The organism is Bradyrhizobium manausense (assembly GCF_018129685.1).
Taxonomy (GTDB): domain Bacteria; phylum Pseudomonadota; class Alphaproteobacteria; order Rhizobiales; family Xanthobacteraceae; genus Bradyrhizobium; species Bradyrhizobium manausense_D.
The window spans coordinates 1-56,255 of record NZ_JAFCLG010000023.1 but is presented as its reverse complement, the minus strand read 5'-3'; the positions used below and the strand labels follow the sequence as shown (position 1 = coordinate 56,255).

General features: G+C 65.0%; 52 protein-coding genes, 1 tRNA gene and 1 pseudogene (1 of these 54 running past the window's edge). 33 read left to right on the top strand and 21 right to left on the bottom strand.

Annotated features, from left to right (window positions below; genetic code table 11):
• The 5 genes and pseudogenes from JQ621_RS31000 to JQ621_RS30980 all read right to left on the bottom strand — a co-directional run.
• Positions 1-283 carry the 5' portion of a hypothetical protein gene (locus tag JQ621_RS31000; RefSeq protein ID WP_212240652.1) on the bottom strand. The gene continues 221 nt to the left of window position 1, outside the view, so only the first 283 of its 504 coding nucleotides appear in the window; its start codon is at positions 281-283; its stop codon lies beyond the left edge, outside the window.
• 122 nt (positions 284-405) lie between these two features.
• A pseudogene (locus JQ621_RS30995) lies at positions 406-537 on the bottom strand (SRPBCC family protein); the annotation flags it as partial.
• Positions 538-680: 143 nt separating this feature from the next.
• On the bottom strand, positions 681-1,040 hold the full coding sequence (locus JQ621_RS30990) for a VOC family protein (RefSeq protein ID WP_212240651.1): 360 nt from the start codon (positions 1,038-1,040) through the stop codon (positions 681-683).
• Positions 1,041-1,095: 55 nt separating this feature from the next.
• Positions 1,096-1,935: a helix-turn-helix transcriptional regulator gene (locus JQ621_RS30985; protein WP_212240650.1), complete on the bottom strand. Its 840-nt coding sequence runs from the start codon at positions 1,933-1,935 to the stop codon at positions 1,096-1,098.
• Between the two features lie 9 nt (positions 1,936-1,944).
• A complete protein-coding gene (locus tag JQ621_RS30980) occupies positions 1,945-2,523 on the bottom strand; it encodes a methylated-DNA--[protein]-cysteine S-methyltransferase (protein ID WP_212240649.1) in 579 nt (192 codons plus the stop codon).
• Between the two features lie 175 nt (positions 2,524-2,698).
• On the opposite strand from JQ621_RS30980, the gene JQ621_RS30975 reads away from it, so the two are divergent.
• Positions 2,699-2,772 (top strand) — tRNA-Gly (locus tag JQ621_RS30975).
• A gap of 59 nt (positions 2,773-2,831) precedes the next feature.
• On the opposite strand, the gene JQ621_RS30970 is transcribed toward JQ621_RS30975, so the two are convergent.
• Positions 2,832-3,827 (bottom strand): alpha/beta fold hydrolase, encoded by a 996-nt coding sequence (locus JQ621_RS30970; protein WP_212240648.1) that lies wholly within the window; start codon positions 3,825-3,827, stop codon positions 2,832-2,834.
• Positions 3,828-3,998: 171 nt separating this feature from the next.
• Between JQ621_RS30970 and JQ621_RS30965 the strand changes: the two genes are divergently transcribed.
• From JQ621_RS30965 to JQ621_RS30910, 12 genes are all read left to right on the top strand, one after another.
• Positions 3,999-4,580, top strand: a complete 582-nt coding sequence (locus JQ621_RS30965) for a helix-turn-helix domain-containing protein (protein ID WP_212240647.1) — start codon at positions 3,999-4,001, stop codon at positions 4,578-4,580.
• Positions 4,580-5,092: a GNAT family N-acetyltransferase gene (locus tag JQ621_RS30960; RefSeq protein WP_212240646.1), complete on the top strand. Its 513-nt coding sequence runs from the start codon at positions 4,580-4,582 to the stop codon at positions 5,090-5,092. The genes JQ621_RS30965 and JQ621_RS30960 overlap by 1 nt, the downstream gene beginning before the upstream one ends.
• A gap of 2 nt (positions 5,093-5,094) precedes the next feature.
• Positions 5,095-5,553 (top strand): GNAT family N-acetyltransferase, encoded by a 459-nt coding sequence (locus JQ621_RS30955; RefSeq protein ID WP_212240693.1) that lies wholly within the window; start codon positions 5,095-5,097, stop codon positions 5,551-5,553.
• A 134-nt stretch (positions 5,554-5,687) separates the two neighbouring features.
• The gene (locus tag JQ621_RS30950) at positions 5,688-6,191 is read left to right on the top strand and encodes a hypothetical protein (RefSeq protein WP_212240644.1); all 504 of its coding nucleotides are present in this window, start codon (positions 5,688-5,690) and stop codon (positions 6,189-6,191) included.
• A 531-nt stretch (positions 6,192-6,722) separates the two neighbouring features.
• Positions 6,723-7,781, top strand: a complete 1,059-nt coding sequence (locus JQ621_RS30945; protein WP_212240642.1) for a LacI family DNA-binding transcriptional regulator — start codon at positions 6,723-6,725, stop codon at positions 7,779-7,781.
• A gap of 93 nt (positions 7,782-7,874) precedes the next feature.
• Positions 7,875-9,332 (top strand): xylulokinase, encoded by a 1,458-nt coding sequence (xylB, locus tag JQ621_RS30940; protein WP_212240640.1) that lies wholly within the window; start codon positions 7,875-7,877, stop codon positions 9,330-9,332.
• Positions 9,329-10,651: a xylose isomerase gene (gene xylA / locus JQ621_RS30935; RefSeq protein WP_212240637.1), complete on the top strand. Its 1,323-nt coding sequence runs from the start codon at positions 9,329-9,331 to the stop codon at positions 10,649-10,651. Before xylB ends, xylA begins: the two co-directional genes overlap by 4 nt.
• 12 nt (positions 10,652-10,663) lie before the next feature.
• Positions 10,664-11,428: an ATP-binding cassette domain-containing protein gene (locus tag JQ621_RS30930; protein WP_212240636.1), complete on the top strand. Its 765-nt coding sequence runs from the start codon at positions 10,664-10,666 to the stop codon at positions 11,426-11,428.
• Positions 11,428-12,498: an ABC transporter permease gene (locus tag JQ621_RS30925; RefSeq protein ID WP_212240634.1), complete on the top strand. Its 1,071-nt coding sequence runs from the start codon at positions 11,428-11,430 to the stop codon at positions 12,496-12,498. The genes JQ621_RS30930 and JQ621_RS30925 overlap by 1 nt, the downstream gene beginning before the upstream one ends.
• A 194-nt stretch (positions 12,499-12,692) precedes the next feature.
• On the top strand, positions 12,693-13,625 hold the full coding sequence (locus tag JQ621_RS30920) for a sugar-binding protein (RefSeq protein ID WP_212240633.1): 933 nt from the start codon (positions 12,693-12,695) through the stop codon (positions 13,623-13,625).
• 278 nt (positions 13,626-13,903) lie between these two features.
• On the top strand, positions 13,904-14,878 hold the full coding sequence (locus JQ621_RS30915) for an aldo/keto reductase (RefSeq protein WP_212240632.1): 975 nt from the start codon (positions 13,904-13,906) through the stop codon (positions 14,876-14,878).
• 3 nt (positions 14,879-14,881) lie between these two features.
• Positions 14,882-15,730, top strand: coding sequence for an amidohydrolase family protein (locus tag JQ621_RS30910; RefSeq protein WP_212240631.1), 849 nt, complete (start codon positions 14,882-14,884; stop codon positions 15,728-15,730).
• Positions 15,731-15,918: 188 nt separating this feature from the next.
• On the opposite strand, the gene JQ621_RS30905 is transcribed toward JQ621_RS30910, so the two are convergent.
• The 4 genes from JQ621_RS30905 to JQ621_RS30890 all read right to left on the bottom strand — a co-directional run bounded on the left by JQ621_RS30905 (position 15,919) and on the right by JQ621_RS30890 (position 19,497).
• Positions 15,919-16,284, bottom strand: a complete 366-nt coding sequence (locus JQ621_RS30905) for a nuclear transport factor 2 family protein (RefSeq protein WP_212240630.1) — start codon at positions 16,282-16,284, stop codon at positions 15,919-15,921.
• A 153-nt stretch (positions 16,285-16,437) separates the two neighbouring features.
• Positions 16,438-16,788 carry a RidA family protein gene (locus JQ621_RS30900; protein ID WP_212240629.1) on the bottom strand — a complete coding sequence of 117 codons (351 nt, stop codon included), beginning with the start codon at positions 16,786-16,788 and terminating at the stop codon, positions 16,438-16,440.
• A 117-nt stretch (positions 16,789-16,905) separates the two neighbouring features.
• Positions 16,906-17,799, bottom strand: coding sequence for a CE1 family esterase (locus JQ621_RS30895; RefSeq protein ID WP_249125681.1), 894 nt, complete (start codon positions 17,797-17,799; stop codon positions 16,906-16,908).
• A 27-nt stretch (positions 17,800-17,826) separates the two neighbouring features.
• Positions 17,827-19,497 (bottom strand): FAD-binding dehydrogenase, encoded by a 1,671-nt coding sequence (locus JQ621_RS30890; protein ID WP_212240627.1) that lies wholly within the window; start codon positions 19,495-19,497, stop codon positions 17,827-17,829.
• 251 nt (positions 19,498-19,748) lie between these two features.
• Between JQ621_RS30890 and JQ621_RS30885 the strand changes: the two genes are divergently transcribed.
• The 5 genes from JQ621_RS30885 (at position 19,749) to JQ621_RS30865 (ending at position 24,296) form a co-directional block, all read left to right on the top strand.
• Positions 19,749-20,222, top strand: coding sequence for a Clp protease/crotonase-like domain-containing protein (locus tag JQ621_RS30885; protein WP_212240626.1), 474 nt, complete (start codon positions 19,749-19,751; stop codon positions 20,220-20,222).
• 253 nt (positions 20,223-20,475) lie between these two features.
• The gene (locus JQ621_RS30880; protein ID WP_212240624.1) at positions 20,476-20,670 is read left to right on the top strand and encodes a hypothetical protein; all 195 of its coding nucleotides are present in this window, start codon (positions 20,476-20,478) and stop codon (positions 20,668-20,670) included.
• A gap of 24 nt (positions 20,671-20,694) precedes the next feature.
• Entirely contained in the window at positions 20,695-21,285 is a 591-nt protein-coding gene (locus JQ621_RS30875; protein ID WP_212240623.1) for an SCO family protein, read from the top strand.
• A 230-nt stretch (positions 21,286-21,515) separates the two neighbouring features.
• Positions 21,516-22,460 carry a transporter substrate-binding domain-containing protein gene (locus JQ621_RS30870; protein ID WP_212240691.1) on the top strand — a complete coding sequence of 315 codons (945 nt, stop codon included), beginning with the start codon at positions 21,516-21,518 and terminating at the stop codon, positions 22,458-22,460.
• Between the two features lie 192 nt (positions 22,461-22,652).
• Positions 22,653-24,296: a lysine--tRNA ligase gene (locus JQ621_RS30865; protein WP_212240622.1), complete on the top strand. Its 1,644-nt coding sequence runs from the start codon at positions 22,653-22,655 to the stop codon at positions 24,294-24,296.
• Positions 24,297-24,458: 162 nt separating this feature from the next.
• Here the strand turns inward: JQ621_RS30865 and JQ621_RS30860 are convergent, their stop codons facing one another.
• Entirely contained in the window at positions 24,459-25,211 is a 753-nt protein-coding gene (locus JQ621_RS30860; protein WP_212240621.1) for a carbonic anhydrase, read from the bottom strand.
• A 108-nt stretch (positions 25,212-25,319) separates the two neighbouring features.
• Positions 25,320-25,973 (bottom strand): S24 family peptidase, encoded by a 654-nt coding sequence (locus JQ621_RS30855; RefSeq protein WP_212240620.1) that lies wholly within the window; start codon positions 25,971-25,973, stop codon positions 25,320-25,322.
• Positions 25,974-26,175: 202 nt separating this feature from the next.
• Here JQ621_RS30855 and JQ621_RS30850 point away from each other — a divergent pair, with 202 nt between their 5' ends.
• Both JQ621_RS30850 and JQ621_RS30845 read left to right on the top strand, forming a co-directional pair.
• Positions 26,176-26,520 (top strand): DUF952 domain-containing protein, encoded by a 345-nt coding sequence (locus JQ621_RS30850; protein WP_212240619.1) that lies wholly within the window; start codon positions 26,176-26,178, stop codon positions 26,518-26,520.
• On the top strand, positions 26,517-27,614 hold the full coding sequence (locus tag JQ621_RS30845) for a quinone-dependent dihydroorotate dehydrogenase (RefSeq protein WP_212240618.1): 1,098 nt from the start codon (positions 26,517-26,519) through the stop codon (positions 27,612-27,614). Before JQ621_RS30850 ends, JQ621_RS30845 begins: the two co-directional genes overlap by 4 nt.
• Before the next feature lie 85 nt (positions 27,615-27,699).
• On the opposite strand, the gene JQ621_RS30840 is transcribed toward JQ621_RS30845, so the two are convergent.
• The 4 genes from JQ621_RS30840 to JQ621_RS30825 form a co-directional block, all read right to left on the bottom strand.
• On the bottom strand, positions 27,700-29,025 hold the full coding sequence (locus JQ621_RS30840; protein WP_212240616.1) for an MATE family efflux transporter: 1,326 nt from the start codon (positions 29,023-29,025) through the stop codon (positions 27,700-27,702).
• A 77-nt stretch (positions 29,026-29,102) separates the two neighbouring features.
• Positions 29,103-29,405, bottom strand: a complete 303-nt coding sequence (locus tag JQ621_RS30835) for a DUF6460 domain-containing protein (protein ID WP_212240614.1) — start codon at positions 29,403-29,405, stop codon at positions 29,103-29,105.
• Between the two features lie 285 nt (positions 29,406-29,690).
• Positions 29,691-31,352, bottom strand: coding sequence for an ATP-dependent DNA ligase (locus JQ621_RS30830; RefSeq protein ID WP_212240613.1), 1,662 nt, complete (start codon positions 31,350-31,352; stop codon positions 29,691-29,693).
• The gene (locus JQ621_RS30825) at positions 31,349-32,386 is read right to left on the bottom strand and encodes a ligase-associated DNA damage response exonuclease (protein ID WP_212240689.1); all 1,038 of its coding nucleotides are present in this window, start codon (positions 32,384-32,386) and stop codon (positions 31,349-31,351) included. Before JQ621_RS30825 ends, JQ621_RS30830 begins: the two co-directional genes overlap by 4 nt.
• A gap of 54 nt (positions 32,387-32,440) precedes the next feature.
• Here JQ621_RS30825 and JQ621_RS30820 point away from each other — a divergent pair, with 54 nt between their 5' ends.
• The 4 genes from JQ621_RS30820 to pdeM all read left to right on the top strand — a co-directional run bounded on the left by JQ621_RS30820 (position 32,441) and on the right by pdeM (position 38,278).
• Positions 32,441-33,379, top strand: a complete 939-nt coding sequence (locus JQ621_RS30820) for a class I SAM-dependent DNA methyltransferase (protein WP_212240612.1) — start codon at positions 32,441-32,443, stop codon at positions 33,377-33,379.
• Between the two features lie 117 nt (positions 33,380-33,496).
• Positions 33,497-34,726 (top strand): ABC transporter substrate-binding protein, encoded by a 1,230-nt coding sequence (locus tag JQ621_RS30815; RefSeq protein ID WP_212240611.1) that lies wholly within the window; start codon positions 33,497-33,499, stop codon positions 34,724-34,726.
• 165 nt (positions 34,727-34,891) lie between these two features.
• Positions 34,892-37,564, top strand: a complete 2,673-nt coding sequence (locus JQ621_RS30810; protein WP_312015458.1) for a ligase-associated DNA damage response DEXH box helicase — start codon at positions 34,892-34,894, stop codon at positions 37,562-37,564.
• A 42-nt stretch (positions 37,565-37,606) separates the two neighbouring features.
• Complete coding sequence (gene pdeM, locus JQ621_RS30805; protein ID WP_212240610.1) at positions 37,607-38,278, top strand: ligase-associated DNA damage response endonuclease PdeM; 672 nt, start codon at positions 37,607-37,609, stop codon at positions 38,276-38,278.
• Positions 38,279-38,543: 265 nt separating this feature from the next.
• Here the strand turns inward: pdeM and JQ621_RS30800 are convergent, their stop codons facing one another.
• Positions 38,544-39,404, bottom strand: a complete 861-nt coding sequence (locus tag JQ621_RS30800; RefSeq protein ID WP_212240609.1) for a LysR family transcriptional regulator — start codon at positions 39,402-39,404, stop codon at positions 38,544-38,546.
• A gap of 106 nt (positions 39,405-39,510) precedes the next feature.
• On the opposite strand from JQ621_RS30800, the gene JQ621_RS30795 reads away from it, so the two are divergent.
• Positions 39,511-40,416, top strand: coding sequence for a DMT family transporter (locus JQ621_RS30795; protein ID WP_212240608.1), 906 nt, complete (start codon positions 39,511-39,513; stop codon positions 40,414-40,416).
• Between the two features lie 247 nt (positions 40,417-40,663).
• Here the strand turns inward: JQ621_RS30795 and JQ621_RS30790 are convergent, their stop codons facing one another.
• Positions 40,664-44,251 (bottom strand): tetratricopeptide repeat protein, encoded by a 3,588-nt coding sequence (locus JQ621_RS30790; RefSeq protein ID WP_212240606.1) that lies wholly within the window; start codon positions 44,249-44,251, stop codon positions 40,664-40,666.
• Positions 44,252-44,722: 471 nt separating this feature from the next.
• Here JQ621_RS30790 and JQ621_RS30785 point away from each other — a divergent pair, with 471 nt between their 5' ends.
• Positions 44,723-45,484, top strand: coding sequence for an outer membrane protein (locus JQ621_RS30785; protein ID WP_212240604.1), 762 nt, complete (start codon positions 44,723-44,725; stop codon positions 45,482-45,484).
• 9 nt (positions 45,485-45,493) lie between these two features.
• On the opposite strand, the gene JQ621_RS30780 is transcribed toward JQ621_RS30785, so the two are convergent.
• Complete coding sequence (locus tag JQ621_RS30780; RefSeq protein ID WP_212240602.1) at positions 45,494-46,093, bottom strand: PadR family transcriptional regulator; 600 nt, start codon at positions 46,091-46,093, stop codon at positions 45,494-45,496.
• A gap of 197 nt (positions 46,094-46,290) precedes the next feature.
• On the opposite strand from JQ621_RS30780, the gene JQ621_RS30775 reads away from it, so the two are divergent.
• The 4 genes from JQ621_RS30775 (at position 46,291) to JQ621_RS30760 (ending at position 52,162) form a co-directional block, all read left to right on the top strand.
• On the top strand, positions 46,291-46,677 hold the full coding sequence (locus tag JQ621_RS30775; protein ID WP_212240601.1) for a nuclear transport factor 2 family protein: 387 nt from the start codon (positions 46,291-46,293) through the stop codon (positions 46,675-46,677).
• A 53-nt stretch (positions 46,678-46,730) separates the two neighbouring features.
• A complete protein-coding gene (locus tag JQ621_RS30770; RefSeq protein WP_212240600.1) occupies positions 46,731-48,521 on the top strand; it encodes an acyl-CoA dehydrogenase C-terminal domain-containing protein in 1,791 nt (596 codons plus the stop codon).
• A 67-nt stretch (positions 48,522-48,588) separates the two neighbouring features.
• Entirely contained in the window at positions 48,589-49,797 is a 1,209-nt protein-coding gene (locus tag JQ621_RS30765) for an acetyl-CoA C-acetyltransferase (RefSeq protein ID WP_212240599.1), read from the top strand.
• A gap of 154 nt (positions 49,798-49,951) precedes the next feature.
• Entirely contained in the window at positions 49,952-52,162 is a 2,211-nt protein-coding gene (locus JQ621_RS30760) for an FAD-dependent oxidoreductase (RefSeq protein ID WP_212240598.1), read from the top strand.
• 136 nt (positions 52,163-52,298) lie between these two features.
• On the opposite strand, the gene JQ621_RS30755 is transcribed toward JQ621_RS30760, so the two are convergent.
• Positions 52,299-52,637, bottom strand: a complete 339-nt coding sequence (locus JQ621_RS30755) for a hypothetical protein (RefSeq protein WP_212240597.1) — start codon at positions 52,635-52,637, stop codon at positions 52,299-52,301.
• Between the two features lie 112 nt (positions 52,638-52,749).
• Positions 52,750-53,364 carry a glutathione transferase GstA gene (gene gstA, locus JQ621_RS30750; RefSeq protein ID WP_212240596.1) on the bottom strand — a complete coding sequence of 205 codons (615 nt, stop codon included), beginning with the start codon at positions 53,362-53,364 and terminating at the stop codon, positions 52,750-52,752.
• Between the two features lie 126 nt (positions 53,365-53,490).
• Between gstA and JQ621_RS30745 the strand changes: the two genes are divergently transcribed.
• From JQ621_RS30745 to JQ621_RS30735, 3 genes are all read left to right on the top strand, one after another.
• A complete protein-coding gene (locus JQ621_RS30745) occupies positions 53,491-53,988 on the top strand; it encodes a MarR family winged helix-turn-helix transcriptional regulator (RefSeq protein ID WP_212240594.1) in 498 nt (165 codons plus the stop codon).
• A 101-nt stretch (positions 53,989-54,089) separates the two neighbouring features.
• Complete coding sequence (locus JQ621_RS30740; RefSeq protein ID WP_212240593.1) at positions 54,090-55,460, top strand: glutamate--cysteine ligase; 1,371 nt, start codon at positions 54,090-54,092, stop codon at positions 55,458-55,460.
• Positions 55,461-55,573: 113 nt separating this feature from the next.
• The gene (locus tag JQ621_RS30735) at positions 55,574-56,149 is read left to right on the top strand and encodes a PAN domain-containing protein (RefSeq protein ID WP_212240592.1); all 576 of its coding nucleotides are present in this window, start codon (positions 55,574-55,576) and stop codon (positions 56,147-56,149) included.
• The last annotated feature ends 106 nt before the right edge of the window (positions 56,150-56,255 follow it).

The following is a 56,255-nucleotide window of genomic DNA, read 5'->3' as shown; positions in this document are numbered from 1 at the left end:
CTATTCCGCCGATACCACCGCCGCCCATCATGCCGCCGAGACCGCCGCCGCCATTCTCCATCATGCGGCTCATCATCGGGCCCATCGTCTGCATCAGCATGGCGAAGCGGCGCTTGCCCATCTTCGCCTTCATCATCTCCAGCATCGGCGCCATCTGCGTCATCATGTTCTCGCCGCCGGCACCGCCGCCGCCGAGGAACTGCGCCTTCGCCGGCGAGCTCGCGACCGAAAACAGCAGCAGCACGGCGGCTGCCTGGCAGATCACCTTGTCCGCACCTTTCATGGCATGCTCCTCGCGTGCGTGGCCTCGCCGGGAGAGCGAGGCCATCAGGACGCACGCAGCCATGGTTACGGCTGATGAGGGCAGGCCTCTGTGAGAAAGATCACGTTGTCGATCGCGTAGACCAGCCGCTGATGCAGCGCGCCGAAATCGCGCACCGCGTCCCAGACGTCGCGGGCGGAGGCGGGCAGGGGGACGTCGTTGTGGATGGAGGCCATGTTGTTTCCTATTATGTGGAGAGACGAGAATCGGGCCATCATCTCAGGTGTCATCGCCCGACTTGATCGGGCGATCCAGTATTCCAGAGGCCGTTATGATTGAACGGCGAAGCCGCGGCGTACTGGATGCCCCGGTCAAGCCGGGGCATGACAGCGCGTGTGGGGTGAGCGTCGTCCACGGCTCACGTACAAACCGCCTCGACATTGTTGCCGTCGGGATCGATCAGGAACGCCGCGAAATAGGTCGGGCTGTAATCCTTGCGCGGCCCGGCGCCGCCATTGTCGTGGCCGCCGCTCTTCAGCCCCTCGCGGTGAAATGCCTTCACCGCGTCATGATCCTTGGCACGAAATGCGATATGCGCGCCGTCGGCCTTGCGGCCTTTGTTGAGGTGCAGCCAGAGCGCCGGCTCGCCCTTCGGTCCGAAGCCGGCATAGCCGTCGCCGCTCGAGCACAGGACGTAACCCAGCGGCGCGAGTGCCGCGGTGTAGAAGCGCGTGGCGGCGTCGAGGTCGGCAACGCGCAGTCCGATATGGTCATACATGGTCGTCTCCATTGCGAAGCGCGCCGCAACTGGCGCGCGCCGGAGACGACGCTAATCAGTTGAGGGCAAGCTGCTCTTGGAGAATCTTGCGCATCCCCTTTGACGCCTGCCGGAACTTGGTCGGCGACATGCCGGCCGCGCGGTGGAAGGTGCGGACGAAATTGGAGAGGTCGCCGAAGCCGACGTCATAGGCGACATCGGTGACCGCGATGTCGTCGTCGGCGAGCAGGCGCGCCGCGTGCCGCAGCCGCGAGCGCACCAGATATTGATGCGGGGTGACGCCGAGCACGTTGGAAAACAGCCGAAGGAAATGGAAGGGGCTCAGACCTGCGAGGCGCGCGGCCTGTTCGAGATCGATCTCGGCATGCGAATTGTCGTCGATCCACAACGCGGCCTCGACCGCGCGGCGGCGGTCGCGCGCCGTCGGCGAGGCCGGTTTGCGCGGCCTGCCCGAAACGACATCGACGAAGCGGCCGGCGAGGATCTGGCCGATCTCGTCAAGCCCAAGATCGCTATTGCCATCTGCCGCCGTCTGGGCGAGTTCGCCCAGCACCATGAGCTCCGGCAGCGGCGGCGTGGCGCCGACCTGCCACGTCTCGCGCCGCCCGCCGAGCGTCTCGACCAGATCCTCGCTGAGGAAGAACGACAGGCAGACGTCGCCGCAGACATGCTCATGGGTGCAGGTGTATTCCTCGCCGGGCGCGCCGACCAGCAGCGAGCCCGCCACCAGCTCGAAAAAGCCGGCCCGGCAATGGCAACCAAAGCTGCCCGAGCGGACATAGGCGATGGAATGACCGGTGCGGCACTCGGCGAATGGCTTGTCGCCCGGTCCCGCGTCGCAGCGAAACTCGGAGACCGTCATCACATCCGACGTCAGCAGCGTGGTCGCATCCATTCAGATGATTTAGGAAGGCGAACGCGGCGGGGCAACGGGCAGCAACACCTCGAACAGCGTCTTGCTTGCGATCGGGTGAGCGCCTTCGAGCGCCAGCAGCCGCCGCTTGGAGATCACCCCGCCATAAGGCGAAATCCGGTCGGCATAGCCCCCTGCTTCCAGCACCCGGTGGCAAGGCACGATGATCATGTAGGGATTTTTCGAGATCGCCTGCGCCACCGAATGCGAGGCGCCGGAGGCGCCCAGCGCCTTGGCGATCTCGTGATAGGTGCGCGTCTCCCCGCGCGGGATGGTGCAGGTGTATTCGTAGACCCGTCGGCTGAAGGCCGGCACGCCGCCGGCGTCCAGGCTGACATCGGAAAAATCGGGATCGCTGCCTTGCAGCAAGCCCATGATGCCCTCGATCGCGAGCTCGGTGTTGAGCGGCGGCGCTTGCTCGCGCGCCTCGGGATGGAGCTGGAAAATACGGCGGCGCGTGTCGATCTCCCGCGCCTCGGGCAATTGGACGGCCGCCACGCCGGAATTGCTCCAGACGATGCCGCACCGGCCTATGGCCGTGTCAAATATCGCGTAAGCGCGCCCCACCATGCACAGCCCCACTCAGTGCACGTTTCTCCCCGGAGCACCGATCATAACACCGTCACAATTCGGCGCATCTGGAATCTTGCCAGGACGTTAACATCAGTCCGGCTGTGGCCGCCAAACCGCTTGGCGACGGACGCCGTCTCGGCTAATCAGGACACGCGCGGCAACACGCGCATCCGCGGGCGTAGTTCAATGGTAGAACGGCAGCTTCCCAAGCTGCATACGAGGGTTCGATTCCCTTCGCCCGCTCCATCCTGCTTCGCGCCGGGGCGCCTCGCAGGACGCCTTCGAAGCCCTGGCGGCGAAGGGCGCTAACCCGGCAAGCTCCGCAAGAAGTCGACCAGCGCCGCGTTCACCTCGGCCGGCCGCTCCTGCTGCGTCCAGTGTCCGCAGCCTGGCAGCATCTTGATCTCGCGCAGCTGGGGCACCCATTGCTTCATGTTGGCGAGATGCTCGGCAGCGCCTGGGAAGGCGATGACCAGATCGTGGTCGCCGGCAATGAAGAGCGTGGGCACGGTGACCTTGACGCCCTCGAAGGCGCCCATCAGCTCCCAATTGTGATCGATGTTGCGGTAGTAGTTGAGCGGCCCGCGGAAACCGCTGCGGGCAAATTCGCCGGCGTAATAATCGAGGTCGGCGGTGCTCAGCCATGACGGCGGCGGCACCGGCCCTTTCGGCAGCATGCCGTCCTTGCGCGAGACCATGCCCGCGCCTTTAGACGGCTGTCCGCTCGCAGCGGCCATGGCGCGAATGGCGGTGACGCCCTCGCCGGAACCGCCGAACAACATCGCGGCGAGCGTTTTGCGCGGGTCCGCCTCGAACTCCGCCTCGGCGACGCCGGGCTCCTGAAAGTACAGTTGATAGAACTGGGCTTCTTCAGTCTGCGGCATCACGCTGGTCGGTCGCACCTCGCTGCGCGGGCGATAAGGCACGCTGAGAATGGCAGCGGCGCGAAAGCGGTCGGGGCGCAGCCGCGCCGCGTGCCAGGCAATCCCCGCACCCCAGTCATGGCCGACGATGACGGCGCTCTTTGCCTCCAACGCATCGAGCACACCGACCAGATCGCCGATCATGTGGAAGATCGTGTACTGGTCGATCGCCTCGGGCTTGTCGCTTTTGCCATAGCCGCGCATGTCGGGCGCGACGGCGTGGTAGCCGGCTGCGGCGAGAGCCTCGAGCTGGTGTCGCCAGGAGTACCAGCTTTCCGGAAAGCCGTGGCAGAGCAGCACCATTGGCCCTTCGCCCTGTTCGGCGACGTTGAGGGTGATGCCGTTGGCCTTGATCGTCCGCTGTGTCGGTCCGCCCATGTGATCGCCTCCCCGCTGCATTGTGGTTTGGTGCATCCTAAACGTTGCTCACGGGCACGCAAACATTCCAATATATTAGCCTCTCGCTCCCGGCACGCACCGCTCCTCCGGCCTAAGCTCTTGCCGTCCGGCGGATGCGGTCCATGTGCCGGGCGATGTTCGGACAGGGCCATGGACCAGCAAAAACTCGACAGGGCGATCGGTCGCCGCTTGAAGACCTTGAGGACGCAGGCCGGCATGACGTTGAATGAACTGGCAGCGCGCTCCGGTGTCAGCCGGGCCATGATCGGGCGGGTCGAGCGGGCGCAGAGCAGCGCCACCGCAGCGCTTCTCAACAAGCTCTGCGCGGCGCTCGATGTCTCGCTCAGCGACGTCGTCGCGCTCTCGGAGAAGCCGCCGGAGCGGCTGACGCGGCTGGCCGACCAGCCGCTATGGCGCGATCCCGATAGCGGCTACCGGCGGCGTCATGCCTCGCCGGTCGATGCGGCGAGCGGCATCGAGATCATCGTCGTCGACATGCCGGCCGGTGCGCGGGTGCCCTACAGCCCCTGGGGGCGCAACGCCTTCACCCAGCAGCTGTTGATGCTGGAGGGCGCGGTCTGCGTGCATATCGACGCCAAGACGGTGCGCCTGCGCGAAGGCGACTGTCTCGACTTCGACGTCATGCGCGCCGTGACCTTCGAGAACGAAACCAGGCAGGATGCCCGCTACGTCATCATCACGCGTCGGGGCACGTCGTACGGGAAAATATGATGCAGCTGATGGTACGAGACGCCACACTGGAAGATGCCGGGGATATCCTCGCCATCTACAATGACGCTGCGATCAACACCACGGCGGTCTGGACCGACGGGCCGGCCGACCTCGACTCGCGGCGCGAATGGATCCGCACGCGGCAGCAGGCGGGCTATCCCGTGCTGGTCGCGATGAAGGGCAGGGACATCGTCGGCTTTGCCTCTTTTGGCGATTTCCGTCCTTTCCCCGGCTATCGCCACACCGTGGAGAATTCGGTCTATGTCGATGAGCGGCATCATCGCGCAGGCATCGGCCGCAGCCTGCTGGCTGCGCTGATCGAACGCGCCACGGCGCTCGACAAGCACGCCATGATCGCCGGGATCGAGGCCCTCAATGCCGGCTCGATCGGCCTGCACGCCTCGCTCGGTTTTGTCGAGGTCGCCCGGATGCCGGAGGTCGGCTGCAAGTTCGGCCGCTGGCTTGATCTTGTCTTCATGCAGAGGACGCTTGCAAGTGACGTGAAGCCATGACGATGCAGATCCGCACCGGCGACACATTCGATCCGCGCGTCGTCGCGCTGCTCGACCACCACGTCGCGGCGGCGCGGGCGCAGACCGCCCCGGGCAGCGCCCATGCGCTCGATCTCGCCGGCCTTCGCGCCGGCGACGTCGCGTTCTGGACCGGCTGGGACGGCGAGACGCTGGTTGCGACCGGCGCGCTGAAGACGCTCTCGGCCGCCCACGGCGAGGTGAAGTCGATGCACACGCTGCAGACCACGCGCCGGCGCGGCTTTGGCGGCCTGATGCTCCGCCACATCATCGCCGAGGCGCGCAAGCGTGACATGACGCGGCTCAGCCTCGAGACCGGCTCGTGGGATTATTTCAAGCCGGCGCACGCGCTCTACCAGGCGCACGGCTTCGTGCCGTGTGCCCCGTTCGAGGGCTATGCCCAGGACCCCAACAGCCTGTTTCTGACGCTCGATCTAGTCTGATTGGCGCTAGCCAATCTGTCGTGACGCACAACTACAGGGTACTGTGTTCGCAAGTATCATCGTGACGCTGTTCGCCCCTTGTGGTATAAAAACGTTATTGCAGCATCCATTTTCAAAGAAGCGACAGCGTAGCGATGGACGTCCAAAGGCGTTATTGGCAGGAGCTCGTTGATCTCAAGCGGGACGCGATCTACATCGATCTCTATCAAGCACGCACGGAAATTATTGACCGCAATATCGGAGGACTGAATGCGATCACGTCGAGTGCCTCGATAGGAGCTTGGGTCATTTGGAAGGACTTAGCGTTTCTCTGGGCGGCGGCAATTGCGTGTTCGCAGGTACTGCAAACATTGAAAGAATTTCTGCCCTACAAGAAACGGCTTCGATCATTGAACGCGCTATCACCCGAGCTGAACGGCCTCTGCTGGTCGGCTGAAAACGACTGGTTCAAGGTTAGCCGGGGTCTTCTAACCGAAGCGGAGATCCACGACTTACATATGAAACTTAAGAAGAAGAAGCAGGATGCCTTGCAAAAGGCGTTTCCGGCTTCCTCGTTGCCTTTGGTCAACCCGCTGATCGAGCGTGCGGGAAAGGCGACACAAGACTACTTTCAGAGCTACTTTTACACTGATGCGTAGCAAAATCCCCAACCGGAAAGGAGCATTTCCAATGATCGATAAGAGAATTCAAACTAGCATTGAGCCCGCTAGACCAACCAGTTCTCAGGAGTCTCTGCGAAAGGGAAACGTCGTTCCCCCTGAGCCGGTGAAGATTGCGATGCCGCCGGTGCAAGCGCCGAAGGCCCCTGCATCGACGCCCGCAGGTCCTCAGAAAAAGGCCGGAGCTTAACGCCGACAGCCCCGTTCCTGGCAGTGGGGTCTGACCTGATAGGCTGCCATTGTCAGTGATGTGTATTGTCGATCCTGTCGAGCACGCGTTCGACGCTTGGTGGCCTCCTCCGGGGCGCGCCTCGCCTTGGGTTCGAGGCCGAACTGCTCAGCGATCTGCGTCAGGAGGCATTTTCGAAGGATCTGAATACCGGTGTGCGCAAATGAAGCGCTTCAAAACAAACAGCTAGGCCAGGCGCCTGCGCAACCGCCGCTCGAAAAGATTGCCCCATCCCTCAAAATGAGTTGCGTACCTCAAAACGCCTCTGCTAGCCTTCAGGCATGGCCCAAGAGACTTCCGAAAGTCTGACCGCCTCCGCGGCGCTGACGCTGAAAGACATCGCCCGCGAGGCCGGTGTCAGCCTGGCTACGGTCGATCGCGTCTTGCACAACCGCCCTGGCGTGCGGCCGGACACGGTCCGGCGCGTCCAGGAGATCATCGCGCGCAACGCCTTTCAGCCCCATGTGGCGGCCGCCGAGCTCGCCCGCGGCCGTGCCCGCCGATTCGCCTTCGTGATGCCGACGGGGTCAAACCCGTTCATGCAGCAGATCGAGGCCTATCTCGGCGAAATGTCGGCCTGGCTCTCCGCACGCCGTCTGAGCGTCGAGCTGATCAATACCGATGTGTTCGATCCCTCCGTGCTTGCTGCATCGCTCGAGACGCTCACGGGCGAGTATGACGGTCTTGCCGTCGTGGCGCTGGATCATCCCGCTGTTCGTGCGGCGATCAACGATCTCGTCGATGCCGGCACCAAGGTGGTGACGCTGGTCTCGGATGTGCCATCGTCGCGCCGCCATCATTATGTCGGCATCGACAACATCGCCGCGGGCCGCACCGCGGGTGCGCTGGTCGGACGGCTGGTCGGCCAAAAGTCCGGCAAGATCGGCATCATCGCGGGATCGCAGGGCCTGCGCGACCATGCCGAGCGCATTTTCGGCTTCAATCAGGTGATGGCGTCGGAATTTTCTCACCTCGACATCCTGCCTCTGCTCGAGGGGCGTGACGAGGACGACCGTTCCGAGCAGCTGATATCGCGGCTGCTCGGCAAGCATCCCGACATCATCGGCCTCTACAATGTCGGCGCGGGCACGCAAGGCGTGGCCAAGGCCCTGACCGAGGCCGGCCGCGAAAAGCAGATCGTCTTCATCGCCCACGATCTCACGACAATGACGCGAAGACTGTTGCTGCAGGGAACGCTGGATGTCGCGATCTCGCAGAATCCGGGACATGAGGCCCGCGCCGCCGTGCGCGTGCTGCTGTCTCTGGCGCGTAACGAGCCGATCTTGAGCGAACAGGAGAAGATCCGCATCGACATCCTGATGCGGGACAATCTGCCGTAGCCGAAAGGCGCGGCGCTACTTTTTTGTATCGAGGCCGATTGCCGAAAGCGCGACGTCAGTTCGTGCACTGCAACAGGGAAGGGGAGGACGGACTTGTATCTCGGAATAGACATCGGCACCTCCGGTGTGAAAGCGGTGCTCGTGAACGAGGCTGGCGCGGTGGTCGCGACGGCTGCGCGCGAGCTTGCGCTGTCGCATCCCCAGCCGCTGTGGTCCGAGCAGGATCCGGATTCGTGGGTCGAGGCGGCCATCGGCGCCGTCGATGATCTGGCGGCCTCGCATCCGCGTGATGTGGCCGGCGTGCGTGGCATCGGCCTCTCCGGCCAGATGCACGGGGCGACCCTGCTCGGCGACGACGGCCGCCCACTGCGCCCGGCGATCCTCTGGAACGACGGCAGGTCGCATGCCGAATGCGAGCGGCTCGAACGTCGATGCCCGTCGCTGCATGCGATCGCCGGCAATCTCGCGATGCCGGGATTCACGGCGCCAAAACTGCTCTGGGTCTCCAGGCATGAGCCCGAGGTCTTTGAGCGCGTCGCCAAGGTGCTGCTGCCAAAAGCCTATGTCCGCTTTCGCCTGACCGGCGAGATGGTCGAGGACATGTCCGATGCCGCCGGGACGCTCTGGCTCGACGTCGGCCAGCGCCGCTGGTCGGCGCTGCTGCTGCACGCCACCGGGCTCGACCTGCACCACATGCCGCGCCTGGTCGAGGGCAGCGATGCGAGCGCAACGCTTGCGGGCGAGTTCGCGCAACGCTGGGGCATGGCGAACAACGTGGTCGTAGCCGGCGGCGCCGGCGATAACGCGGCGAGCGCGATCGGGTTAGGGGCGATCGCGCCTGGCGATGCCTTCCTGTCGCTCGGCACCTCCGGCGTCATCTTCCGCGTCACCGACAATTTTGCCCCCGCCCCCAGTTCGGCCGTGCACGCCTTCTGTCATGCGCTGCCCGGCCTCTGGCATCAGATGGGCGTGATGCTCTCGGCCGCCGCGTCGCTGGCGTGGCTCTCCGGCGTGATGGCGACGCCTGCCGCCGCGCTGCTCGCGCCGCTCGGCGACACCGTGGCTGGACCCAGCTCCGTGAAATTTCTCCCCTATCTCGACGGCGAGCGCACGCCGCACAACGATGCGGCCGCGGCGGGCGCCTTCATCGGCCTGCGCGGCGCCACCGGGCGCGACGCGATGGTGCAGGCCGTGCTCGAAGGCGTTGCCTTTGCCGCACGCGACAATCTTGCGGCACTCGCCAGTGCCAGCTCGGCCATCGCGGAAGTCGACCTTGTCGGCGGCGGCTCGCGCTCGGCGCTCTGGGCGCAGATCTGCGCCGACGTGCTCGGCATTCCGGTGCACCGCGTCGAGGAGGGCGAGGTCGGTGCCGCGCTCGGCGCCGCCCGGCTCGGCCGGCTCGCCGTCACCGGCGAACATGCAGCGCAAGTCTGCACGCGTCCGCGGCGCCTTGCGACATTCACACCAGACCCGTCGCGCACTGCGGCCTATGACGAGGCCTATCACCAGTGGCGCAAGCTCTATCCCGCGCTGAAGGAGTTTTCCCAGTGAACGCGTTACCCAAATTCTTCGGCGCAGCCGACCCGGTCGCCTATGGCGGCAAGGACGCCAAAAACCCGCTGGCCTTCCGTTGGTATGACAAGGACCGCGTCGTGCGCGGCAAGCGGCTCGAGGATCATCTGCGCTTTGCGGTCTGCTACTGGCATTCGTTCTGCTGGCCCGGCGGCGATCCCTTCGGCGGGGAGACGTTCCTGCGCCCGTGGCATCATGGCTCCGATGCCATGGCGATGGCGCGTGCCAAGGCCGACATTGCCTTCGAGCTGTTCCGCCTGCTCGACGTGCCGTTCTTCACGTTTCACGATGTCGATGCTGCGCCCGAAGGCGCGACGCTCGCTGAATCCGTCGCCAACCTCAATGCGATCGGCGACATCTTCGAGAAGAAGATGGCGTCGGCGAAGGTGCGGCTGCTCTGGGGTACCGCCAATTTGTTCACGCATCGCCGCTATATGGCAGGCGCTGCGACCAATCCGGATCCTGACATCTTCACTTATGCCGCCGGCCAGGTCCGCGCCGCGCTCGAGGTGACGAACCGCCTCGGCGGGCAGAACTACGTGCTGTGGGGCGGCCGCGAGGGCTACGAGACCCTGCTCAACACCGATCTCAAGCGCGAGCTCGACCAGCTCGGCCGCTTCGTCTCGCTCGTCGTCGAGCACAAGCACAAGATCGGCTTCAAGGGACCACTCCTGATCGAGCCCAAGCCGAAGGAGCCGACCAAGCATCAATATGATTTCGACGTCGCGACCTGCTACGGTTTCCTGCAGCGCTACGACCTGCTCAAGGACGTCAAGCTCAACATCGAGCAGAACCATGCCATTCTCGCCGGTCATTCGTTCCAGCATGAGGTCGCGCTGGCCCAGGCGCTCGGCGTGTTCGGCTCGCTCGACATCAACCGCGGCGATGATCTGCTTGGCTGGGACACCGACCAGTTCGCCATGAACGTGCCGGAACTGGCACTGGTATTCCACGATATGGTCAAGGCAGGCGGCTTCACCACCGGCGGTCTCAATTTCGACGCCAAGATCAGGCGTCAATCGATCGACCCCGATGATCTCATCCACGCCCATGTCGGTTCGATGGATGCCTGTGCACGGGCGCTGCTCGCCGCGGTCGACATGCTCGACGCCGAGGCGCTGACCGGGCCCGTCACCGAGCGCTATGCGGGATGGGACAGCAGCGAGGGGCAGGCGATCATGGCAGGCAAGCGCTCGCTGGCCGATCTCTCTGATCGTGCGCTTGCCCCCGGCTTCGATCCGCAGCCGCGGTCGGGCCGTCAGGAATATCTTGAATCTCTCGTCAACCGGTACGTCTGAGCGAGGCCGAGCATGACAACCTCTTCTGCAAGCGACCAGCCGGTGCTGGAATTGACGGGGATCGGCAAGGAGTTCGGCGCGATCCGCGCCTTGCATGGCGTCGACATGCATGTGCGTCCGGGCGAAGTGGTCGGCCTGATGGGCGACAACGGCGCCGGCAAGTCGACGCTGGTCAAGATCATCGCCGGCAATTTCCGCCCCAGCCATGGCGAAATCCGCTTCGACGGCAACGCGGTCCATTTCAATCGGCCCATCGACGCACGCGCGGTCGGGATCGAAGTCGTTTATCAGGACCTCGCGCTCGCCGACAATCTGACCGCCGCAGCCAACGTGTTTCTCGGTCGCGAGCTGAAGCGCAAATTCGGACCCATCGCCTTGCTCGACCACAAGGCCATGGCGTCGCGCGCGCTGGAGCTGTTCGGCGAGCTGCGCTCGGAGACCCGGCCGCATGATCTGGTCAAGCAGATGTCGGGCGGCCAGCGTCAGGCCGTGGCGATCGCCCGCACGCGACTGTCCAACGCCAAGCTCGTGATGATGGACGAGCCGACGGCCGCGATCTCCGTGCGCCAGGTCGAGCAGGTCCTCAGCCTGATCCATCGTCTGAAGGAGCAGGGCGTTGCGGTGATGCTGATTTCGCACCGCATGCCCGACGTGTTCGCGGTGTGCGACCGCGTCATCGTCATGCGCCGCGGCGAGAAGCGGGCCGACAAGCCGATCCACGAAACGTCCCCCGAGGAAGTGACCGCCCTCATCACCGGCGCGAAGGAGGCGGCATAATGGCCATGCCCTTGGAATCCCCGATCGATTTCTCGAACGTCAGCAAAGTCAAATGGTGGCGGCGCGGCATCTTCGCGTCGCAGACCGGCTACGTGCTGGCGGCACTCCTGATGCTGATGGTCGTGATGCATTTTGCCAGCCCCTATTTCTTCACCGAGGGCAACATGCAGAACGTGGCGAAGAACTTTTCCTTCATCGCCATTGCCACGCTCGGAATCACCTTCGTCATCATCACCGGCGGCATTGATCTCTCGGTCGGCTCGATGATGTGTTTCTCCGCAATGATCACCTCGATGGTCATGGTCGAGCTGTCGGCGCCGGGATCGCCTTTCGTGCATATGGCCGCCGACGGCAAGACGGTCGTCGCCAACGTGCCCGGATTGATTCTTGTGATCTCGGTGCTTGCAGGGCTGCTCACCGCGTTCGTCGTCGGGCTCGTCAACGGCTTCTGCATTGCGGTGCTCGGGCTGTCGCCCTTTGTCACCACGCTCGGCATGCTCTCGATCGTACGTGGGCTCGCTTATGTCGTCTCGAACGGCCGCGGCAGCTTTCCGGGCGGCCCCGATGCCGAATATTTCTACGCATTGACCTCGGGCGACGTGTTCGGCGTGCCAGCGCCCTTCATCTATCTGGTGATACTTGCCGCCATCATGGCGGTTGTGCTGCATCACACCAGCTTCGGCCGCCACGTCTTCGCGCTCGGCGGCAACGAGAAGGCGGCCGAACTGACCGGCATCCCGGTCGTCCGCGTGAAGATCGAGGTCTATGTGATCTGCGCGCTCGCCGCCGGGCTGCAGGGAATCATCATCTCGGGCTGGCTGGGATCCGCGCCGGCCAACATGGCGACGTCCTACGAGCTCAACGTCATTGCCGCCGCGGTCATCGGCGGCGCCAACCTCGCCGGCGGACTCGGCGGTCCGCTCGGCGCCATCGTCGGCTGCGTGCTGCTGGAGGTGATCCGCAACGGCCTCGTGCTCGCGCAGGTCAACTCCTACTGGCAGCAGACGCTGGTGGGCGTGATCATCATCCTTGCCGTGCTGGTCGACCGCATCCGCTCGCGCATGAGTTAAAGCATGATCCGGACCCGGAGGGCCGCGCCAGCGCAAAGTGTGAAGCGGTTTTCCGACAAGATCATGCTCAAACAAAGAACCGAAGCGCATCGCGCTTCAGAGGGTTACTCCGGAAGGACAACGAAAGATCGTCTATCCGCCTGCCGGAGCATCACATCACAAATGGATAGGCATCACAGTGTGGAGGGAAAGTAATGAAGAAGTTTCTGTTGGCCGGCTTGACCATCGCGATGATGGCGACACCGGCGTTTGCGCAGACCTACAAGTTTGCCGTCGTTCCCAAGGCGATGAACAATCCGTTCTTCGACGTGGCCCGCGACGGCTGCATGAAGCGCGCCAAGGAACTCGGCAATGTCGAGTGCATCTACAAGGGGCCGATCGAGCACGAACCGGCGACGCAGGCGCAGATCATCCAGGACTTCATCACCCAGAAGGTGGATGGGCTCGCCATCTCGGTTGCGGACGTCGCGGCGATGACCAAGTCGATCGACGCGGCGGCTGCAGCCGGCATCCCCGTCATCACGTTTGACGCGGATGCGCCGGGCTCCAAGCGGCTCGCCTATATCGGCACCAACAACAAGGACTTCGGCCTGGCGCTGGGCAAGCAATTGCTGCAGCTCCGGCCCGAGGGCGGCAAATATGCCATCGTCTCCGGCGGGCCGGGTGCGAAGAACCTTGCCGAGCGTGTCGATGGTGTCCGCGAAGCGCTCAAGGGCTCCAAGTGGGTCGAGGTCCAGGGCTCGCCGACCTTCTGCAACGACGATTCCGCGCTTGCGGTTCAGCAGATGGCGGACCTGCGCACCGCGACGCCCGACCTTGCCGCGATCGTCCCGATCGGCGGCTGGCCGATGTTCGCGCCTGAGGGCTACAAGGCCTTCGTCAACAAGAACAAGAAGGACATCGACGCCGGCAAGTTCACGCTTGTCGTCGCCGATACGCTGAAGATGCAGCTCGAACTGCTGCGCGACGGCTACTCCAACGCGCTCACCGGTCAGCGTCCGTTCGAAATGGGCGAGAAGTCGATGGACACGTTGCTCGCGATCAAGAAGGGCCAGAAGGTTCCGGAGGTGATCTACACCGGTCTCGATCTGGTGACGAAGGACAACGTCGCTCAGCTGTTGAAGTAGGAACGTTACCAGCCCAACGTTCCTGCCCCGACCACCCTCTCCCTTTGTGGGAGAGGGTGGCTTCGCGTAGCGAACCCGGGGGCGTGATGCGTCTTACCCTCCCCTGGAGGGGGAGGGTCGCTACGCATGTAGCGCAGCGAAATGCGTAGCGGGGTGGGGTGAAAGTCTCTCCGCGTCGAACACTGCCCGGGTGGAGAGATCACCCCACCCCGCTCGCGCTGCGCGCGATCGACCCTCCCCCTCCAGGGGAGGGTGGGAGAGCCCGCAAGGTGAGTACGATGAGAACAGCGCGGCTAGCTAATCTCGACGTCACGTCGATCGGTCTTGGAACAGCGCCGCTCGGCGGATTGTTCTCGGCGGTCAGCGATGAGGATGCGGAGGCCACGATCGCGCAGGCCTGGTCGCTCGGTGTCCGCTTCTTCGACACCGCACCGCTTTACGGATTTGGCCTCGCCGAGCGTCGGCTGGGTGCCTTCCTGCGGCAGCAGAAGCGCGACGAGTTCGCGATCTCGACCAAGGTCGGACGGTTGCTGCGTCCCGAGACCAATGCGACCGAAGACGATCACTACAAAGGCGCGCCCGCGCTGCGGCCGCGATTCGACTTCAGCTATGACGGGGTGATGCGCTCGATGGAGGACAGCCTCGACCGCCTCGGGCTCGATCGCGTCGATGTGCTGCTCGTACACGATCCCGATGATCATTATGACGATGCCGTCAACGGCGCCTTCCGTGCGCTGATGCGGCTGCGCGATGACGGCACTGTCAAGGCGATCGGTTCCGGCATGAACCAATCCGAGATGCTCACGCGTTTCGCCGAAACAGTCCCGGTCGACTGCTTCCTGCTCGCCGGCCGCTACACGCTGCTCGACCAGGGTGCGCTGGATGCGCTGTTTCCGGTTTGCACGACGAAGAACATCGGCATCCTGCTCGGCGGCATCTACAACAGCGGCATTCTGGCCGATCCGCACAGCGGTGCGAAGTTCAACTATGAGGACGCCGACGCCGCGCTCGTTGCGCGCGCGCTCGAACTCGACCAGCTCTGCCGCAAGCACGGTACCGAGTTGAAGGCGGCAGCGTTCCAGTTCTGCATGGCGCATCCGGCCGTCACGGTTGCGGTGACGGGGGCGCGCAACGCTGCCGAGGTCGCCGACAACATCGCGATGTCGGAGCGCGCGGTGCCGCAAGCCTTCTGGCACGAGCTGCGCGCCAAAAAGCTCGTCGATGCGCGGGCGCCGCTGCCGGGCGGAGCGTGAGCCATGGCAATCGACGCCCACCAGCACTTCTGGGATCCCGCGCGCGCCGACTACCCCTGGATGATGGCCCCTGAGCTTGCGCCGATCCGCCGCGCCTTCGGTCCCGCCGATCTCGCCCCGCTGATGCAGTCGAACGGCATCGACGCGAGCATCGTGGTGCAATGCCGCTCGTCGCTCGAGGAGACCGATGAGTTCCTGCAAGTCGCGCATGCCACGCCCTCCGTCATCGGCGTCGTCGGCTGGGCCGATTTGACCGATGCCGCCCTCGGCGACACGCTCGATCGTCTGCGCATCTTGCCGGGCGGGGCAAAGCTCGTCGGCATCCGCCACCAGGTTCATGACGAGGCCGATCCCGACTGGCTGCTGCGCGCCGACGTTCAGCGCGGACTGGCTGCACTGTTCGGCCGTGACCTCACCTACGATTTCCTCGTCCGCACCCGCGAGCTGCCCGCCGCCATCGCAACCGCAAGAGCCTTTCCGCAGGGCCGTTTCGTGCTCGACCACGCCGCAAAGCCGCCGATCGCCGATGGCGGCAGCGCCGAATGGTCCGATCGCATCGCAGCGCTCGCGGCCTGCGGCAATGTCTGGTGCAAGGTGTCAGGGCTCGCCACCGAAGCGAAATGGAACGATTGGGATGCGGAGCGGCTGTTTCCGTATCTCCAGCACGTTGCGAATTGCTTTGGCGAGGATCGCCTGATCTTCGGCTCGGACTGGCCGGTGTGTCTGCTCGCAGGGAGCTATGCCGAGATCAAGGGCGCGCTGGAGGCGTGCCTGGCGAAGTTAGGTGCGAGCGTGCGCGACAAGGCGTTTGCCGTGAATGCAAAGGCGGCGTATCGGTTGCCGGCTGCCTGAGTCGCGAACTCGGTGTCCCTTCTCCCCTTGCGGGAGAAGGTGGCGCGAAGCGCCGGATGAGGGGTTCTTTCGGCGAACTCGGCTCGAGACTCGCGTGCCGAGAGATACCCCTCACCCGAGTGACTCCCTGTCTACCAGCGGAGCTGCCCTCTCCCGCAAGTGGAGAGGGCACAGTCATGAGCGCCCCCTCACGCCCCCGCGGGCACCTGATCCAGAAATCCCGTGATGCTCCTGATCCGCCCCTCCTTCAGCACGGCGAAATCAGTCCCCTTGATCGGGCTGTCGACACCATCGGGGCCGAGGCCCCATGAAAAGCGCACGTGGTCGCCGTAGCCGTCGGGCTCGCCGATCAGGCTGAACCTGAAGTCCGGGAAGCGCTGCTGCACGCCTGATATCAGCGCATCGATGCCGTCGCGGCCGTCGCCCTTCATCAGCGGATCGACGTAGCTCGCATCCGCCGTCCAGAACTCGCCCAGCAATTCGCTGCGGCGATTTTGCGCGCGTTCGTTCCAAAGATCGATGTAGCGGCGGGCGATGGTGACATGGTCGGTCATGGTGCTCTCCTTCGTTGGCGCCGTGGTTCGGCTGAACTGACTATCGAAGGTTCGCGCGCGAGGATCGATTACCTCGCAGATCATGTGTTCGCAAAAAAATGGAGCGCGATGATGGTTTCATCGCGCTCCTGTCGCATGCGAAATCGGCAAAAATCACTTCGCCGCGGTCACCATGATCTCGACGGTGTATTGCGGCGCGGCCAGCTTGGCCTCGACCGTGGCACGGGCCGGGGTGTTGCCGGGCGAGACCCAGCCGTCCCACACGGCGTTCATTTCCTGGAACGTCTTCATGTCGGTGATGTAGATCGTGGCCGACAGCAGCTTCGACTTGTCGGTGCCGGCCTTGGCGAGATGGCCGTCGATGGTCTTCAGGATGTCCTGGGTCTGCTTGGTCACGCTTTCACCGGCCGCGTTGCTGGCGACGACGCCGGCGAGATAGACGGTGTAGCCATGCACGACGACCTGGCTCATGCGCGGGCCGGTTTCAAAACGCTGAATGCTCATTTGCGGGATCTCCTTAAGGGAATGGCGGCCCTGTCTAGCGCAGCACACCTCGCTGTGCCACCCCGGGCACGCATGCGTTGCCGGCAACGCATGCGATCCTGACGATGCATGCGCGCCTCACGGAAACCGGCTGAAGAACGCCCAGATCGTCTCGGCGCCGTCGATGTCGCCATTCTGCGGGCCGAGCAGGGCGGCGGCAAGTTTCGGGAAGCGGGCATCGGGAAACATCCCGGGCATGCGATGGCCGCCATTGTTGACGCGATAGAGCGCGACATCGTGTCCCGGCGGGCAGCGCGAGGCGATCTGCGTCACGGTGGACTGGTCGCTGGGATTTTTGTCGGGCAGTTCGGTGACGGCGGCGTCGGCCGCCGCGCAGCCATTGAGGCCGCGCCAGAACGCCAGCGTCTTTTCCGTCGACCAATAGCCGTTGGCGGCGAAATAGCTGGTGCCGCGGCCACCCTCATAGGGGATCAGCGGATCGACCGTGCCGTTCATCATCAGCATCGGCAGCGACCGCGATGGATGGCATGCGGCGGCCAATTCATCGGTCAGGTTCATGATGACGCTTGCGCCGGCTGCAAACAGATCGGCACGATTGCACAGCAGCGTCATGGCCATCGCGCCGCCATTGGAAATGCCAGTGACATAGACGCGCTTCGCATCCGCCGTGCCGTCGTTGACGAGCTTGTCCACCAGCGCGGCGATGAAGGCGATATCGTCGGTGCCCTCGGGTGGGCCGTTGCCTGCGCGCCGTTCGTCGGGCCGTGCATCGGCCCAGGCGTGGTTGAGGCCGTCAGGGAAGACCACGGCAAAGTCGTCGCGCTTGGCGACCAGCGGCCACGCGGTTCGCGTCACCATGTCGGCGCCGCTCTGCGTCTTGCCGTGCAACACGACGACCAGGGGCGCGGGCTTCTTCGGCGAACGCATCACGATGTAACTGCGGTCCGTGCCGCCAACGTCGATCTTGTCGGCGTGAACGGGCACGGCGGCCAGCAGCGCCACCGCGAACATGGAAAAACCGGTCCACCACCGCATGGTCTATCCCACCGCCTTTGCCGCGGCGCGCCCTGCGTTGCGGCCCGAGAACAGGCAGCCGCCGAGGAAGGTGCCCTCCAGCGAGCGATAGCCATGCACGCCGCCGCCGCCAAAGCCCGCGGCTTCGCCGACCGCATAAAGCCCTGGCATGATCTGTCCCGCGCTGCCGAACACGCGCGAGTCGAGATCAGTCTCGAACCCGCCCAGCGTCTTGCGGGTGAGGATGTTGAGCTTGACCGCGATCAGAGGCCCATGGGCGGGATCGAGGATGCGGTGCGGCGAGGCGGTGCGGATCAGTCTGTCGCCGATGTAACGCCTGGCATTGTGGATGTTCATCACCTGCGCATCCTTGACGTAAGCATTGGCGATCTCGCGGTCACGCGCCTCGATCTGCATCTTGATCGCGTCGAGCTTGAGCAGATCGTTGCCGGCGAGCTTGTTCATCGCCGCAACGAGGTCCTCGATCTTGTCGCGCACGATGAAGTCGACACCATGGCTCTTGAACGCCTCCACCGGCGCCGGCGCGCCCTTGTTGGTGGCGCGGCGCAAGGTCATGCGCCAGCTCTTGCCCGTGAGATCGGGATTCTGCTCCGATCCCGACAGCGCGAATTCCTTCTTGATGATGGCCTGCGTCAGGACGAACCAGGAATAATCATGGCCGGTCGACATGATATATTTGAGCTGGCCGAGCGTGTCGGAGCCCGGGAACAGCGGCGCCGGCAACCGCGTACCTGTTGCGTCGAACCACATCGAGGACGGGCCGGGCAGGATGCGGATGCCGTGGCGCGGCCAGATCGGCGACCAGTTCTGGATGCCCTCGACATAGTGCCACATGCGGTCGCGGTTGATCAGCCGCGCGCCGGCCCTTTCCGTGATGCCGATCATGCGGCCGTCGACATGTTCGGGCACGCCGGAGATCATGAATTTCGGCGGCGTGCCGAGCCGCTGCGGCCAGTTCGCGCGCACCAGATCGTGGTTGCCGCCGATGCCGCCCGAGGCGACGATTACGGCCTGCGCCTTGAATGCGAACTCGCCGACCACATTGCGCGACGAGCTCTTGCCGCGCTCGACATTGGTGGCCTCGAGCGTGGCGCCGCTGACGCCGTCCACCACGCCGTTGGTGATGGAGAGCGCATCGACGCGATGACGGAATTTCAGGATCAGCCGGCCGCTCTTTGCGGCTTCGCGCGCGCGGCGCTCGAACGGCTCGACGATGCCGGGCCCGGTGCCCCAGGTGACGTGAAAGCGCGGTACTGAATTGCCGTGACCCATCGCGTCATAGCCGCCGCGCTCGGCCCAGCCGACTACGGGGAAGATGCGGTGACCCATCGCGCGCAGCCAGTCGCGCTTCTCGCCCGCCGCGAACGCGACATAGGCTTCGGCCCATTTGCGCGGCCATAGGTCTTCGTCACGGTCGAAGCCCGCGGTGCCGAGCCAGTCCTGCATCGCAAGGTCGAAGGAGTCCTTGATGCCGAGCCGGCGCTGCTCCGGCGAATCAACCAGGAACAAACCGCCAAACGACCAGAACGCCTGGCCACCGAGCGACTGCTCGCCTTCCTGGTCGACGACGATCACGCGCTTGCCGGCGTCGGCAATTTCGGTCGCCGCGACCAGTCCCGATAGTCCTGCGCCGACGACAATGACGTCAGCCTGCTCGGTCGAATGCCCGGCCATGAGTTCCCCCCTGTAGTTGCCCGGAATTGAAGCCAGTTGGCGCAACTGAGATCAAGGGCTTGTCGCGTAAGACCTCGTTAACTTGTTCCACTTTGGGATCGAGTCGGACCTGAGTGCAGCGCGAACGCAACACTGGATTTGAATTTGTTTTGAGCGAGCCGGCCCGCCTAGACAAAACCGCTGTTACGACCGACGCTAGGGGCGCATCACCACCTGACACGCAGATTCGAATTCGACTGGGGCGGGGGCCAATGAAGTTTCTGACGGGGTTGCTTGCGGCGGTTCTGCTTCTGATCGCCGGAATGGGGACTTCTCACGCTGTGGTCCGGATCGCGGATGACCGCGGCGGCCGGATCGGGACCTACGTGGACAAGTACCAGGACCTGCGCCAGTCCGGCGACACCGTCATCATCGACGGCCTCTGCGCGTCCGCCTGCACCATCGTCCTCGGCGCCATCCCCCACGATCGCATCTGCGTCACCTCGCATGCGACGCTCGGCTTCCACGCCGCCTGGGATTTCGGCAGCAACGGCCGCGCCGTCACCAATCCCGAAGCAACCCAGATGCTCTATGCGATGTATCCCTCGCAGGTGAAGCGCTGGATCTCACAGCGCGGCGGCCTCACACCGCACATGCTGTTCCTGAAGGGCAGGCAGCTGCAGGCCATGTACAAGCCTTGCTACCTCGACGCGCAGGCCTCGGCGATCAAGCCGTCGTCGAGGTAAGCGCAGCGGCGGTCGCTTCTCAGCGTGGATCTTTCGTCATGGCCGGGCTTGTCCCGGCCATCCACGTTTTGGGACGCAAAGACGTTCGTGGATGCCCGGGCCTTCGCCGCGCCGAAGCGGCTTCGGCCGCGCAGGCGGGACAAGCCCCGGGCATGACGGAGAACTCATCACCACGTGATCTCCACCAGCCCCGTTCCGCTTGCCCGGCCGGGCGCGAGCGCCTATTTCAAAGGCAGGGGACCTGATCATTGTCATGGCTCAACCACAGCAACAGGCACATCCGCTCGAGGACAATTCGCCCAATGCCGGCCGCGCGCCATCCGTGCTGCTGTGGCTCGGCGCGGGCGTCGGTGGGCTGATGGTGATCGCTTCGCTTGCGCTCTGGTTCCACTACGGCACCCAGGTGTTCTTCGAAATGATCAGGTCAGGCTTTGCCGCCTGCTTCTGATCCGCGACAGGAAGTTTTCCGCTCATGAGCTCCACTGCCCGTCCGCTGGCGATCGCGACCGCCTTTGCCTCAAGCCTCGTCGTCGGCCTGCTGGTTCTGTTCTGGGCCATGGGCGGGGTCAGCAAGGTGGCGCAGCCGGCCGCGATCGGCGGCCCGTTCCAGCTCACCGACCAGAACGGCAAGGCCGTCACCGAGGCGAGCCTGAAGGGCAAGCCGACCCTGATTTTCTTCGGCTACACCCATTGCCCTGATGTCTGCCCGACCTCGCTGTTCGAGATGTCGGAAGTGCTGCGCGCGATGGGCAAGGACGCCGACAAGGTCAACGCCGTCTTCATCTCGGTCGATCCGGAGCGCGACACGCCAGCGACCATGAAGGACTACCTCTCGAGCTTCGATCCGCATCTCGAAGGCCTCAGCGGTGATCCTGCGGAGACCGCCAAGGTGATTACCTCCTACCGGGTCTACGCCAAGAAGGTCCCGACCAAGGACGGCGATTACACCATGGACCACACCGCGCTGATCTATCTGATGGACCGCGACGGCCGTTTCGTCGCGCCGTTCAACCTGAAGCGGACCCCGGAAGAGGCTGCGACGGAGCTGAAGCGGTATTTGTAGGTCCCGTCATGGCCGGGCTTGTCCCGGCCATCCACGCCTTGTCGCGCAGTACCAAGTTCGTGGATGCCCGGGCCTTCGCCACGCCGAAGCAGCTTCGGCCGCGCAGGCGGGACAAGCCCGGGCATGACGACCGCTGACCTTCCGCCCTTGGCCGCATTCCGCGCTCGCGTTCCCGCCCGGATGGTCTATAAGGCCCTCCGATCCCGATGATATCAGTTCTTTTCCGGCCGATGGCTCCATCGCAACAGGCGAAATCGTCCAAATCTGCCCGTGGCTTGCTGACGGGGCTGGCCGTCGCCGCGTGCCTGTTCGCAAGTGCACCGGGCGTGCGCGCCCAAGCCCCGGCCAAGCAGCCCGCCGCGCCTCAGGCCACGCCGAAAACCGCGCCCCAGGCCCCCGTTCAAGCCGCGCCCCAGGCCGTGCCCGGCTTCTGGGATCCGCGGCGGCGCCCGGAGCGGCCGGACCTGTCGCGCCTGACCGTGATCCGATTCCTGACCGAGACGGATTACCCGCCGTTCAACTACACCGGCGCCGACGGCAATCCCGCCGGCTTCAACGTCGATCTTGCCCGCTCGCTCTGCGAGGAAATCAAGGTCACCTGCACCGTGCAGATGCGCCGCTTCGAGACGCTGGTCGATGCGCTCACCTCGAACCGGGGCGATGCGGTCATCGCGTCCATGGCGGTAAGTCCGCAACTTCGTGCCCGCGTCGACTTCACCGATCCCTATTACCGCGTGCCGGCGCGCTTCGCCTCGCGCAAGGATGCGGTGATGCCGGAGATCCGGCCCGAATATCTCGAAGGCAAGAAGGTCGGCGTCATCGCGGGCTCCGCCCATGAAGCCTATCTGAAGGCGATGTTCACCGACGCCGAGCTGCACGCCTATCCCAACGACGATGCGCTTCGCGCCGCGCTTCGTAAGGGCGAGGTCGATTTCATCTTCGGCGATGCCATCTCGCTGGCGTTCTGGATCAACGGAACGGATTCCGGCGATTGCTGCGCGTTCTCCGGCGGTCCTTTCGTCGAGAGCCGCTTCTTCGGCGAAGGCATCGGCATCGCCGTGCGCAAGGGCAACGACGTGCTGCGCCAGGCCCTGAACTGGGCCCTGTTCCGCGTCTGGGAAAAGGGCCGCTACACCGATCTGTGGCTGCGGTATTTTTCGGTAAGCCCGTTCTAACCATCAACCGTCGTTCCGGGGCGCGCGGAGCGCGAACTATGGTGCGCACTTGCGCACCAGAGAATCTCGAGATTCCGGGTTCGATGCTCTGGCCCGCTTCGCGGTCCCGGCGCATCGCCCCGGAATGACGATCAAGACCACTTTTGCATTTGGCCCGGAAATCGCTATTTTCCGCGGCCCGGAGGCCCCTTGATGTCCGTTATCGATCCCAGCATGAGCCCGAGCGATCTTCGCATCCTCGCCGAACAATCCAACGCCTGGCCGTTCGAGCAGGCGAAGGCCATTGTCGCGCGGCTGAAGAAAAGCCCGAAGGACGAGGTGCTGTTCGAGACCGGTTACGGACCGTCCGGCCTGCCGCATATCGGCACGTTCGGCGAGGTCGCGCGCACCTCGATGGTGCGGCATGCCTTCCGCGTGCTGACCGAGGACAAGATCAAGACGCGCCTCTTGGCCTTCTCCGACGACATGGACGGCTTCCGCAAGGTGCCTGATAACGTGCCGAACAAGGATCTGCTGGCGCAGTATCTGGGGCGGCCGCTCACGTCGGTGCCCGACCCGTTCTCGAACGAGCATCCGTCGTTCGGCGACGCCAACAACGCGCGCCTGCGCGCGTTCCTGGATCATTTCGGCTTCGACTACGAGTTTGCGAGCTCGACGGTTTACTACAAGTCCGGCCGCTTCGACGCGACGCTGCTCAAGATGCTCGCTGCCTACGACAAGGTGATGGACATCATCCTGCCGACGCTCGGGCCGGATCGCCGCGCGACCTATTCGCCGTTCCTGCCCATCAGCAAGACCACAGGTGTCGTGCTCCAGGTGCCGATGATCCGCCGCGACGTCGCCGCCGGCACGATCACCTATGTCGATCCCGACACGAACCAGGAAGTCGAGACGCCTGTGACCGGCGGACATGTCAAATGTCAGTGGAAGGCCGACTGGGCGATGCGCTGGGTCGCGCTCGGCGTCGATTACGAGATGGCCGGCAAGGATCTGATCGACTCGGTCAAGCTCTCGGGCGCCATCGCCAGGGCGCTCGGCGCCACGCCGCCCGAAGGCTTCAACTACGAGCTCTTTCTCGACGAGAAGGGCCAGAAGATCTCGAAGTCGAAGGGCAACGGCCTCACCATCGACGAATGGCTGCGCTATGCCTCGCCGGAATCGCTGTCGCTGTTCATGTATCGCGAGCCGAAGGCGGCGAAGCGGCTGTTCTTCGATGTCATTCCGCGCCAGGTCGACGACTACCAGCAGTTCATCGACGGCTTTGCGAAGCAGGATGCCAAGCAGCAGCTCGGCAATCCGGTCTGGCACATCCACAACGGCAAGCCGCCGCAGGGCGACATGCCCGTCACGTTCCAGCTTCTCTTGACGCTGGTGTCGTCGTCGAACGCGGAGAACGCCGAGACGCTATGGGGTTTCATCGGTCGCTATCGTCCTGGCGTGAGCCCGCAGACGCATCCGAAGCTGGATGCGATGGTCGGCTACGCCATCAACTATTATCGCGACTTCGTCGCGCCAACGAAGCAGTTCCGCCAACCGACCGACGTCGAGCGCGCCGCGCTGCAGGATCTGCGCGAGGCGCTGTCGCAGCTGCCGCAGGATGCATCCGCTGAGGACATCCAGAACGTCGTCTACGAGATCGGCCGCCGCGAGCCGTTCCTCGACCAGGTCAAGAAGGGCAAGGACGGCCGCCCCGGCGTGACGCTCGACTGGTTCAACATGCTGTACCAGGTGCTGCTGGGCCAGGAGAAGGGCCCGCGCTTCGGCTCGTTCGTCGCGGTGTACGGCGTGCAGAACGCCGTCAACATGATCGACGGCGCGCTGGCGCGGAGCGCGTAAGCCCCAGCTCTCTCGCCGACGTCGTCCCGGCGAAGGCCGGGACCCATAACCACCGAGCCGGCTTTGGCGAAGGCTGGTCGTGACCAGCTGTGAGTACGACCTCTGCTGCGGCGTATGGTTCCCGGCCTTCGCCGGGACGACTCCGCTTTGCGGAGCGCGTGCTCAGCTCGATCGCAGCACGTAGCGCCGGTTGTCTTTCTGAACCGGCCGCGCGTTCATCGGATAGAGTTTTGCGAACGCCGCGACGTCGGCCGCCGCCACCTGGACCGGTGTCGTCAGCAGCAGCCATTCGACCACTTCGGAGCAGGGCGGCGTGGTCAACGAGCCGGGATAGCGGAAGTAGCTGAGCTTGTTGGGCAGCAAGGCGTGGGGATCGATGCTCTCGTCGGCCTTCACCGCGGGCCCTTCGGCCGCCGGCATGGTCTTGACGATCTTGCCGAACGCCGCGTTCGGCCTGCCTTCGGCCATCAGCACGCCGACCACGGCGAGGCCGCCGGCATCGTTGCGATGGACGAAATGCGCCTCCATCGGAAAATTCTTGCCGCCGATCTGGTGCTCGCTCGGCCGGTGGAAGTGCACCTGCAGCAGCTTGTACTTGACGTCGCCGAGCGCGAGCGTGCTGCCTTCGGCGAAGTTGAGCTGGATCGTATGCCCGTTGTTGACGATGGTATCGGCGCTCTTGCCCCAGTTCAGTTTCAGCGCGGGCAATTGCGATTTGACGGTCGCCTCGATGTCGATCGGCGATTGCTGCAGGCCGACCGCGCAAGCCTTGTTGGCCGCATCGAGATCGCCCCAATTGGCCGGCGCACCGGCACCCTCGTAGCTCCAATGCGCGCCTTCGGCGGCAAAGGCCGGCTTGCAAACCGGACAAAGCGCGAGACCCGCAAGGGCCTTCAATACGTGACGGCGATTCATCCTGTTTCCCCCTGAGACGAATTGGCGATGCGTGGGGAACCTAGGCGACGGCGTCCGTGAGTCGCAAGCTCGGATGGAGCTCGCGTTGCATCTTGTCGCGTGCCGAAATCATTGCCTTGCCCAGACGATCCGGGCCAGCCAGGCGACCTCGCTTGCCGCCATCGTCCGCCTGGGCTGCGCCGCATCGAGCGGCAGCAACTCCAGCGCCTTCGCCGTGCGGCGCTTGAGCGTCGCGAGCATCACGTCACCCGCCTTCGTCTTCACCACCACGCGATCCCCATTGCGCACCGGCGTGCCGGGTGAGACCAGAATGACATCGCCGTTGCGATAGGCCGGCATCAGCGCATCGCCCGAAATCTCCAGTGCAAAGGCGTGGTTGTCCTCGCCGCTCGGCAAGGCAATCTCGCCCCAGCCTTTGCCGGACGGAAATCCGAGTTCGTCGAACGCGCCGCTCGTGCTGGCGAGCGCCAAGGCCAGCAGCGGTACGGTGCGGCCGTCGCCGGCATCGTCGTCGATCAGCCTGGCAAAGATTTTGATCGACGATTCGGCGGCCGCCAGTGCCTTCGCAATCGATTCGGTCGAGGGCCAGCGCTCGCGGCCGTCGGAAGTGACGCGCTTGGACTTGTTGAAAGTGGTGGGGTCGAGCCCGGCGCGTTTGGCAAGGCCTGATGGCGACAGCCCGGCGCGCGCGGCCAGACGATCCAGCGCGCCCCAGATCTGGTCGTGGGTCAGCATCCTCTGCGCTTTGGCCTGTCTGACCATGGAAGGTCCAGCCCGTCGCAACTCAGGAAAACTGTCCTCAAATCAACCGGTTTTCTGTTTTTCGCGCAAGTGGCGTGGCTAAGTCTTGAGTTCGGAAGGGGTGGCCTTTACGGTCGCGCCGGGTTTTAAGACCCTTGAGAGACGAAAAACCCCAAGAGAGTCAAAGAGCTGACTCGACGAGCAAACAGGGCTCCGGCAAGCGGTGGTCAAGATCTACAAAATCTGTCCGGCCTCGGCCTGGCGCGAGGCGGAACGGCAGGGCGTGTACCGGGGCAGCGCGGATGACGCGCGTGACGGATTCATCCATTTTTCGACCGCGGCCCAGGTTCCTGAGACCCTGCGGAAGCACTATTTCGGCCAGCGCGCGCTGTTCCTGGTCGAGGTCGACGGCGAGGCGTGTGGCGCCGAACTGCGCTGGGAGCGCTCGCGCAATGACGAGCTGTTTCCGCATCTCTATGGCGAGCTCGATCTCGGCGCGGTGCTCTCGGTGACGAACCTCAACATGCGTTCCGACGGCGGCCACGACATCCCGGAGCTTGCCCCGTGATCCGCGCTTTCGATGCTTTCTCGCTGCCGGTGCTGCGCTGGCTCGATCCGGAGGATGCGCACCGGCTCGCGATCCAGGGCCTGCGCTTCCTGCCGCCGGTCAAACCGCGCACCGATGATCCGAAGCTTGCGGTGCGCGCCTTCGGGCTCAATTTTCCCAATCCGATCGGCATGGCCGCAGGCTTCGACAAGAGCGCCGAGGTGCCCGACGCGCTGCTGCGGCTCGGCTTCGGCTTCGTCGAGATCGGCTCGGTGACGCCGAAACCCCAAGCCGGAAATCCGCGGCCGCGGCTGTTTCGCCTCGAGCGCGACGAGGCCGTCATCAACCGCATGGGTTTCAACAATGACGGTGCCGACGTCGCGCTCCGCCGCCTTGCGGCGCGCGCCGCGAATGGCGGCATCGTCGGCGTCAATGTCGGCGCCAACAAGGATTCGCCGGATCGCGTCGCCGACTACGTCAAGCTGATCGAGACCTTTGCGCCGGTGGCGAGCTATTTCACCGTCAACGTCTCCTCGCCCAACACGCCGGGCCTGCGCAATCTGCAGGAGGGCGCGCTGCTCGACGATCTGCTCGGACGCGTGATCGACGCGCGCGAACGCGTCAGGCAGAAGGCCGGCGACACGCCGGTTCTGCTGAAGATCGCGCCCGATCTCAGCCTCGCTCAGCTCGACGATGTCGTGCAGGTTGCGCGCTCGCGCAAGGTCGACGGCATGATCGTGTCGAACACGACGGTCGCGCGGCCGAGCACGCTGCGGGAGCAGACGCGGTCGAAGGAGCAGGGCGGCCTGTCCGGCCGGCCGCTGTTCCGCCTGTCGACGCGCATGGTTGCGGAGACCTACGTCCGCGTCGAGGGCGCTTTCCCCCTGATCGGCGTCGGTGGTGTCGATTCCGGCGGTGCGGCGCTGACGAAAATCCGCGCCGGCGCGAGCCTGATCCAGCTTTATTCGTCGCTGGTCTACAAGGGGCTCGGCCTCGTCGACGAGATCAAGCGCGATCTCACCTCGACGATGCTGCGCACGGGCCGGGATTCGTTGTCGGAAATCGTCGGCGCGGACGCGGCCAACCTGACGGCGGAAGACTGGCCGGGGGTGTAGCCAAGTCCGCGTGGCCCGGATGGAGCGCAGCGCAATCCGGGAATCTATCCGCCCGCAGAAAGGTCCCGGCTGCGCTCCATCCAGGCTACGGCTTCGGAAACGTCGCCCTGTACAACGCCGGATAGCGCGCGCCCTGCAATCCGCCACGCGCCACATAAAACGCGATCAGCGCGCACCAGAGCCCGGCATTGCCGAACGATTGCAGCGCCCACCAGATCCCCAGGAAGATCGCCAGCGAGGCCAGCATCAGATTGCGCATCTCGCGGGCCCAGGTGGCGCCGACATAGATGCCGTCGAAGCCGAACGCGAACAAGCCGGGGATCGGCGCCAGGACGATGAACGGCAGGAACTCGCGCGCGGCGCGGCGGACGTCCTCGCTTGCGGTCATGAAGTTGATCAGGTTCTGCCCGAACAGCGCGAACAGCATCGCGACAGCCAGTGCGAAACCGAGGCCCCAGAGCAGCACCAGCCGGGTCGAATCTGCAAAGCCCTTTGCGTCGCGCGCGCCAAAGGTGCGGCCGCAGAGCTGCTGGGCGGCATTGGCGAGGCCGTCGAGGAAGAAGGCGCTGACCAGCAGGAAATTGTTGAGCACGGAATTCGCGGCGAGCGTCACGTCGCCGGCGCGCGCGCCCTTGGCGGTGAAGAACAGGAATACGGTGATCAGCGCCGCGGTGCGGATCAGGATGTCGGTGTTCACGGACAGCAGCCGCATCAGCTTGGCGCGATCGAACAGCGTGGCGCGGGGAACGGCAAAGCCGCCATGGGCATGGCGTCGGCAGACGATCACGCCGAGCCCGAAGCCGATGCCCTCCGACAACAGGGCGGCGATCGCGGCTCCCGCGATGCCGGTGTCGTAGACCAGCACCAGCAAAATCGTCGCCGCCATGTTGATGAGGTTGATGACGACCTGGAGCGCGAGCGCCGGATTGGCGCGGGCCTGTCCGACCAGCCAGCCGAGAATGACGTAGTTGGCGAACGCGAACGGCGATGACCAGATCCGGATCATGAAATAGGTCTTTGCGGCGTGCGTCACGCCCGCGCTGCCGCCCATCAGATCGAACAGCACGCCTGCGAGCGGCAGTTGCAGCAAGATCAGCGCGCCGCCGATCAGGCCGGCAACGATGAAGCCGCGCACCAGGATCACGGTCTGTTCGCGCGTCTCGCCGGCGCCGAGCGCCTGCGCGGTGAAGGCGAGCGTGCTCATGCGCAGGAAACCGAACAGCCAGAACAGGCAGTCGAAGATCACCGAGGCCATCGCGACGCCGCCGAGCAGGGCGGCATCGTCGAGCCGGCCGATCGCCGTGGTAGAGACCACGCCGATCAGCGGCGTCGTCAGGTTGGCGACCATCGCAGGTCCTGCAATGGCGAAGACCTGGCGGGAGCCGACCTTGGGATGGACCGGTGCGTGCATCAGCAGCGTCTACCCGACCATCGGGCCGAATGCACCATCGCGGCCGGCATGGCGTGCTTGCGCCGGCCGCGCATTTCTTAGCGCCGCGGCGAGCCGAAGATGCGCGACAGCAGCCAGATCGGGATCACGATGACGGCGCCGAGCAGGAAGTAGCGCCACAGCCAGTTCACGGCATCGAAGCCGAGATCCCAGATCCGCTGGAACAGCAGGCGAATGCTGATGAGGATGTTCCAGGGGTCGAAGCCGATCGCGGCCAGTACGACACCGACCAGGATCGAGAGCAGGACCAGGCGAAACGCGACCGCCAGCGGCGAGCCGCCGAGAAAGCGGTGCAGGCCATCGCTGTGGCCGGCCGGCAAATCTCTGACGTCTTGGACCATCTCAAACTCCTCAGGGGGATTGGACACCCATTATAGGTCAAGGCAGGGGACATGGGGAACCCGGAAGGGTGCGTCAATCGTGTTACGGGAGTTTAATTCGGCCGAACTCGAGCCGCGCGCTCCTTAACCTCTCCCGCGAGCTTGCGAGAGAGGTCGCGCGCAGCGCGGGTGAGGGCTCTTTCCTCTAGGGAAACTCCCGATGCGGAGACACCCTCTCCCCAACCCTCTCCGCAAACGGGCGAGGGAGCGCAGCTCCGTCTTGGCGACGATCAAGCCTCACAAGCTTCATGCCTCAATCTCCGTCGTCTCGGCCTTCAGCATCCGCTCCAGCGTCTCAAGCCGATCCGCCTCGCGCGGCGGCTTGTCCCAGCGCAGGCGGCTGATGCGGGGAAACCGCATCGCGACGCCGGATTTGTGCCGCGGCGAGCGTTGCAGGCCCTCGAAGGCGACCTCCAGCACCAGACCCTTGTCGCCCTCGTGCACGACATGGCGGACGGGGCCGAATTTTTCGGTGGTGTTGCGGCGGACGAAGCGGTCGATCTGGAGCAGTTCCTCGTCGGTGAAGCCGAAATAGGCTTTCCCCACCGGCACCAGCTCGTCGCCGCTCTCCGTCTCGGTCCAGACGCCGAAGGTGTAATCGGAATAATAGGACGAGCGCTTGCCGTGGCCGCGCTGCGCATACATCAGGACGGCATCGATGATGTGCGGATCGCGCTTCCACTTCCACCACTGGCCCTTGGGTCGTCCCGGCAGATAAGGCGCGTCGCGCCGTTTCAGCATCACGCCTTCGACGGCGTCGGCATCCTCGCCCGCGCCGGCGCTCGCCGGATCGGCGCGCGCGGCGGTGAGTTCATCCCAGCTTGCGAAGGGGACGGTGGGCGAGAGGTCGATGCGGGGATCGTCAAGTTTTTTGATGAACCTCTCCAGCCGTTCCCGCCGCTCCGCAAATGGCAGCTCGCGCAGATCGCTCTCGTCGTCGCCGAGCAGATCGTAGGCGCGCAGGTGAATCGGAAACTCCTTGACCAGCTTTGGCGAGACGACCTTGCGATTGAGCCGCTGTTGCAGAACGTTGAAGCTTTGCACGCGGCCTTCGCGCAGCACCAGCAACTCGCCGTCGATCGCGCCGGGCAGTCGCAGCGACGGAACGAGATCCGGGAAGCTGCCGGTGATGTCCTCACCGGTGCGCGAATAGAGCCGTGCGGCGATCTGCCCATGGTCGTCGCGCCCCGCCACAGCCTGCACGCGGATGCCATCCCATTTCCATTCGGCGACGTAGTCGGCAGGATCGAGGTTTTGGAAATCGCTGTCCTCGATCGCATGCGCAAGCATCACGGGGCGGAACGGCGCGGGATCGCGATTGACAGGCTTGTCGGCGCGGCCTTCCAGCCAGGCGAACAGGTCGAGATAGGGCGGCGAGAGCCCCGGCCAGATCAGCTCGACCTCGTGCGGATCCTTGTCGCCGAGCGCGGCGGCCGCGGTCTTCGCCAGCCGCGCGGAGATGCCGATGCGCATGGCGCCGGTGACGAGTTTCAGAAGCGCCCAGCGGCCGGTCTCGTCGAGCTCGTCGAGCCAGCGTTCGAGCTGCTTCGGCAGCTCGGACTTGCCGAGCGTGCGCAGCGTGGTGACGACTTCGGTGAGGGTCGGAGGCGGCGGGTTGTTGTGGGCGGCCATCGCGGCCTTCGGCCACATCAGCGCCACCGTCTCCGAGAGATCGCCGACATAGTCGTAGCTCAGCCCGAACAGCACCTCATCGGTACGCGCCGCAATGAGGTCGCGGATCAGCCCGGGCTTGGCGTGCTTGAAGCTGAGCGCGCCGGTGAGCGCGGCCAGCGCGTAGCCACGGTCGGGATCGCCGACTTCGCGGAAATAGCCTGACAGCAGCCGCAGCTTGTTGTTGCGGCCGGGCTCGTAAGCAAGGCGGTCCAGCAGTTCGGCGAAGCGGTTCATGCCTCGGCCTCGCCCTGAGCCGGCGGCTCGTGCTCGTCCTCGTCGCCATAACCGACGAGATCGAGCGGCCGCGCGCGCAGACCGCGGCTCTTGCACCAATGCACCAGCGCGTCTTCCTGGCCGTGGGTGACCCAGATCTCGCCGGCGCCGGTCGCGGCGATCGTCGCGGTGAGGCCGTCCCAATCGGCGTGGTCGGAAATCACCAGCGGCAATTCGACGCCGCCCTGCCGCGCGCGGGCACGCACGCGCATCCAACCCGAGGCGAAGGCGGTGACGGGATCGGGAAAGCGCCGGGCCCAGATATCCGACGTCGCGGACGGCGGGGCGAGCGTGATGGTGCCGGCCAGCTGAGCCCTCTTCATGCCGGCCACAGGCCTGAGCTCGCCGAGCGCGATGCCGCGGCTCCGGTAGTAGTATGTGATCTTCTCCATCGCGCCATGCAGATAGACCGGCGCGTCGTAGCCGGCCTGCCGCAGCAGTGCGATCACGCGCTGGGCCTTGCCGAGCGAATAGGCGCCGACCAGATGGGCGCGTTCCGGAAACAGCGCCACTGATGCGAGCAGCTTCCTCACCTCGTCGGCCGCATCGCCATGGCGAAACACCGGCAGGCCGAACGTGGCCTCGGTGATGAAGACATCGCAAGGCACGAGCTCGAACGGCACGCAGGTCGGGTCGGGCGCGTCCTTGTAATCGCCGGAGGCGACGATGCAAATGTCCTTGGCGGTGACCGCGATCTGTGCCGAGCCGAGCACATGGCCGGCCGGATGAAACTTGACCTTGACGTCGCCGAGCCGGATCTCCTCGCCATAACTGATCGCTTGCGTCGATCCGGCAAAATTCTCGCCATAGCGCAGGCGCATCATGTCGAGCGTTTCCTGCGTCGCCAGCACCGCGCCATGGCCGGCGCGGGCATGGTCGGAATGGCCGTGGGTGATCAAGGCCCGCTCGACCGGGCGAACGGGATCGATGTGGAAGCCGCCGGGCTTGCAGCACAGGCCGTCAGCAGTTGGCAGCAGGATGTCTTGCGGGCGCATTTCTGTCATATAGGCTGCGCCTCCAATTCTTCGAGTCGTCGTTCCCGGTTCCCTATGCCGCTCCGCCTGTTCCTGACCTCCGGCGATCTCATGGCCGACCGCCGTTTCGAGTTCGCGCGCGACCTCCAGCTCAAGGGCGATCTGCCCGCTGCCGCCGACCTGTTGGAGCAGGCGATCGAGCTCGCGCCAAACTTCACGTCCGCCTGGTTCACGCTCGGCGAGATCCGCCAGCAGCTCGGCGAGCGCGACAAGGCGATCGCAGCATTCCGGAAAGCGCGCGTGTCCGACCCCGAGGACCAGCACGGCGCCGGCCTGCACCTGGTGCGGCTCGGCGACGCCGAGATGGCGGAGATGCCCAAGGCCTATGTGCAGGCGCTGTTCGACCAATACGCGCCGCGCTTCGAGCACGTGCTGATCAACGATCTCGGCTATCGCGCGCCTTCGCTGATCTTCAAGGCGGTGCTGGCGGCGCGTGTCGCGGCGAAGAAGCCGGCCTTCTTCAAGCGCACCATCGATCTCGGCTGCGGCACCGGCCTTGCAGCCGCGGCCTTCGCCAAGCAGGTCGATCATTTCATCGGCATCGATCTGTCCTCAGGCATGATCAAGGAGGCGCGCGCCACCGGGCTCTATGCCGAGCTCGAGGTCGCCGACATGATCGAGGGCTTGCGCACCAAGCCTGACGCCAGCGCGAACCTCGTCGTTGCCGCGGACGCGTTCGTCTATCTCGCCGATCTTGCGCCTGTTCTCGCCGAAGCCAGGCGCGTGCTCGTCGCCGGCGGCACGCTCGCCTTCACACTGGAGACGCACGCGGGCGATGGCATCGTGCTTGGGGAAGGCCTGCGCTATGCCCATTCGGCGGAATATGCGCGCGGTGCGATCGCGAAGGCCGGGCTCAAGCTGCTGACGCTGGAGCCGTGCTCGCCGCGCAACGAGAACAACGAGCCGGTGCGCGGTCTGGTCATCGTCGCCGAGAAAACTCAAGAGAAAACTTGAGTCTAGGCGCTAGGATTTCTGCAATTTGAGCGTCATTGCGTCGCAATGCGACGACTTCCTGCTTGCGAGCGAAGCTGCGATGCCAGCACAATGCGCGCACCAGGGAGAGAAACAACAATGACCAAGAATCCATCGCGGCGCGATGTCAGCGCCGCCGCGTTCGCCACCATCGCCGCATCGGTCCTGCCCGCGCCTTACGTGTGGGCCGCCGAGAAGAAATACGACGCCGGCGCCAGCGACACCGAGATCAAGATCGGCCAGACCGTGCCGCATTCCGGCCCCGGCTCGCTCTACGGCGTGCTGGGCCGCGTCGGCGAGGCCTATTTCCAGATGCTCAACGAGGGCGGCGGCATCAACGGGCGCAAGGTCAATTTCCTCACGCTCGACGATGCCTACAGCGCGCCGAAATGTGTCGAGGCCACGCGGCGCCTCGTCGAGCAGGAGGAGGTGCTCGCACTCTACGGCTCGCTCGGCACCGCGCCGCAGACGGCCGTGCACAAATACCTGAATTCCAAGGGGGTGCCGCAGCTGCTGCTCAACACCGGCGCCTCGAAGTGGAACAACCCGAAAGAGTTCAAGTGGACGATGGCGGGCCTGCCGCTCTATCCGACCGAAGCGCGCATCCTGGCGCGCCACGTCCTCAATGCGAAGCCGAATGCCAAGGTCGGCATCCTCTACCAGAACGACGATTTCGGCCGCGACTTCCTTGGCCCCTTCAAGAAGGTGCTGGCGGACGCCGGCGGCACCGCATCTGTCATCATGGAGCAGACCTACGATCTGACCGATCCCACGGTCGATTCCCAGCTCATCAATCTCTCGAAATCGGGCGCCGACGTTTTCTACAACATCTCCACCGGCAAGGCGTCGTCGCAGTCGATCCGCAAGGTAGCCGAGCTCGGCTGGAAGCCGCTGCAGCTGCTCTCGGCCGGCTCGACCGGCAAATCCATCCTCAGCGCCGCCGGCTTCGAGAATGCCAAGGACATCGTCTCGATCAGCTATGCGAAGGATGCCGGCCCCGGCCGTTGGGAAAAGGATCCGGGCCCCACGGCGTTCGAGGAGCTGCGCAAGAAATATTTACCCAATATCGCTCCTGATAACACGATCGCCTATGCCGGCTACGGCCAGGCCGTCACCATGGGCGAGATCCTGCGCCGCTGCGGCGATGAGCTGACCCGGGCCAATGTGCTGAAGCAGGCCTCCAACCTCAACGGTTTCCACTCGCCGTTCTTCCTCGACGGCGTCACTTACAGCTACACCCCCGACGACTACACGCCGATGAAGACGCTGTTCATCCAGGTCTTCAACGGCAAGGACTGGGAGGTCTCGGACAAGCCGGTGGTGGAGTAGGCTCTCTCGGCAATCGAGATGCCGTAGGGTGGGCAAAGGCGCACTTGCGCCGTGCCCACCATCTCTTCATGGTCGCGAATAATGCGTGGGCACGCTGCGCTTTGCCCACCCTACGGGACCTTCCACCCCTCGACGAACCCTTTCCCGCGGCTTACGTGTGATGCCGTGCCGCCCCGCATCATCAAAGCCACGGCCGAGCCGGCCACGCTGCTGCCCGACCGCTTCCAGGCGTGGTTTGCGGCGCGCGGCTGGTCGCCGCGCGAGCATCAGCTCGCGCTGCTGGAGAAGGCGCGCGAGGACGCCAGCGCGCTGCTGATCGCGCCGACCGGCGCCGGCAAGACGCTGGCGGGATTTCTGCCGACGCTGGTGGAGCTGTCTTCTCCCTCCCCCCTTGTGGGGGAGGGCCGGGGAGGGGGGCGGCCACAAGCACTGCTCGTGGGGCTACCCCCCTCCCGGGAGCCTGCGGCTGCCGACCTCCCCCACAAGGGGGGAGGTGACAACAAGCTCGTCTCCACCGGCCGCGGCGTTCAGCGCAGCGCCGGCCTGCACACGCTCTACATCTCGCCGCTGAAAGCGCTCGCCGTCGACATCGCCCGCAATCTCGAGCGGCCCATCGCCGAGATGAGCCTGCCGATCAAGGTCGAGACCCGCACCGGCGATACGCCGGTGTCGCGGCGCCAGCGGCAGCGGCGCTATCCGCCTGACATCCTGCTGACGACGCCGGAGCAGCTCGCGCTGCTGCTGTCGTCCGACGATGCGCCGTTCCTGTTTTCCTCACTCAAGCGCATCGTGCTCGACGAATTGCACGCGCTGGTGACCTCCAAGCGCGGCGACCTGCTGTCGCTCGGCCTTGCGCGGCTGTGGCGGCTGGCGCCGCGGATGCGCGCGATCGGCCTGTCGGCGACCGTCGCCGAGCCGGACCAGCTCGCGCGCTTTCTGGTGCCGCAGCCGGGCGGGCAGGAGGCGGCTGCCGACATCGTCGTCGCCGGAGGCGCGGCGCCGCCGCAAGTGCAGATGCTCGATACGCGCGAGCGGCTGCCCTGGGCCGGACACAGCGCACGCCATGCGCTCCCTGAGATCTACGAACTGATCAAGCAGAACAAGACCACGCTGGTGTTCGTCAACACCCGCAGCCAGGCCGAGATGCTGTTCCAGAACCTCTGGAGCATGAACGACGATGGCCTGGCCATCGCGCTGCATCACGGCTCGCTCGACGTCGCCCAGCGCCGCAAGGTCGAGGATGCGATGTCGGCGGGAAAACTGCGCGGCGTGGTCTGCACCTCCTCGCTCGATCTCGGCGTCGACTGGGGCGACGTCGATCTCGTCGTCAATATCGGCGCGCCGAAGGGCTCGTCGCGCCTGATGCAGCGCATCGGCCGCGCCAATCACCGCCTCGACGAGGCCTCGCGCGCGGTGCTGGTGCCCGCCAACCGCTTCGAGGTGCTGGAGTGCCGCGTCGCCATCGACGCCATCGCCGAGAATGCGCAGGACACGCCGCCGCTGCGCACCGGCGCACTCGACGTGCTGGCCCAGCATGTGCTCGGCTGCGCCTGCGGCGAGCCGTTCTTCTCGGATGAGCTCTATGCCGAGATCCGCACCGCCGCGCCCTACGCCGATCTCACGCGACAGGATTTCGACGACGTCGTCGATTTCGTCGCCTCCGGTGGCTACGCGCTGAAGACCTATGAGCGCTTCGCCCGCATCAAGCAGGACAAGGAGGGCCGCTGGCGCGTCGCCAATCCGAAGGTGCGGCAGAGCTACCGGATGAATGTCGGCACCATCGTCGAGGACGACATGCTGAAGGTGCGGCTGGTGCGCTCGCGTGGCGGCGGCACCGGCTCGACCGGCGTGATCGCGCGCGGCGGTAGGTTGCTCGGCGAGATCGAGGAAGCCTTCATCGAGGGCCTCTCCCCCGGCGACACTTTTGTCTTCAGTGGCGAGGTGGTGCGTTACGAAACGCTTGTGGAAGACCAGGTCTATGTCTCGCGCGCACACGACAAGGATCCGAAGGTGCCATCTTATATGGGCGGCAAGTTCCCGCTCTCGACCTATCTCGCCGAGCGCGTCCGCCGCCTGCTCGATGATTCCAGGGCATGGAAGGGTTTGCCGGAGCAGGTGCGCGACTGGCTGTCGCTGCAAAAGGACGTCAGCCGCGTGCCGGCGGTGCGCGAGCTGCTGGTCGAAAGTTTTCCGCGCGCCAACAAGCATTACATCGTGTGCTACCCCTTCGAGGGGCGTCTCGCACACCAGACGCTCGGCATGCTCTTGACGCGCCGGCTGGAGCGCGCACGCGCCCGGCCGCTGGGCTTCGTCGCCAACGAATATGCGGTGGCGATCTGGGCGCTCGGCGATCTCTCCTTCATGATCCGCAACGGCAAGCTCGACCTCAACGCCCTGTTCGACCCCGACATGCTCGGCGACGACCTCGAGGCCTGGCTCGCCGAATCCGCACTGATGAAGCGCACCTTCCGCAATTGTGCGATCATCTCCGGCCTGATCGCGCGGCGCCACACCGGGGAGGAGAAGAGCCGCCGCCAGGTCCTTTTTTCGACCGATCTCGTCTACGACGTGCTGCGCAAGCATCAGGCCGATCACGTGCTGCTGCGCGCCGCGCGCGCCGATGCCGCCACCGGCCTGCTCGATTTGCGCCGCCTCAGCGACATGCTGATGCGCATCCAGGGCCGCATCACCCACCGGGAACTCGACCGCGTCTCCCCGCTGGCCGTGCCCGTGATGCTGGAAATCGGCCGCGAGTCAGTTTATGGCGAAGCTGCAGACGAGCTGTTGGCCGAAGCCGCCAATGAGCTGGTCAATGAGGCGATGGACAGAAGCGGGTAGGACGTGACGGCAGGCGCGCTGGATTCGGGGGATGATGAAGATATGCGCGTTTCCAGGGTCAGCATCAGCGATGTGACCTTTGCTGCCGATCTTTCCGGCGCCCTCTATTGGGACGAGCAGCGCCTGCTGGTCGTCTCCGATCTGCATCTCGAAAAAGGCTCCAGCTTCGCCACGCGCGGCGTGCTGTTGCCGCCTTACGATACGCTCGCGACGCTGAGCCGGCTCGCTGCTGTCATCTCCCGCCATAATCCAAAAACCGTCATCGCGCTCGGCGACAGTTTTCACGATCGCTCCGCGCACGAGCGCCTCTCGTCAGACGATCGCGACGCCGTTGCTGCGCTCCAGACTGGCCGCGACTGGATCTGGATCTCGGGCAATCACGATCCGATGCTGCCGCGCGATCTCGGCGGCACCATTGCTGTCGAAGTCGCGATCGGACCGATCACCTTTCGCCACGAGCCATCAGGCGCGCAGGGCGAAATCGCCGGCCATCTCCATCCCAAAGCACGCGTCTCCGCCCGCGGCCGTTCGATGGAGCGGCGCTGCTTCGCCAGTGACGGCCTACGCGCCGTGATGCCGGCCTTCGGCGCCTATGCCGGCGGCCTCAGCATCCGCGATGCCGCGTTCGCGAAAATTTTCCCGAAGAACGGCTTTGTCGCGCACCTGCTCGGCGACCGCCGTGTCCATGCGATCGCCGCGTCACGGTGTTACTAAGGGCCGGCTCTCGTAGGGTGGGCAAAGCGTAGCGTGCCCACCATCTGCCAATTATTGAAGGATCGTGGGCACGGCGCTTCGCGCCTTTGCCCAACCTACGAATGCTGACGTCGCGGCGGCAGCACGCTTCGTAGGGTGGATTAGCCCCGCGGATTGCGCGAAGCGCAAACCGCTAGGCGTAATCCACCAAGGTTCGTATCCGCGGAGACAGAAGTGGTGGATTACGCCTTCGGCTAATCCACCCTACGCACCGACCTCCTGGCGACTACGCCGCCTTCGCCTGCACGGTCTCGCAGAACTCGGCCAGCCGATCCGCCAGCCGCAAGGTCGCAGAGCTGGCATTCGGCGCGGCCATCAGCGCGACCTCGGTCTTGTTGATCGGCGCAAAGCCGTCTTTCGCCGTCAGGACGCGATGGTCTGACTGAATCGACATCTCCGAGAGAATGCTTAAGCCCATGCCGGCGGCGACCGCGGCCTGGATGCCGGCAAGGCTCGACGACATGTAGGACATGTGCCAGGCGCGGCCGGCGCTCTCCAGCGCATGGATCGCGCCGGCGCGGTAGAGGCAGCCGAGCGGAAAGCCGATCAGCGGCACCGACGGTGCGTTGACATCAACAGGATGGCTCTTGCTGGTGACCCAGTGCACCTCCTCGGGCCAGGTGGCGATGGCGCCCTTGCCGCCGGCTTCGCGCTTGTAGAGCGCCAGATCGAGCTCGCCGCGTTCGAGATCGCGGGCGAGGTTCTTGCTCTGGTCGGCGCGCACGTCCAGCCGCAGGTTCGGATGCGAGCGCGTGAACGCGCCCAGCAGCTTCGCCAGACGATACGCCGCAAAATCTTCGGGGATGCCGAGCCGGACCGCGCCGCCGTCGGGCTCGCGCAGCACGTCGCGCGCCTCTTCCGCGAGCGCCAGCAGCCGCCGCGCATAGGACAGCAGCCGCTCGCCGGCCTCGGTCGGGCGCACGTCCTTGCCGTCGCGGAGCAGCAGCAACTGGCCGACATCGTCCTCCAGCCGCTTGATCTGCTGACTGACGGTCGATTGCGTGCGGTGGACGCGCTCGCCGGCGCGGGTGAAGCCGCCGGCCTCGACCACCGAGACGAAGCTGCGCAAAAGCTCCAGATCGAGCATCCCCGCCTCCATTCGAAAATCCACTGGCTGCGAGTTAATCATTTAATTTCCAAATGGCAAGCGCGGTCCCTAGATCGGGGGCCAGAGAAAAACATCCGAGAATGCCATGTCCCTCGCTCCCTCGATTCCGGTTCCCCGCAGCCGCTTCAACACCTTGCCGCTCGCGATCGGCCTGTTCTGCCTGCTCTGGAGCTATGCCTTCGTCGCCGGCAAGATCGGCGTCACCCATTGCCCGCCCTTGATCCTGCTCGCTGCGCGCTTCTCGCTCGCCGGCATCCTCATCCTCGGCACCACGCTGATCCGCGGCGACTGGTCGTTGTCGTGGCGTGATGTCCTCATCTTCACCGTGATCGGCATCGCCAACAACGCGCTCTATCTCGGGCTCGGCTACACCGGCCTGCAATCGGTCTCCGCCGGCCTCGGTGGATTGATCGTCTCGGCCAATCCGGTGTTCACCGCCGCGCTCGCGGCGCTGCTGCTCGGCGAGGGCATGACCTGGCGCAAGGCGAGCGGCCTCCTGCTCGGCATCATCGGTGTCACCCTGATCGTTTGGCATCGCTTGTCGGTCGGCACCGACAGTCTGCACGGCATCATCTTCACGCTGGCGTCGCTCGCCTCCATCGTATCAGGCACCATCCTGTTCAAGCTGCTCGCGCCCAAGGGCAGCTTGTGGATCGGCAACGGCGTGCAGAATCTTGCGGCCGGCATCGTGCTGACGCCGATCGCGCTGACCTTCGCCGACGTGCACGCGATCGACTTCACGCCGGGCCTGATCGGCGCCTTCGCGTTCCTCGTGCTTGGCGGTTCGATCCTCGCCTACTGGCTCTGGTTTCATCTCCTGAAAGTGTGTGGCGCGACCGCGGCCAGTGCCTATCATTTCCTGATGCCCCCGCTCGGCATGCTGTTCGCCTTCCTCGTGCTCGGCGAGCATGTCGAAGCGCGCGACCTGTTGGGGATCGTTCCGGTGGCGCTCGGCATCTACCTGGTGACGCGTCCGGCAAGGCCACGCTGACGATCACCGCACGGCTGCGGCTGCTGGAGCCGGCGTGCGGACGATGATCGAGGCGCCGTAGCTCTCCATCGTCGTCCTGGCGAAAGCCAGGACCCATTACCCCAGGGAGGGGTTGTAGCGACAACTCGCAGTGACCGACCTGGGAAGAATAACTGCCAGCCTCCGCCAAACCGAATTCGGTGGCAATGGGTCCTGGCTTTCGCCAGGACGACTTTAGAAATTCGCTGTTGGAGTCGACCGACTGCGCTCAATGCGCCGCTGACGCCGACTTCTTCGTCGCGACCGGCTTTGGCGCCGGCTTGGTGGCTGCCTGCGGCGCGCTGTCCCAGCCGCCGGCGGGCGTCGCCACATTGACCGCGTCGTCAGGCTGCGGCTCGGCACTGAAGGTCTGGATCGCGAGCTTGGCGGCGGCGAGCGATTGCGGGTCGAGGCGTTTTGCGACGTCGTCGCGCTTGCCGGACGCGTCGGCGTCGCCCTGTGCCGCGGCGAGGCTGAACCATTTGTAGGATTCGGCGAGGTTCTGCTCCACGCCGATGCCGCGGGCGTAGAGGATTCCGAGGTTGAACTGACTGTCGGCGACGCCGCGATCGGCTGCTTTCCGGAACCACTGCGCCGCGCTCTTGTAATTGGCGCCGCGTCCGCCGCCGTCGGCGTCGAGCACCGCGAGATTGTGCATCGCCTTGGCGTTGCCGCGCTCGGCGGCCTGCGTGTAGTAGCGACGGGCGATGTCGGTGTCCTTCTTCACGCCGAGGCCCTTTTCGTAGAGGGTGCCGAGGCGGAAGGTCGCGGGCACCACGCCGGCCTGCGCCGCGCGGTCGTACCATTTGGCGGCTTCGTCGTAATTCGCCGCGACGCCCTTGCCTTCGGCAAAACGCACGCCGATCTCGTAGGCCGCGGTCGCATCGCCCTTCATTGCAGCGACACGCAGGGCGGGACCGGCGATGCCGTCAGGCAGTTTCTCGCTCGGCGGGATCTGGACGACGCTCAGTCGTGCGCGGCTCGCGCCCGTCAGCGCACCGGTGATGTCGCTATTCGCCGCTGCCGGGGGCGGCGCTGCCGCGGCGGGCGCGGCTGGAATTTCGACCGAAGCCGTGCTGCCGGAATTCGTCACCGGCGCCGGCGCGGCGTTGTTCAACGACTGCTTCCCGATCGGTGTCGGGGACGTCATCGACGGCGTGACCTGCTCGGGCGCCGCGGGCTTGATCTCGACCGGCGGCTGGGCTTGCGGAGCCGGCTGGCTCGATGTGTTTTCCATTGCCTGCGGCGCCGGCGGCGTGCCGCCGCCTTCAAGCAGGTTCATCGCCATCTTGAAGGTGCCGAGCACGATCACGACGACGCTGGCGCCAACCAGCAGCGAGCGGATCTTCGACGTGATGGTCGATCCGCCTTCCGGGCCTGCGGCCTGTTTCTTCTCCTTGACGCGGGCCGCGATGGCAGCCTTGGCGCCACGCGCGGGCTTCTCGGGCGGCTGCGCGGCGGCGGCCTGCGCGGCGCGGCGCGCGGCCGCGATGAAACTCGACGACGACACCGGCTCCTTCGGAGCGGCGGGAATGTCGCTGATCGCGCTCTCGGACGCGGCGATTCGCTCGGACGGCGTGGCGGGGCGACCGTTCGGACGCGTACCAGGCTCGAGCGGATGATCCGGCGGCAGCCCAGGCGCGATCGCGGCGCGTGCGGGCGCCGCGTGCGGCTCGAGGATCTCGCTGATGGCGCGCGGCGGAACCGGTTGTGCCATCGGCAGCGGCGGCGGCGCTGCGGGGGCGGCGGCGGCGTGGAATTCGCGCGGGGCAGCCATGAAGGCGGAGTGCGCGTGCGGCTGCGCGGCAGCTGGATTGGGCAGCTCGGGCTTCGGGTCGTAGCCCGGCTGCGGTGGCTGCGGCGTCCATTGCTCGCGCGCCATCGGCGCCGGATCGACCGGAGCTGCCATCGACGTTGGCCCGGGCAGGGGCGCGGCCATCGGCTGCGGCGCGGGGGCAGGGGCGGGCGGAGCGGTGCGCACGGCGCGCAGGTCGCCCTCGATCATGCTGAGGCGATCGACGACATGACCGAGCGTGTTGTGCACGGCCTCGAGCGAATCCTGGGTGCTGCGGTTGGTCTCGGCCTGGCTGTAGCGGATGTCGGACAGCTCGCGCTTGACGAGGTCGACCATTCCGGAATCGGGCGGCGGCGCCGAATTGCGGCTCTCGGCGAGCGCGGAATAGGTGGCTTGCTGCCGCTCCAGGTGCCGCAGGATGTCGTGCAGCCCGTCCTCGACACGGCTCAAATTGCCGCCGCGCGAGTCGGAGGCGGCTTCGATCCGCTCCAGCAGATAGGAGACCCGCTGCTCCAGATGCGCGAAGGTCGACGCCGAATCGTTGCCGACCTGCATGCGGTCGAAACGATCCGACAGCGCGCGGATCGCGGCTTCCAGATGTTCGGTGCTCTCGGTGGCCTGCGGCCGCTCGCGCGTTTCCAGCGCAGCGGTGAGCGCGGCGATGCGCTGCTCCAGCACGGCAAAGCTGTCGCCGCGGTCCGAGCCGCGATTGACCTGATCGACCTTGGACGCCAGCAACTGCACGTCCTCGGAGAGACGTGCCAGCGCTTCGTTGGACGCAACGTTCGAGACGATGCCGCGCAGCGCCGAGATCGCGCCTTCGAGCTGGCGCACCGTCGAGGGATCGTCATTGGCGCGCAGGATCATGTCGAGCTTGCCGCCGAGGTTGCGGATCGCCTCGTCATAGCCGGCGAGCTGCTCGGCAGGGGTCAGCGTGCGCAGCACCTGCTTGATGTCGGACAGCGCGCGTTCGATGCCGGCGAGAACCTGGCCGTCGGTGCCGTTGGAGCGGGTTTCGTCGATGCGCCGGTGCAGCGAGCGGATCTCGTTCTCGATCGATTCGATCGCGCGGCGCGGCATCGCCTCGGTGATGGCCTGGCGGATCTCGGCGAGCTCGGAGCGAAAGGTGTTGATCGCCTGCGCGGTATTGTCGGGGCGCTGCAGCGATTCGATCTGGCTCGTGATCTTGAGCAGATGGCGCTCGAGCGACGAGAAATCCGGCCCTGCCTGAGCTGGCGGCGGCGCATAGGCGGGCGCGGGCGGCGCCATCGGCGGCGCATAGGGAGCAGCGGCAGGCGCGATCGACGGCGCGGCGCGCGGCGGCACCTGCCGCGGCGCAAATCCATCGAGCTCGCTTTGCCGCGCGGTGATCTCGGCAACGGCGACGTCGAACGATGCGGGGCTCAAGGGCGGTGAATTGCGGTATACTTGCGCGGCCGCGCGCTCGACCGCATCGGCCTGGCGCTGGCGCGATTCGACGGGGCTTGGTGCCGGCCGCGGCGCCTGAAATTGCGGCGCTTGAGGCTGCTGGGGCCGCGAAATCTGCGACAGGCGGGCATCGAGCCGTGAGATCGCATCGTTGAGCTGGCGTGCGACGCCCTGCTCGCGCGAGACGTCCTGTCGTGATGGGTCTTGTCGTGAAGAATCTTGTCTTGAAGAATCCTGGCGCGGTGCGGCGGGTTTTGAAATCCGTTCGATCTGCTGGGCGATCGCGTCGAGCCGCTGATGGATGTCGGCGACTTCGCGACTCTCCTGGCTGAAGCCTTGGCCCGAGTCTTGGCCCGAGTCCTGGCCCGAGCCTTGGCCCGAGCCTTGCCCCGGCATCCGCTGAGCGCGCGGATCCGGTCGCTGATCCTGACGCGGCTGCTCGTAAGGCCCGCGAAAGTTCGGCGGGGCAGTCTCGCCGAGCGTGGAGTTCAGCCAATCGTTGAGCGACATTCCGGCACGGCGCGCAGCAGCTTCGGCCCGCTCCCTGACGGATGGATCGATGCCGTCAACACTCCACGATACGCGCGAATTCATGACTCTGTCCGGTTCCGACTCCGGCGCCCCACCCGGCGCCTCCAGTCTCCCCACGCGTTCCGTTTGCAAGACAATCGAATTCGGCGCGGGTCGTCTGCCTCGAATTCCGACTTTTGTCCGTTACGGTAAATAACGGGTTAAGGAACCTGTCGCGGGTGTCTTAAAGTTGGGCGGCGGGAACATGGGGAGCCTTGCGCCGATGTTCGCCATGGCCGGGATTGGCCCCGCATAGGCAATGCAAAATCCGTCATCCTGAGGAGCCGGAGCGTAGCGGCGCAATCGCGCCGCTTGGCGGAGGCCTCGAAGGATGACGGAAGCTGTACGGCATGTCCCTGCGATTGCCCTGCGCTTGCGGGAGAAGGAGCGCACCGTCGGCGTGGCACAGACAAAGATTTCGCCGCGGGCCTGACCGGATCGTCTCATGGGTAAGTGAGTGCCGCGACCGGCGCTCAGCCTGAGATTGTTGCTGACATGAAATGGTTGCTCGTGGCCGCGCTCGCGGCCGGCTTGGTATCGCCCGCCTTTGCCGCCGATGCCCCGGCGGCAAAGCCTGCGGTGAAAGCCCCAGTGCCCGCTGGCTTCAACTGGACGAGCTGTTATGTCGGCGTTCAGGGCGGCGGCTCCTGGGGCAAGAGCGAGGACGTCCCGCGCGCCGGTGATGCCGTGGGTCCCACAATTTCCGGTACCTTCAATCTCACCGGTGGCGTCGCCGGCGGGGATTTCGGCTGCGATTTCCAGATCGAAAAGACGGTGCTGGGCTTCGAGAACGACGCGTCATGGACCAACAAGCACGGCTCCGCGCCGGACATGCCGCCGTTCAACGTCACGGCAACGAGCACCACGCGGGAGAAATGGATCGACATGTTCCGCGGCCGCGTCGGCTATGCGCTCGATCAGTTTCTGATCTACGGCACCGCCGGAATCGCCTTCGCCGGAACCGACGTCACTGTCTTCGATGCTTTCGGAGCCGTGCGTGAGTCGAGGACCCGGACCGGGCTTGCGGCCGGGCTCGGCGGTGAATGGGCAGCCTGGACTGACAGTTGGGGCGCAGTGAGCTTCAAGCTCGAGTATGTTCATACCGATTTCGGCAGCAAGCGATATTTCGAGACGCGGACTCTGCTCGGAGGGGTGCCGGTTGTGACGCGCGATGTCCGGCTCACCGACGATATCGTCCGCGCCGGCGTGAACGTCCGGTTCAACTGGGATGGCAAGCCGGTCGTGACGAAGTTCTAGCTGGGCGCATCAGCCCTTCTCGCGCTTGCCGTCGTCCAGCGGCACCACCGTGCCGGTCCCCTTATCCTTGCCTGACATCGCCGACAGCGCTTCAAGCGCCTCTTCGCAGAAATCGGCCACCATCTGCTCGTGGCGCGCCCCTAGGCGCAGCAGCAGCAGATTGCCAAGGTCGAGCACGCCTGAAGCAGTCCCTTCCGGGAATCGCTTTTTTAGTATTCGCTCATAGTTCTCGTGCCGGTCGCGGTGGTGCTCCAGGCGGTCCATCAAATCGGTGCGGATCGGCTCGATGTCGATGCTGTCGAGGGCATGCAGCCGCACCAGCAGATCGTCCTTGATCGAGGGCGGCGTACTCGGCCGCGCGGCCCAGTGCCGCAGCGCTGTTCGCCCTTCGGGAGTCAGCGTATAGATGAGTTTATTGGGTTTGCCTGATTGCACGACCTCGCGGCCCTGGATGTAGCCGCGGTCGCGCAGCTTGGAGAGTTCGCGGTAGATCTGCTGGTGGTCGGCTTTCCAGAAGAAGCCGATCGAGGAATCGAATGTCTTGGCGAGCTCGTAGCCCGTCATCGGACGTTCCGTCAGGCATGCGAGGATTGCGTCGCCCAGCGCCATGGCACCAGCTCCTTGAGACGTCCCGACCATTTGGCTTGACTTTATGCGTATCGGTGCATATGCGTCAATGTGCATATGAGGTGAGATTGAGGTCGGGCCCGAGGCGCGATCTGAAAACCCAGCGGAATCAACCCGCTCCTACTGTGCATGGGGTTGTTTTCGGGCTGTTTGCCCAAGGCCTTAGGGAGGACGTGAGAATGGCCGGCCTCGAGTCCTGGTACGCCTACATGAAATCTCACGACACCAAGGCGTTGTGGGACCTGCTGCATCCCGACGCCGTGTTCGAGAGCCCGGTCGTGCACTCGCCGCAGCGCGGGCGCGACATCACCTTCAAATATCTCGCCAGCGCCGAGAAGGTGCTCGGTGGTCCCGGTTTCACCTATGTCGGCGAATGGACGAACGCCGACGGCGCCGTGCTCGAATTCAAGACCATGATCGACGGCATCGAGATCAACGGCGTCGACATCATCACCTTCGATTCAGAGGGGCGCATCACCCATTTCAAGGTGATGGTGCGTCCGCTCAAGGCCATCAACATGCTGCATCGCCTGATGGCGGAGCAGCTCGCTGCCGCCCAATCATAAGCAACGTCATCACTTCAGACCGCAAATCACTTCAAGAATTGCCGGAGACCACCATGCCGATCTACAAAGCCCCCGTCGAAGACGTGAACTTCCTGCTCAACGACGTCTTCCAGATCGACCGCTACGACAACCTGCCCGGCTTCTCGGACGCGTCGAGCGACGTGCGTGAGGCGATCCTCGGCGAAGCCGCCAAGCTCGCCGAAGAGGTGCTGCAGCCGCTCAACCGTGTCGGCGATCTCGAAGGCTGCAAGCGCGCCGATGACGGCAGCGTCACCACGCCGAAAGGCTTCAAGGAAGCCTTCAAGCAGGTCGCCGAGGGCGGCTGGCTCGGCCTGTCGGCTCCGACCGAGTTCGGCGGCCAGGGCCTGCCGGTGACGCTCTCGCAGGCCGTCAACGAATTCCAGATCTCCGCCAACATGGCGTTCTCGATGTATGGCGGCCTCACCATGGGCGCGACCGCCGCGCTGATCGTTCACGGCTCGCCGGAGCAGAAGCAGACCTACGTGCCGAAGATGGTCGCCGGCGAATGGACCGGCACCATGAACCTGACCGAGCCGCATTGCGGCACCGATCTCGGCATGCTCCGCACCAAGGCGGTGCGCCAGGCGGATGGCTCCTTCAAGATCACGGGCACCAAGATCTTCATCTCGGCCGGCGAGCATGACTTGGCCTCCAACATCATCCACCTCGTGCTCGCCCGCATCGAGGGCGCGCCCGCCGGCATCAAGGGCGTGTCGCTGTTCGTGGTGCCGAAATTCCTCGTCAATGCCGACGGTTCTGTGGGGCAGCGCAACGGCGTCGTCTGCGGTTCGATCGAGCACAAGATGGGCATCCACGGTAACTCGACCTGCGTGATGAACTACGACAACGCCACCGGCTGGCTGATCGGCGAAGAGAACAAGGGCATGCAGGGCATGTTCGTGATGATGAACGAGGCCCGCCTCGGCGTCGCAGTTCAGGGCCTTGCGCAGTCGGAAGTCGCCTATCAGAACGCGGTGGCCTATGCCCGCGAGCGCATCCAGGGCCGTTCGCTCACCGGTGTGAAGGCGCCGGACAAGCCGGCCGATCCGATCATTGTGCATCCCGACGTACGGCGTACGCTGCTCTCGATCCGCGCCTTCAACGAGGCCGCGCGCGCCTTCGTGATCTGGACCGCGCTGAAGAGCGACGTCGCCCACCGCTCCGAGGACCCGAAGGACCGCCAGGCCGCCGACGATCACATGGGCCTGATGACGCCGGTGCTGAAGGGCTTCCTCACCGATTACGGCTTTGCCAACGCGGTGCAGGCGCAGCAGATGTATGGCGGCCACGGCTACATCGCCGAGCACGGCATGGAGCAGTTCGTCCGCGACGCCCGCATCGCGATGATCTATGAAGGCGCCAACGGCATCCAGGCGCTCGACCTCGTCGGCCGCAAGCTGCCGCGCGACGGCGGCCGCGCCATCATGGCCTTCTTCGGCGAGGTCATGACCTTCGCCAAGGAGAATGGCGGCGACGAGGCGCTGAAGCCTTTCATCACCCCGCTCTCGACCTCGCTCGGTCATCTCCAGCAGGCCACCACCTGGCTGATGCAGAACGCGATGGCCAAGCCCGACAATGCCGGCGCTGCTGCGACCGACTATCTGAATCTTTTTGGCTTCGTCGCGCTCGGCTACATGTGGGCGAAGATGGCCAAGGTCACCCAGGCCAAGATTGCCGCCAGCGGCGCGACGCCCTATCTCTCGACCAAGCTCGTCACAGGCCGCTTCTTCATGGAGCGGATGCTGCCGGAGACCGCCGCCAATCTCGCGCGCATCCAGTCCGGCTGCGCCACCATCATGGAACTGCCGGCGGAAGCGTTCTGATGATTTCGCTTCACCAGGATTTCGATCGCGTCCGATCGTAACAAACAACCGCAATCAGGAGGCTCCCATGGCAGATGCCTATATCTACGATCACGTTCGCACCCCCCGCGGCCGCGGCAAGGCGGACGGCGCGCTGCACGAAGTGACCGCGCTGGCGCTCGCCACCGTGCCGCTGCAGGCGTTGAAGGACCGCAACAACCTGCCGGAGGATTCCGTCGACGACGTCATCCTGGGCGTGGTCGATCCGGTCGGCGAAGCCGGCTCCGACATCGCGCGCTTTGCCGCGCTCAAGGCCGGTCTCGGCGAAGCCGTCCCCGGTGTGCAGATCAGCCGCTTCTGCGCCTCCGGCCTCGATGCCGTGAACTTTGCCGCAGCGCAGGTGATGAGCGGCCAGCATGAGCTGGTCATCGGCGGCGGCGCGGAGTCGATGAGCCGCGTCGGCATCGGCGCCTCCGGCGGCGCCTGGCCGATGGATCCGTCGATGGCCGTGCCTGCTTACTTCATGCCGCAGGGCGTCTCGGCGGATCTGATCGCCACGAAGTACGGCTTCTCGCGCGACGACGTCGACGCCTACGCCGTGCAGAGCCAGCAGCGCGCCGCCAAAGCCTGGGACGAGGGCCGCTTCAACAAGTCGGTCGTGCCGGTCAAGGACATCAATGGCCTCACCATCCTCGCCAAGGACGAGCACATGCGTCCCACGACGACGATGCAGTCGCTGGCGCAGCTGCAGCCTTCGTTCACGATGATGGCGCAGATGGGCGGCTTTGACGGCGTCGCCATCCAGTCGCACCCGGAGATCGAGCGCGTCAATTACGTGCACCACGCCGGCAACTCGTCGGGCATCGTCGACGGCGCCGGCGCCGTGCTGGTTGGCAGCAAGGAAGCGGGCAGCAAGTATGGCCTCAAGCCGCGCGCCAAGATTCGTGCGTTTGCCAATATCGGCTCCGAGCCGGCGATGATGCTGACCGGTCCGGTCGACGTTACCGAAAAGCTGTTCGCGCGCTCTGGCATGAAGAAGTCCGATATCGACCTGTTCGAGCTCAACGAGGCCTTTGCTTCGGTGGTGCTGCGCTACATCCAGGCCTTCGACATCGACAACGCCAAGATCAACGTCAACGGCGGCGCGATCGCGCTCGGCCATCCGCTAGGGGCCACCGGTGCGATGATCCTTGGCACCGTGCTCGATGAGCTCGAGCGCACCAACAAGTCCACCGCCCTTGTGACGCTGTGCATCGGCGGCGGCATGGGCACCGCGACCATCATCGAGCGCGTGTAACGAGCTGCCGTAGGGTGGGCAAAGCGAAGCGTGCCCACCACTGCGGTCTCAGCGAATGATGGTGGGCACGGCGCAAGTGCGCCTTTGCCCACCCTACGAGATCACAGTCAACCGCCGCGCCTGAGATCGGCTGCGGCACCGAGGAGCAACCAACATGGCTTACAAGAACTTCAAGGTTGAGACCGATTCCGACGGCATCGCGCTCGTTACCTGGGACATCCCGGGCCGCTCGATGAACGTGCTCGACGAGACCTCGACCAGCGAGCTCGACGCGATCGTCAAGGAAACCACGGCGGATGCCGCGGTGAAGGGCGTCGTCATCACCTCGGCGAAAGAGGCGTTCTGCGCCGGCGCCGATCTCTCCATGCTCGAAGGCATGAACCAGGCCTACGCAAAAGTGTTCAAGGAGCAGGGCGAGACCGCGGCCAACCAGATGCTGTTCGAGCAGAGCCGTCGCTTCTCGCTGGTGCTGCGTTCGATCGAGACATCAGGCAAACCGTGGGCGGCCGCAATCAACGGCCTCGCGCTCGGCGGCGGCTTCGAGATCACGCTGTGCTGCCACTATCGCGTGGCGGCCGAGAATCCCAAGACGCGCCTCGGCCTGCCCGAGGTCAAGGTCGGCCTGTTCCCCGGCGCCGGCGGCACGCAGCGCGTGCCGCGTCTGGTGCCCCCGCAGGATGCGATGACCATTTTGCTCAAGGGCGATCCTGTCACGATCGACAAGGCGAAGCAGCTCAATCTGATCCACGCCATCGTTCCCGCTGCCGATCTCATCAAGTCCGCGAAGGACTGGATCAAGGGCGGCGGCAAGGCCGTCGCGCCCTGGGACGAAAAGGGCTTCAAGCTGCCGGGCGGTCCGGTGTTCTCCAAGGCCGGCATGATGATGTTCCCGGCCGGCAACGCGATCTATCGCCGCGAGACCTACGACAACTATCCGGCCGCGCGCGCGATCATGAGCTGCGTCTATGAAGGCTTGCAGTTGCCGATCGACGCGGCACTCCGCGTCGAGTCGCGCTACTTCACCTCGGTGCTGCGTTCCAAGGAAGCGGCCGCGATGATCCGCAGCCTGTTCCTGTCGATGCAGGAGCTCAACAAGGGTGCGCGCCGTCCGAAGGACGTTCCCGCCACCAAGGTGAAGAAGATCGCCGTGATCGGCGCCGGCTTCATGGGCGCGAGCGTCGGCTACGTCTCTGCCCGCGCCGGCCTCGACGTCGTCCTGATCGACCGCGACCAGGAAAGCGCCGACAAGGGCAAGGCGCATGCGCAGAAGGTGATCGAGGACCAGATCAAGAAGGGCCGCGCCAAGGCCGATGATGCCGAGAAGCTGCTCGCGCGCATCACGCCGACGGCGGACTATGCTGCGCTGAAGGACGTCGACCTTGTCATCGAGGCCGTGTTCGAGGACCGCAGGGTCAAGGCGGACACGTTCGCGAAGGCGCAGGAATATCTCAAGCCGGACGTGATCTTCGCGTCGAACACGTCGACGCTGCCGATCACCTCGCTGGCCGAGAGCTTCAAGGACCAGGGCAAGTTCGTCGGCATTCACTTCTTCTCCCCGGTCGAGAAGATGATGCTGGTCGAGATCATCAAGGGCAAGAACACCGGTGACCTCGCGCTGGCGACGGCGCTCGACTACGTCCGGCAGATCGGCAAGACGCCGATCGTCGTCAACGACTCCAGAGGCTTCTTCGCCAACCGCTGCGTGGGCCGCTACGTCGCCGAAGGCAACGAGATGTTCCTCGAAGGCGTGCCGCCGGCGATGATCGAGAACTGCGCCAAGATGGCCGGCATGCCGGTCGGCCCGCTCTCGCTCTCGGACGAAGTCGCGCTCGATCTTGGTCTCAAGATCATGAAGGCGACCGAAGCCGATCTCGGCCCGAACGCCATCAATCCCGATCAGAAGAAGCTGATGGTCGAGATGGTCGAGAAGCAGGGCCGCCTCGGCCGCAAGAACAAGAAGGGTTTCTACGACTATCCCGAGGGCAAGGGCCAGAAGAGCCTGTGGCCTGGCCTCTCGGCGCTGCAGCCCAAGCAACTCGATCCTGACACGCTCGATATCGAGGAGCTGAAGCAGCGCTTCCTGGTGGTGCAGGCGGTGGAAGCCGCGCGCACCGTGGAGGATCACGTCATCACCGATCCGCGCGAGGCGGATGTCGGCTCGATCCTCGGCTTCGGCTTCGCGCCGTTCACCGGCGGCACGCTGTCCTACATCGACTTCATGGGCACGAAGACATTCGTCGAGCTCTGCCATAAGCTCGAGGCCAAGTACGGCTCCCGCTTCACGCCGCCGAAGCTGCTGGAGGAGATGGCCGCGAAGGGCGAAACCTTCTACGGCCGCTTCGCGCCGAAGAAGGCGGCGGCCTGAGACACTTGTAGCCCGGATGGAGCGCAGCGAAATCCGGGACAATCGTGCTGGAGGCAGAGACCCCGGATTGCGCTTCGCTCCATCCGGGCTACGCACGAAACCAGAAGGGCCGGATCGCCGATCCGGCCTTCCTTGTTCAGTCGCCGAACGGCGAGAATGCCCGGCCGGAGACCACATCGTCGGCGAGATTGGCTTTCCAGCTGCCTTCGTCGCCGCGGCCAATGCGCACCTCGAAACGCCAGCCGTTCTGGTTGCTGAAGGCGATGTTCGCTTCGCCGCTCTTTTTGACGTAGCTACACGGATATTCGGTCGGCCGGTCCGGAAAGACGATCTTTCCTTCCTTGCTCTCGAACACCGCAGAGGTGATCTGCGGATGGACAATGAAGATGCAATTGCGCTGCGCTGCGACGGGGCTCGAAAGCCCAAGCATCGCAAGCGGCGCGCCGGCGGCGGTCATGAGGACGATCATGTTCATGGGGCAACTGTCTCATGGAGATGCTCGTTCGACGTCGTAGCCGGTGAAACGGTTCACAACAAAAAGGCCGGATCGTTGATCCGGCCTTTCGCATGTTCGGTGCTGTGCGGGCTTACTTCGCCTGCGCCAGCCCTTCCTTCGTCAGCGCTTCCTGCACCTTCGGCCGGGCCGCCACGCGAGCCTTGTAGGCGGTGAGGTTGGGCATCGCCGAGAGGTCGAACTTCATCCGGTCGGCCCAGGTCAGCATGGTGAAGAGGTAACCGTCGGCGACCGAGAACTGCTTGCCCATCAGGTAGTCTTTGCCGGCGAGCTGGCTGTCGATGTGCTTCAGCTTGCCCATGACCCGGTCCTTGAAGAAGGCCTTGGCGTCGTCGTTCAGTGCCGGCGCAAACATCGGGCCGAAGCTCTTGTGGACCTCCGAGGTGAGGAAATTCAGCCATTCGAGCAGCTTGTAGCGCTCGGCGCTGTCGCGCGCGGGCGCCAGCGCCTTCGCCGGGGCCTTGTCGGCGATCATCTGGACAATGACCGGGCCTTCGGTCACGATCTCACCGCCGTCGAGGCCCAGCGCGGGGACCTGACCCTTCGGATTGACCTTCAGATAGTCTTCACCGTTTTCGAGCTTCTTGGCCCGGAGATCGACCTTGACCAGCTCATAGGGCAGGTCGGCCTCCAGGAGCGCGATATGGGGGGACAGCGAGCAGGCGCCGGGCGAGTAATACAGTTTCATGGAATTTCCTCCTCTTGACGCTTGGTTGGGGCGAAAGAACGCCTACATGCATCTGCATCGAATAGTCAAGATTGATGCAGGTGCATCGAGTGGGGTAAGAAGCGGACGACGAGCTTGAGCGGGACCATGAAACGCAAACCATCGACCGAGGCCACCAGTGCCTGGATCCGCCTGATGCGGGTGCAGAGCCGTGTGCTCGACTGCGTCGAGCAGGACCTGAAGAAGGCCGGGTTCCCGCCACTGGCATGGTACGACGCGCTGCTCGAATTGTCGCGCGCGCCGAGCGGTGAGCTGCGTCCAGTGGAGCTCGAGCGGCAGATGTTGATCCCGCAATACTCCACCTCGCGGTTGATTGATCGCCTGGTCGACGAAGGCCTCGCCATCAGGCGTGAATGCAAGATCGACAAGCGCGGCCAGTTCGTGGAGATCACGGAGGCGGGCCGCGAGCTGCAGAAGCGGATGTGGGGCGCCTACTCGGCCGCGATTGAAAAATATGTCGGCTCGAAACTGTCCGATGCTGATGCCGTAAAGCTCAGCGGTCTGCTCGACCGTCTCGGCTGCTCGTGCGGCGAGATGAAGCTGCCGCCCGCCATCAACGTCAACGAAACCTTGCCGTCGCGATGACCGCGCGGAACACCAGCTCGTCCGTGCACCCCATGGGTTCGCGGACCATTCCCGTCACCCGCGCGCCTTCGATCGAAGCGCCCTTTTGATTAGAGTTTGATATGGCGCGAGACCAGATCGACATGACGCCGCTGCAATCGCGCGAAGAGCTCGTTGCGTGGTTCGAGGCCGGCTGTAAGGACCCGTCCGAATTCCGCATGGGCACCGAGCACGAGAAGACCCCGTTCACGCTCGATGGCCATCGCCCGGTGCCTTACGAAGGCGCGCGGGGCATCGGTGCGCTGCTCGAAGGCATGAAGCTCCTGCTCGGCTGGGAGCCGATCATGGAGAAGGGCAATATCATCGGCCTCTACGACGTCACCGGCGGCGGGGCGATCTCGCTCGAGCCCGGCGGACAGTTCGAACTCTCGGGCGCGCCGGTCGAGAACGTGCACCAGACCCAGAGCGAGCTGATGGCGCATCTGGCGCAGGTGCGCGAGATCGCGACTCCGCTCGGCATTGGTTTCCTTGGCCTTGGCATGACGCCGTCCTGGTCGCGCGCGGATATTCCGGTGATGCCGAAGGGCCGCTACAAGATCATGACCAATTACATGCCGAAGGTCGGCCAATACGGCCTCGACATGATGTATCGGACCTGCACGGTACAAACCAATCTCGACTTCTCCTCGGAAGCCGACATGGTCAAGAAGCTGCGCGTCTCGCTGGCGCTGCAGCCGGTCGCGACGGCACTGTTCGCCAATTCGCCGTTCACCGAAGGCAAGCCGAACGGCTTTTTGTCTTTCCGCTCCGAGATCTGGCGCGACACCGACAATGCGCGCGCCGGCATGATGCCGTGGGCGTTCGAGGACGGCATGGGCTTCGAACGCTATGTCGACTATGCGCTCGACGTGCCCATGTATTTCGTCAAGCGCGGCGACGACTACATCGACGTGTCGGGCTCCTCGTTCCGCGCCTTCTTCGACGGCCGCAACAACAATCTTCCCGGAGAGCGCCCGACGCTGTCGGACTGGGCCAACCATCTTTCGACGATATTCCCGGAGGTGCGGCTCAAGCGTTATCTCGAGATGCGCGGCTCCGACGGTGGCCCGTGGGGCCGGCTGCCGGCGCTGTCGGCGTTCTGGGCCGGGCTGCTCTACGACGATGTGTCGCTCGATGCGGCCTGGGACCTGGTGAAGCACTGGACTGCGCCCGAGCGTCAGGCGCTGCGCGACGATGTGCCGCGCTTCGGCTTCAAGGCACGGATCAAGGACCGCTATCTGTTCGAGATCGCCAAGGAATGCCTCGTTCTGGCACATGCGGGCCTGCGCCGCCGCGGCCGTATCGACTCGATCGGCCGCGACGAAACGCGGCATCTGGAGCCGCTCGATCGCATCATTGATTCCGGCCGGACCCCGGCCGAGGAGATGCTCGAGAAATTCAACGGCGCCTGGAAGGGCTCGGTGGAACCAGCCTACGCGGAATACGCCTTCTAGTTAGACTGGCCAACGATCAGGATCTAGGCTGTTCATCGCCCATACAGGTTTGCGGCGATCAAATGACCAGCCGAAAAAACTGAGCGCCGTCAATAACTCGAAAGCTGTTCCAAATGGGGAAGGGCCGCCTGCCAAAGGTCATGGCTTGCGTCGTGGCATGTGCCACGCTGCTTGCGCTCGCCTTGGCGAGTGGCTTGGCGAGTGTCCCTGCGTGCGCCCAGACGGCGTTCGACCGCCCGGGCGGCGATTATTTCAGCACCCCGGTCACGTCGGGTGATCCCGAGGATTGTGCGCTGCTCTGCGAGCGTGATCGCAAGTGCCGCGCCTGGAGCTTCAGCTACCCTGATATCGACGGCGCTGCCGCGGTGTGCTGGCTCAAGAACACCGTGCCGCCGCGACAGCCCGCCAATTGCTGTATCTCCGGCGTGCGCGGCGCTGGCGTGATCGAGCCGCGCGTCGAGGGTGTCGAGACCTCGATCGATCGTCCCGGCGGGGATTTGCGTAATTTCGACCTCAAGGAAGGCGAAGGCGAGGACGTCTGCAAGGCCGCCTGCACCGCCGACAACAAATGCCGCGCCTTCACCTATGCCCGCCCCGGCTATACCGGGCGCGAGGCACGCTGCTTCCTGAAAAAGGACATTAAGCCGCCGCGGCGGAAGGCCGGATTTACGTCGGGCGTGGTGCGGTAGTGCGCGGCTCTTTCCATCGTCATTGCTCTCGTAGCAACCATTAAAGCGACGTCCGATTGCCATTGAGCATGACGCCTTGCTTGCGGCCGTCAAGGCGTGGCCTGGC

Excerpts from the sequence above, each read along its gene's own strand:
- JQ621_RS30835 (WP_212240614.1), bottom strand. The coding sequence starts at position 29,405 with ATGGTCCAAGACGTCAGAGATTTGCCGGCCGGCCACAGCGATGGCCTG.
- JQ621_RS30765 (WP_212240599.1), top strand. The coding sequence starts at position 48,589 with ATGGCAGATGCCTATATCTACGATCACGTTCGCACCCCCCGCGGCCGC.
- JQ621_RS30870 (WP_212240691.1), top strand. The coding sequence starts at position 21,516 with ATGGCTCCATCGCAACAGGCGAAATCGTCCAAATCTGCCCGTGGCTTG.
- JQ621_RS30895 (WP_249125681.1), bottom strand. The coding sequence starts at position 17,799 with ATGTTCGCGGTGGCGCTGCTGGCCGCCGTGCCCGTTCACGCCGACAAG.
- JQ621_RS30760 (WP_212240598.1), top strand. The coding sequence starts at position 49,952 with ATGGCTTACAAGAACTTCAAGGTTGAGACCGATTCCGACGGCATCGCG.
- JQ621_RS30860 (WP_212240621.1), bottom strand. The coding sequence starts at position 25,211 with ATGAATCGCCGTCACGTATTGAAGGCCCTTGCGGGTCTCGCGCTTTGT.
- JQ621_RS30785 (WP_212240604.1), top strand. The coding sequence starts at position 44,723 with ATGAAATGGTTGCTCGTGGCCGCGCTCGCGGCCGGCTTGGTATCGCCC.
- JQ621_RS30770 (WP_212240600.1), top strand. The coding sequence starts at position 46,731 with ATGCCGATCTACAAAGCCCCCGTCGAAGACGTGAACTTCCTGCTCAAC.
- JQ621_RS30910 (WP_212240631.1), top strand. The coding sequence starts at position 14,882 with ATGGCAATCGACGCCCACCAGCACTTCTGGGATCCCGCGCGCGCCGAC.
- JQ621_RS30740 (WP_212240593.1), top strand. The coding sequence starts at position 54,090 with ATGGCGCGAGACCAGATCGACATGACGCCGCTGCAATCGCGCGAAGAG.
- JQ621_RS30775 (WP_212240601.1), top strand. The coding sequence starts at position 46,291 with ATGGCCGGCCTCGAGTCCTGGTACGCCTACATGAAATCTCACGACACC.
- JQ621_RS30780 (WP_212240602.1), bottom strand. The coding sequence starts at position 46,093 with ATGGCGCTGGGCGACGCAATCCTCGCATGCCTGACGGAACGTCCGATG.
- JQ621_RS30950 (WP_212240644.1), top strand. The coding sequence starts at position 5,688 with ATGGACGTCCAAAGGCGTTATTGGCAGGAGCTCGTTGATCTCAAGCGG.
- JQ621_RS30855 (WP_212240620.1), bottom strand. The coding sequence starts at position 25,973 with ATGGTCAGACAGGCCAAAGCGCAGAGGATGCTGACCCACGACCAGATC.
- JQ621_RS30880 (WP_212240624.1), top strand. The coding sequence starts at position 20,476 with ATGGCTCAACCACAGCAACAGGCACATCCGCTCGAGGACAATTCGCCC.
- JQ621_RS30890 (WP_212240627.1), bottom strand. The coding sequence starts at position 19,497 with ATGGCCGGGCATTCGACCGAGCAGGCTGACGTCATTGTCGTCGGCGCA.
- JQ621_RS30735 (WP_212240592.1), top strand. The coding sequence starts at position 55,574 with ATGGGGAAGGGCCGCCTGCCAAAGGTCATGGCTTGCGTCGTGGCATGT.
- JQ621_RS30905 (WP_212240630.1), bottom strand. The coding sequence starts at position 16,284 with ATGACCGACCATGTCACCATCGCCCGCCGCTACATCGATCTTTGGAAC.
- JQ621_RS30745 (WP_212240594.1), top strand. The coding sequence starts at position 53,491 with ATGAAACGCAAACCATCGACCGAGGCCACCAGTGCCTGGATCCGCCTG.
- JQ621_RS30885 (WP_212240626.1), top strand. The coding sequence starts at position 19,749 with ATGAAGTTTCTGACGGGGTTGCTTGCGGCGGTTCTGCTTCTGATCGCC.
- JQ621_RS30915 (WP_212240632.1), top strand. The coding sequence starts at position 13,904 with ATGAGAACAGCGCGGCTAGCTAATCTCGACGTCACGTCGATCGGTCTT.
- JQ621_RS30865 (WP_212240622.1), top strand. The coding sequence starts at position 22,653 with ATGTCCGTTATCGATCCCAGCATGAGCCCGAGCGATCTTCGCATCCTC.
- JQ621_RS30925 (WP_212240634.1), top strand. The coding sequence starts at position 11,428 with ATGGCCATGCCCTTGGAATCCCCGATCGATTTCTCGAACGTCAGCAAA.
- JQ621_RS30960 (WP_212240646.1), top strand. The coding sequence starts at position 4,580 with ATGCAGCTGATGGTACGAGACGCCACACTGGAAGATGCCGGGGATATC.
- JQ621_RS30930 (WP_212240636.1), top strand. The coding sequence starts at position 10,664 with ATGACAACCTCTTCTGCAAGCGACCAGCCGGTGCTGGAATTGACGGGG.
- JQ621_RS30965 (WP_212240647.1), top strand. The coding sequence starts at position 3,999 with ATGGACCAGCAAAAACTCGACAGGGCGATCGGTCGCCGCTTGAAGACC.
- JQ621_RS30840 (WP_212240616.1), bottom strand. The coding sequence starts at position 29,025 with ATGCACGCACCGGTCCATCCCAAGGTCGGCTCCCGCCAGGTCTTCGCC.
- JQ621_RS30970 (WP_212240648.1), bottom strand. The coding sequence starts at position 3,827 with ATGGGCGGACCGACACAGCGGACGATCAAGGCCAACGGCATCACCCTC.
- JQ621_RS30900 (WP_212240629.1), bottom strand. The coding sequence starts at position 16,788 with ATGAGCATTCAGCGTTTTGAAACCGGCCCGCGCATGAGCCAGGTCGTC.
- JQ621_RS30875 (WP_212240623.1), top strand. The coding sequence starts at position 20,695 with ATGAGCTCCACTGCCCGTCCGCTGGCGATCGCGACCGCCTTTGCCTCA.
- JQ621_RS30820 (WP_212240612.1), top strand. The coding sequence starts at position 32,441 with ATGCCGCTCCGCCTGTTCCTGACCTCCGGCGATCTCATGGCCGACCGC.
- JQ621_RS30815 (WP_212240611.1), top strand. The coding sequence starts at position 33,497 with ATGACCAAGAATCCATCGCGGCGCGATGTCAGCGCCGCCGCGTTCGCC.
- JQ621_RS30990 (WP_212240651.1), bottom strand. The coding sequence starts at position 1,040 with ATGTATGACCATATCGGACTGCGCGTTGCCGACCTCGACGCCGCCACG.
- JQ621_RS30830 (WP_212240613.1), bottom strand. The coding sequence starts at position 31,352 with ATGAACCGCTTCGCCGAACTGCTGGACCGCCTTGCTTACGAGCCCGGC.
- JQ621_RS30800 (WP_212240609.1), bottom strand. The coding sequence starts at position 39,404 with ATGCTCGATCTGGAGCTTTTGCGCAGCTTCGTCTCGGTGGTCGAGGCC.
- JQ621_RS30955 (WP_212240693.1), top strand. The coding sequence starts at position 5,095 with ATGCAGATCCGCACCGGCGACACATTCGATCCGCGCGTCGTCGCGCTG.
- JQ621_RS30795 (WP_212240608.1), top strand. The coding sequence starts at position 39,511 with ATGTCCCTCGCTCCCTCGATTCCGGTTCCCCGCAGCCGCTTCAACACC.
- JQ621_RS30790 (WP_212240606.1), bottom strand. The coding sequence starts at position 44,251 with ATGAATTCGCGCGTATCGTGGAGTGTTGACGGCATCGATCCATCCGTC.
- JQ621_RS30825 (WP_212240689.1), bottom strand. The coding sequence starts at position 32,386 with ATGCGCCCGCAAGACATCCTGCTGCCAACTGCTGACGGCCTGTGCTGC.
- JQ621_RS30985 (WP_212240650.1), bottom strand. The coding sequence starts at position 1,935 with ATGGATGCGACCACGCTGCTGACGTCGGATGTGATGACGGTCTCCGAG.
- JQ621_RS30945 (WP_212240642.1), top strand. The coding sequence starts at position 6,723 with ATGGCCCAAGAGACTTCCGAAAGTCTGACCGCCTCCGCGGCGCTGACG.
- JQ621_RS30980 (WP_212240649.1), bottom strand. The coding sequence starts at position 2,523 with ATGGTGGGGCGCGCTTACGCGATATTTGACACGGCCATAGGCCGGTGC.
- JQ621_RS30920 (WP_212240633.1), top strand. The coding sequence starts at position 12,693 with ATGAAGAAGTTTCTGTTGGCCGGCTTGACCATCGCGATGATGGCGACA.
- pdeM (WP_212240610.1), top strand. The coding sequence starts at position 37,607 with ATGCGCGTTTCCAGGGTCAGCATCAGCGATGTGACCTTTGCTGCCGAT.
- JQ621_RS30755 (WP_212240597.1), bottom strand. The coding sequence starts at position 52,637 with ATGAACATGATCGTCCTCATGACCGCCGCCGGCGCGCCGCTTGCGATG.
- gstA (WP_212240596.1), bottom strand. The coding sequence starts at position 53,364 with ATGAAACTGTATTACTCGCCCGGCGCCTGCTCGCTGTCCCCCCATATC.